At 43.1% G+C, this 57,671-nt stretch carries 53 protein-coding genes, 1 other RNA gene and 1 pseudogene (1 of these 55 running past the window's edge); 20 read left to right on the top strand and 35 right to left on the bottom strand.

Annotated features, from left to right (window positions below):
• From ACINWC323_RS00395 to ACINWC323_RS00415, 6 genes are all read right to left on the bottom strand, one after another.
• A protein-coding gene (locus tag ACINWC323_RS00395; protein WP_009516212.1) for a hypothetical protein crosses the window boundary here: on the bottom strand, positions 1 to 719 show its 5' portion. 622 nt of this gene lie to the left of the window's left edge; 719 of the gene's 1,341 nt are visible here — the first part of the coding sequence; its start codon is at positions 717 to 719; the stop codon falls past the left edge of the window.
• Between the two features lie 256 nt (positions 720 to 975).
• Positions 976 to 2,121 carry a tyrosine-type recombinase/integrase gene (locus tag ACINWC323_RS00400; protein ID WP_009516125.1) on the bottom strand — a complete coding sequence of 382 codons (1,146 nt, stop codon included), beginning with the start codon at positions 2,119 to 2,121 and terminating at the stop codon, positions 976 to 978.
• Positions 2,122 to 2,304: 183 nt separating this feature from the next.
• Positions 2,305 to 2,664, bottom strand: a transfer-messenger RNA (tmRNA) gene (gene ssrA, locus ACINWC323_RS19965).
• A gap of 158 nt (positions 2,665 to 2,822) precedes the next feature.
• Complete coding sequence (gene ggt, locus ACINWC323_RS00405; RefSeq protein ID WP_009516187.1) at positions 2,823 to 4,817, bottom strand: gamma-glutamyltransferase; 1,995 nt, start codon at positions 4,815 to 4,817, stop codon at positions 2,823 to 2,825.
• 307 nt (positions 4,818 to 5,124) lie between these two features.
• The gene (locus ACINWC323_RS00410) at positions 5,125 to 6,651 is read right to left on the bottom strand and encodes a DHA2 family efflux MFS transporter permease subunit (RefSeq protein WP_009516171.1); all 1,527 of its coding nucleotides are present in this window, start codon (positions 6,649 to 6,651) and stop codon (positions 5,125 to 5,127) included.
• 6 nt (positions 6,652 to 6,657) lie between these two features.
• On the bottom strand, positions 6,658 to 7,806 hold the full coding sequence (locus ACINWC323_RS00415) for an HlyD family secretion protein (protein WP_009516145.1): 1,149 nt from the start codon (positions 7,804 to 7,806) through the stop codon (positions 6,658 to 6,660).
• A gap of 472 nt (positions 7,807 to 8,278) precedes the next feature.
• Here ACINWC323_RS00415 and ACINWC323_RS00420 point away from each other — a divergent pair, with 472 nt between their 5' ends.
• Positions 8,279 to 9,265 (top strand): AraC family transcriptional regulator, encoded by a 987-nt coding sequence (locus tag ACINWC323_RS00420; protein ID WP_009516160.1) that lies wholly within the window; start codon positions 8,279 to 8,281, stop codon positions 9,263 to 9,265.
• Between the two features lie 45 nt (positions 9,266 to 9,310).
• Here ACINWC323_RS00420 and ACINWC323_RS00425 read toward each other — a convergent pair whose 3' ends face one another.
• The 5 genes from ACINWC323_RS00425 to ACINWC323_RS00445 form a co-directional block, all read right to left on the bottom strand.
• On the bottom strand, positions 9,311 to 10,645 hold the full coding sequence (locus ACINWC323_RS00425; protein ID WP_009516156.1) for an MFS transporter: 1,335 nt from the start codon (positions 10,643 to 10,645) through the stop codon (positions 9,311 to 9,313).
• A 135-nt stretch (positions 10,646 to 10,780) separates the two neighbouring features.
• On the bottom strand, positions 10,781 to 11,818 hold the full coding sequence (gene antC, locus ACINWC323_RS00430) for an anthranilate 1,2-dioxygenase electron transfer component AntC (protein ID WP_171062234.1): 1,038 nt from the start codon (positions 11,816 to 11,818) through the stop codon (positions 10,781 to 10,783).
• Between the two features lie 6 nt (positions 11,819 to 11,824).
• Positions 11,825 to 12,316, bottom strand: coding sequence for an anthranilate 1,2-dioxygenase small subunit (gene antB, locus ACINWC323_RS00435; RefSeq protein WP_005284050.1), 492 nt, complete (start codon positions 12,314 to 12,316; stop codon positions 11,825 to 11,827).
• A gap of 3 nt (positions 12,317 to 12,319) precedes the next feature.
• Complete coding sequence (gene antA, locus ACINWC323_RS00440; RefSeq protein WP_009516143.1) at positions 12,320 to 13,735, bottom strand: anthranilate 1,2-dioxygenase large subunit; 1,416 nt, start codon at positions 13,733 to 13,735, stop codon at positions 12,320 to 12,322.
• Between the two features lie 264 nt (positions 13,736 to 13,999).
• The gene (locus ACINWC323_RS00445) at positions 14,000 to 14,497 is read right to left on the bottom strand and encodes a thioesterase family protein (protein ID WP_005229102.1); all 498 of its coding nucleotides are present in this window, start codon (positions 14,495 to 14,497) and stop codon (positions 14,000 to 14,002) included.
• A gap of 171 nt (positions 14,498 to 14,668) precedes the next feature.
• On the opposite strand from ACINWC323_RS00445, the gene hemB reads away from it, so the two are divergent.
• Together hemB and thiO are read left to right on the top strand one after the other, a co-directional pair.
• Positions 14,669 to 15,682 carry a porphobilinogen synthase gene (gene hemB, locus ACINWC323_RS00450; protein ID WP_005229100.1) on the top strand — a complete coding sequence of 338 codons (1,014 nt, stop codon included), beginning with the start codon at positions 14,669 to 14,671 and terminating at the stop codon, positions 15,680 to 15,682.
• A gap of 59 nt (positions 15,683 to 15,741) precedes the next feature.
• A complete protein-coding gene (gene thiO, locus ACINWC323_RS00455) occupies positions 15,742 to 16,863 on the top strand; it encodes a glycine oxidase ThiO (RefSeq protein WP_009516158.1) in 1,122 nt (373 codons plus the stop codon).
• Here thiO and ACINWC323_RS00460 read toward each other — a convergent pair.
• From ACINWC323_RS00460 to ACINWC323_RS00470, 3 genes are all read right to left on the bottom strand, one after another.
• On the bottom strand, positions 16,849 to 17,754 hold the full coding sequence (locus tag ACINWC323_RS00460; protein ID WP_009516194.1) for a TIGR01777 family oxidoreductase: 906 nt from the start codon (positions 17,752 to 17,754) through the stop codon (positions 16,849 to 16,851). The two genes, thiO and ACINWC323_RS00460, sit on opposite strands and share 15 nt — an antisense overlap.
• Before the next feature lie 85 nt (positions 17,755 to 17,839).
• On the bottom strand, positions 17,840 to 18,286 hold the full coding sequence (locus ACINWC323_RS00465) for an ABZJ_00895 family protein (RefSeq protein WP_009516173.1): 447 nt from the start codon (positions 18,284 to 18,286) through the stop codon (positions 17,840 to 17,842).
• Positions 18,287 to 18,575: 289 nt separating this feature from the next.
• Complete coding sequence (locus ACINWC323_RS00470; RefSeq protein ID WP_032881793.1) at positions 18,576 to 19,025, bottom strand: GNAT family N-acetyltransferase; 450 nt, start codon at positions 19,023 to 19,025, stop codon at positions 18,576 to 18,578.
• Positions 19,026 to 19,186: 161 nt separating this feature from the next.
• Between ACINWC323_RS00470 and ACINWC323_RS00475 the strand changes: the two genes are divergently transcribed.
• The gene (locus ACINWC323_RS00475) at positions 19,187 to 19,564 is read left to right on the top strand and encodes a VOC family protein (protein ID WP_009516147.1); all 378 of its coding nucleotides are present in this window, start codon (positions 19,187 to 19,189) and stop codon (positions 19,562 to 19,564) included.
• 29 nt (positions 19,565 to 19,593) lie between these two features.
• On the opposite strand, the gene ACINWC323_RS00480 is transcribed toward ACINWC323_RS00475, so the two are convergent.
• The gene (locus ACINWC323_RS00480) at positions 19,594 to 20,376 is read right to left on the bottom strand and encodes a crotonase/enoyl-CoA hydratase family protein (RefSeq protein WP_009516179.1); all 783 of its coding nucleotides are present in this window, start codon (positions 20,374 to 20,376) and stop codon (positions 19,594 to 19,596) included.
• 163 nt (positions 20,377 to 20,539) lie between these two features.
• Between ACINWC323_RS00480 and ACINWC323_RS00485 the strand changes: the two genes are divergently transcribed.
• From ACINWC323_RS00485 to ACINWC323_RS00495, 3 genes are read left to right on the top strand one after another with little or no spacing between them, the layout of a single operon-like run.
• The gene (locus tag ACINWC323_RS00485; protein WP_009516149.1) at positions 20,540 to 21,790 is read left to right on the top strand and encodes an exonuclease SbcCD subunit D; all 1,251 of its coding nucleotides are present in this window, start codon (positions 20,540 to 20,542) and stop codon (positions 21,788 to 21,790) included.
• 9 nt (positions 21,791 to 21,799) lie between these two features.
• Complete coding sequence (locus ACINWC323_RS00490) at positions 21,800 to 25,396, top strand: AAA family ATPase (RefSeq protein WP_009516127.1); 3,597 nt, start codon at positions 21,800 to 21,802, stop codon at positions 25,394 to 25,396.
• Positions 25,396 to 25,980 carry a hypothetical protein gene (locus tag ACINWC323_RS00495; protein ID WP_009516191.1) on the top strand — a complete coding sequence of 195 codons (585 nt, stop codon included), beginning with the start codon at positions 25,396 to 25,398 and terminating at the stop codon, positions 25,978 to 25,980. The genes ACINWC323_RS00490 and ACINWC323_RS00495 overlap by 1 nt, the downstream gene beginning before the upstream one ends.
• On the opposite strand, the gene ACINWC323_RS00500 is transcribed toward ACINWC323_RS00495, so the two are convergent.
• Complete coding sequence (locus ACINWC323_RS00500; RefSeq protein WP_009516159.1) at positions 25,977 to 26,669, bottom strand: YggS family pyridoxal phosphate-dependent enzyme; 693 nt, start codon at positions 26,667 to 26,669, stop codon at positions 25,977 to 25,979. The two genes, ACINWC323_RS00495 and ACINWC323_RS00500, sit on opposite strands and share 4 nt — an antisense overlap.
• A gap of 127 nt (positions 26,670 to 26,796) precedes the next feature.
• Between ACINWC323_RS00500 and ACINWC323_RS00505 the strand changes: the two genes are divergently transcribed.
• Together ACINWC323_RS00505 and ACINWC323_RS00510 are read left to right on the top strand one after the other, a co-directional pair.
• Positions 26,797 to 27,834, top strand: a complete 1,038-nt coding sequence (locus ACINWC323_RS00505; RefSeq protein WP_004770978.1) for a type IV pilus twitching motility protein PilT — start codon at positions 26,797 to 26,799, stop codon at positions 27,832 to 27,834.
• A 24-nt stretch (positions 27,835 to 27,858) separates the two neighbouring features.
• Entirely contained in the window at positions 27,859 to 28,977 is a 1,119-nt protein-coding gene (locus tag ACINWC323_RS00510; RefSeq protein ID WP_004770977.1) for a PilT/PilU family type 4a pilus ATPase, read from the top strand.
• A 96-nt stretch (positions 28,978 to 29,073) separates the two neighbouring features.
• Here ACINWC323_RS00510 and fur read toward each other — a convergent pair whose 3' ends face one another.
• On the bottom strand, positions 29,074 to 29,511 hold the full coding sequence (fur, locus tag ACINWC323_RS00515) for a ferric iron uptake transcriptional regulator (protein ID WP_009516168.1): 438 nt from the start codon (positions 29,509 to 29,511) through the stop codon (positions 29,074 to 29,076).
• A gap of 111 nt (positions 29,512 to 29,622) precedes the next feature.
• Between fur and ACINWC323_RS00520 the strand changes: the two genes are divergently transcribed.
• Complete coding sequence (locus tag ACINWC323_RS00520) at positions 29,623 to 30,021, top strand: outer membrane protein assembly factor BamE (RefSeq protein ID WP_004655148.1); 399 nt, start codon at positions 29,623 to 29,625, stop codon at positions 30,019 to 30,021.
• Between the two features lie 53 nt (positions 30,022 to 30,074).
• Here ACINWC323_RS00520 and ACINWC323_RS00525 read toward each other — a convergent pair whose 3' ends face one another.
• From ACINWC323_RS00525 to ACINWC323_RS00575, 11 genes are all read right to left on the bottom strand, one after another.
• A complete protein-coding gene (locus ACINWC323_RS00525) occupies positions 30,075 to 30,398 on the bottom strand; it encodes an RnfH family protein (protein ID WP_009516141.1) in 324 nt (107 codons plus the stop codon).
• Positions 30,399 to 31,481, bottom strand: a complete 1,083-nt coding sequence (locus tag ACINWC323_RS00530; protein WP_009516183.1) for an SLC5/6 family protein — start codon at positions 31,479 to 31,481, stop codon at positions 30,399 to 30,401.
• A 247-nt stretch (positions 31,482 to 31,728) separates the two neighbouring features.
• Positions 31,729 to 32,184: a bacteriohemerythrin gene (locus ACINWC323_RS00535; RefSeq protein WP_009516181.1), complete on the bottom strand. Its 456-nt coding sequence runs from the start codon at positions 32,182 to 32,184 to the stop codon at positions 31,729 to 31,731.
• A gap of 284 nt (positions 32,185 to 32,468) precedes the next feature.
• Positions 32,469 to 33,317, bottom strand: coding sequence for a class II glutamine amidotransferase (locus tag ACINWC323_RS00540; protein WP_032881791.1), 849 nt, complete (start codon positions 33,315 to 33,317; stop codon positions 32,469 to 32,471).
• A gap of 99 nt (positions 33,318 to 33,416) precedes the next feature.
• Positions 33,417 to 34,193, bottom strand: a complete 777-nt coding sequence (locus tag ACINWC323_RS00545) for a GNAT family N-acetyltransferase (RefSeq protein WP_005229071.1) — start codon at positions 34,191 to 34,193, stop codon at positions 33,417 to 33,419.
• Between the two features lie 125 nt (positions 34,194 to 34,318).
• Positions 34,319 to 35,218, bottom strand: a complete 900-nt coding sequence (gene argB / locus ACINWC323_RS00550) for an acetylglutamate kinase (protein ID WP_005229070.1) — start codon at positions 35,216 to 35,218, stop codon at positions 34,319 to 34,321.
• Positions 35,219 to 35,231: 13 nt separating this feature from the next.
• Positions 35,232 to 36,653, bottom strand: a complete 1,422-nt coding sequence (locus ACINWC323_RS00555; RefSeq protein WP_009516133.1) for a phosphomannomutase/phosphoglucomutase — start codon at positions 36,651 to 36,653, stop codon at positions 35,232 to 35,234.
• A 193-nt stretch (positions 36,654 to 36,846) separates the two neighbouring features.
• Positions 36,847 to 37,299, bottom strand: a complete 453-nt coding sequence (gene dut, locus ACINWC323_RS00560; protein ID WP_009516196.1) for a dUTP diphosphatase — start codon at positions 37,297 to 37,299, stop codon at positions 36,847 to 36,849.
• 57 nt (positions 37,300 to 37,356) lie between these two features.
• The gene (locus ACINWC323_RS00565; protein WP_009516175.1) at positions 37,357 to 37,830 is read right to left on the bottom strand and encodes a DUF695 domain-containing protein; all 474 of its coding nucleotides are present in this window, start codon (positions 37,828 to 37,830) and stop codon (positions 37,357 to 37,359) included.
• Between the two features lie 6 nt (positions 37,831 to 37,836).
• Positions 37,837 to 39,876, bottom strand: coding sequence for a DNA helicase Rep (gene rep, locus ACINWC323_RS00570; protein ID WP_005229067.1), 2,040 nt, complete (start codon positions 39,874 to 39,876; stop codon positions 37,837 to 37,839).
• 197 nt (positions 39,877 to 40,073) lie between these two features.
• Positions 40,074 to 40,727 carry a YiaD family glycine zipper/OmpA-like lipoprotein gene (locus tag ACINWC323_RS00575; RefSeq protein WP_004770962.1) on the bottom strand — a complete coding sequence of 218 codons (654 nt, stop codon included), beginning with the start codon at positions 40,725 to 40,727 and terminating at the stop codon, positions 40,074 to 40,076.
• Positions 40,728 to 41,106: 379 nt separating this feature from the next.
• On the opposite strand from ACINWC323_RS00575, the gene yihG reads away from it, so the two are divergent.
• From yihG to ACINWC323_RS00610, 7 genes are all read left to right on the top strand, one after another.
• Positions 41,107 to 42,024: a 1-acylglycerol-3-phosphate O-acyltransferase, YihG family gene (gene yihG / locus ACINWC323_RS00580; protein WP_009516136.1), complete on the top strand. Its 918-nt coding sequence runs from the start codon at positions 41,107 to 41,109 to the stop codon at positions 42,022 to 42,024.
• A gap of 24 nt (positions 42,025 to 42,048) precedes the next feature.
• Entirely contained in the window at positions 42,049 to 43,107 is a 1,059-nt protein-coding gene (locus tag ACINWC323_RS00585) for a hypothetical protein (protein WP_009516157.1), read from the top strand.
• A gap of 117 nt (positions 43,108 to 43,224) precedes the next feature.
• On the top strand, positions 43,225 to 43,944 hold the full coding sequence (minC, locus tag ACINWC323_RS00590; protein WP_005283982.1) for a septum site-determining protein MinC: 720 nt from the start codon (positions 43,225 to 43,227) through the stop codon (positions 43,942 to 43,944).
• Positions 43,945 to 44,009: 65 nt separating this feature from the next.
• Complete coding sequence (minD, locus tag ACINWC323_RS00595) at positions 44,010 to 44,822, top strand: septum site-determining protein MinD (RefSeq protein ID WP_009516152.1); 813 nt, start codon at positions 44,010 to 44,012, stop codon at positions 44,820 to 44,822.
• A 2-nt stretch (positions 44,823 to 44,824) separates the two neighbouring features.
• A complete protein-coding gene (minE, locus tag ACINWC323_RS00600; protein WP_004655180.1) occupies positions 44,825 to 45,097 on the top strand; it encodes a cell division topological specificity factor MinE in 273 nt (90 codons plus the stop codon).
• 125 nt (positions 45,098 to 45,222) lie between these two features.
• Positions 45,223 to 45,510 (top strand): PA4642 family protein, encoded by a 288-nt coding sequence (locus ACINWC323_RS00605; RefSeq protein WP_004770953.1) that lies wholly within the window; start codon positions 45,223 to 45,225, stop codon positions 45,508 to 45,510.
• Between the two features lie 156 nt (positions 45,511 to 45,666).
• Positions 45,667 to 46,203, top strand: a complete 537-nt coding sequence (locus tag ACINWC323_RS00610) for a hypothetical protein (RefSeq protein ID WP_009516185.1) — start codon at positions 45,667 to 45,669, stop codon at positions 46,201 to 46,203.
• Positions 46,204 to 46,272: 69 nt separating this feature from the next.
• Here ACINWC323_RS00610 and rhtC read toward each other — a convergent pair whose 3' ends face one another.
• Complete coding sequence (gene rhtC, locus ACINWC323_RS00615; RefSeq protein WP_005229055.1) at positions 46,273 to 46,890, bottom strand: threonine export protein RhtC; 618 nt, start codon at positions 46,888 to 46,890, stop codon at positions 46,273 to 46,275.
• A 128-nt stretch (positions 46,891 to 47,018) separates the two neighbouring features.
• Positions 47,019 to 50,102 (bottom strand): DNA translocase FtsK, encoded by a 3,084-nt coding sequence (locus ACINWC323_RS00620; protein ID WP_009516177.1) that lies wholly within the window; start codon positions 50,100 to 50,102, stop codon positions 47,019 to 47,021.
• 252 nt (positions 50,103 to 50,354) lie between these two features.
• Here ACINWC323_RS00620 and trxB point away from each other — a divergent pair, with 252 nt between their 5' ends.
• From trxB to ACINWC323_RS00635, 3 genes are all read left to right on the top strand, one after another.
• Positions 50,355 to 51,305 carry a thioredoxin-disulfide reductase gene (gene trxB, locus ACINWC323_RS00625; RefSeq protein ID WP_009516206.1) on the top strand — a complete coding sequence of 317 codons (951 nt, stop codon included), beginning with the start codon at positions 50,355 to 50,357 and terminating at the stop codon, positions 51,303 to 51,305.
• Positions 51,306 to 51,502: 197 nt separating this feature from the next.
• Complete coding sequence (aat, locus tag ACINWC323_RS00630) at positions 51,503 to 52,234, top strand: leucyl/phenylalanyl-tRNA--protein transferase (RefSeq protein WP_009516129.1); 732 nt, start codon at positions 51,503 to 51,505, stop codon at positions 52,232 to 52,234.
• Between the two features lie 28 nt (positions 52,235 to 52,262).
• Positions 52,263 to 53,078: an arginyltransferase gene (locus tag ACINWC323_RS00635; RefSeq protein ID WP_009516163.1), complete on the top strand. Its 816-nt coding sequence runs from the start codon at positions 52,263 to 52,265 to the stop codon at positions 53,076 to 53,078.
• 21 nt (positions 53,079 to 53,099) lie between these two features.
• Here ACINWC323_RS00635 and ACINWC323_RS00640 read toward each other — a convergent pair whose 3' ends face one another.
• The 5 genes and pseudogenes from ACINWC323_RS00640 to tuf all read right to left on the bottom strand — a co-directional run bounded on the left by ACINWC323_RS00640 (position 53,100) and on the right by tuf (position 57,671).
• Complete coding sequence (locus tag ACINWC323_RS00640; RefSeq protein ID WP_009516166.1) at positions 53,100 to 53,645, bottom strand: hypothetical protein; 546 nt, start codon at positions 53,643 to 53,645, stop codon at positions 53,100 to 53,102.
• A 103-nt stretch (positions 53,646 to 53,748) separates the two neighbouring features.
• Positions 53,749 to 54,195 (bottom strand): ribosomal protein S18-alanine N-acetyltransferase, encoded by a 447-nt coding sequence (gene rimI / locus ACINWC323_RS00645; RefSeq protein ID WP_009516213.1) that lies wholly within the window; start codon positions 54,193 to 54,195, stop codon positions 53,749 to 53,751.
• Positions 54,196 to 54,299: 104 nt separating this feature from the next.
• Positions 54,300 to 55,184, bottom strand: coding sequence for a metal-dependent hydrolase (locus tag ACINWC323_RS00650; protein ID WP_009516154.1), 885 nt, complete (start codon positions 55,182 to 55,184; stop codon positions 54,300 to 54,302).
• Positions 55,185 to 55,401: 217 nt separating this feature from the next.
• Positions 55,402 to 56,283: a metal-dependent hydrolase gene (locus tag ACINWC323_RS00655; RefSeq protein WP_009516207.1), complete on the bottom strand. Its 882-nt coding sequence runs from the start codon at positions 56,281 to 56,283 to the stop codon at positions 55,402 to 55,404.
• A 200-nt stretch (positions 56,284 to 56,483) separates the two neighbouring features.
• A pseudogene (gene tuf, locus ACINWC323_RS20450) lies at positions 56,484 to 57,671 on the bottom strand (elongation factor Tu).

Here is a 57,671-nt window from a genome sequence, read left to right as displayed (position 1 = left end):
TTAAAATCCAACAGCCTATTGTTTAAAAATAAAGCATTTTGGTTGGTAAAAACCCCTAATTTCCAAAATATAGTACCATCTTCAACTACCTCAAAAACTTTCAAAAAGTTATAAAGATCACTCGAATCTAAAACATGCATTTTTTTAGGTATGTTGCACTCATAATATTCATTTAATAGGGTAAAGTATCTTTGACCTATCAAGGTAAGACTTTCTTTAGAGACAAATGCTTTAGGATCCATATTCTTAATCCATATAGCTTTTTCAGTTTTCCCTTCAATAATACTATCCATAAAGATAAAAAATTTGACTATAAAAACTCTTAGATTTTCATCAAATCCGTATTCTTTAAAATACAGGTTGACTAGTTTTTCTAATTTCTTCTCATGCTTATCATACTTCCAAATATTCTCATTATTATCCAAGGCATAGGTAATAAGATCTTGAATTGAACAAGGAGGTATCGGTGATGGTCTCGCCGGAGAAGTACCACTTACGTCACACCCCCTAATGACTTCTTTCTTTTTAAAAGAAATTCGTTTTTTATCTATTTTAACTCCCTCTTTTAGGTCAAGTGATTCCACTGCTGTTTGATCTATTTCTTCTTGTTGCAAGTTATAGGTTGCCCCACTCCCAACTGCTATGCCTGGTCTTATTTCTTCAGTAATAGCTTGAAGTCTTGCTCTAGAATCATTGAGAAACCTTTTTGATTTATGCACTTTAATTACCTATAACTATCTGTTTTAATAAGAACATAAATATAATTTTATTATAATTACCACATAACATAAACAAAATAATCACCTATTGATTTATAAAAAAATACAGTAATAAACTTAAATTAATACAAAAAAAACCCATCATTAGAGCTAATGATGGGTTTTAATTATGACTAGTTAATAAACTCTATTTAGAATTGTCTTCCACAAGGGAGTGAGACCAACTTTTGATCACTGAAGTATAACTTTGATACTTTTAGAAGAGCTTGGATAACCATTCTCTTATTCGCCCTTCATACCATTCCATAATTTTTACACGCTCGTCCCAATACTGTGCGCGGTTGTAAGCAGAGCGAATACGATTTTGAGGTACATGTGCAAGCTGACGTTCAATCGCATCAGGATTGAATAAATTAGATTCATTCACCACGGTACTAAATAAAGATCTAAATCCATGTGTAGTCATTCGTCCTGCATAGCCTGAACGTTTAATTACAGACAATATTGACTCGCTGCGCATAGCTTGCTTGTTATTTAATCGATGTGGAAATAACAGATCCTGATTATGTGTCAGACGCAATCCTTGAAGCTCATCGATCATCATGTCTGTTAAGGGTACACGATGGGGTAAACCGTTCTTCATACGCTCAGCTGGGATGTCCCACTTACGCTCATCTAGATCAAATTCATCCCAACGCGATTGCAATAATTCACTGACTCGAACGCCAGTAAGCATGATCAGAATAATTGCATGATGGGTTTGAGCATCTGCTGGATAGGTTTTGATACGTCTAAGGAATTCAGGCATTTCGCTTTCTGATAATGAAGCTAAGTTCTTTACTTTTTTATTCTTGAGCGCATAGACCAAATCACTTGCTGGATTATCGTATCTATAGCCATGAGCTATAGCATATTTCATAACCATACCACAACGTGACAAAGTGCGCTTAGCCACCTCTAATGAGCCTCTAGCTTCGATCTTTTTGATTATCAGCAATATATCTGGTGCTTGAATATGATTAATACGTTTATTAGCCAGAGCAATATAAAGCTCATCTAAAGATGCTCGCACATTACTGATATGTTTGGATGACCAAGTCTCTCTTTGGTTCTCAAACCAGTCTTCAGCCACCTCTTTAAAGAATGGCTTAATGTCCTCACGCAACACCGACTTGGAATATTTGTATTTCAGTTCAAGTGCAAGCTCCCTTGCTTTCTTTAAACTTATATCAGGATATGGACCAAGCGACTCTGACTTCCGCTCGCCAAGAACAGTAAAGCGTATGTTCCAGTATTTTTGCCCGGATGGCGTCACAAGAAGTGATAGCCCATTCTCGTCTGAAAGGCGATATCGTTTTTCTTTTGGCTGTGCTTTTCTGCATTCTGTATCGGTAAGCTTCATCTGTATCTACCCTTTATCGAGACTCAAATAATTGGGTAAATTTTCCCAATAATTACCCATAGAAGGCAAAAATTAGGTCAAATCAAGTCGGATAATATCGGACGAACAGGCAAATAAAAAAGCCTTTAAGTATTGAACTTAAAGGCTTTTTTATATCGGATCAAACAATCCCGAATAATATTTTGGTGGAGATGGCGGGAGTTGAACCCGCGTCCGCCAGCATTACGCTCGAGAATACTACATGCTTAGATATCGTCTATTGTTTTAACGCTAAGCGACCCGACGAACAGGGTACTCAGCGCGATCCTCTAGATTTGGTATAGTGTCCCGAGGCTCAACACTATACGGACTTGTGTGCGTGCGCTTCAGTCGGGTTCACTGACCACAAGTATTCAGTGAAGCGGACAAGCTGCCCTTAGGCAGCTAGAGCGTATGATTCGTCGTTTGCGACTATTAAAATGCAAATTTTATTTACGAGAGAAAATGCGCTCTCGGCATGCATCTATGAGTTTCATCACCAGCGTCGAAGCCAGAAACATCCCCAAAGTACAGCGCAATCATAACATAGATCGTTAGAATTTAAATCTTAATTTCTAACCAATCAGCAAAATATACGCTTATTGCTGTATATGGCGACTGCACGACATTTTTCAAGCTACAAATCAAAAAGCTGCCACAGGGACAGCTTTTTTGAATTTGGCCTATAGTGCACCATTACCTAATACAATGCCCTCACGGCGTGGATCGACACCACCTGCATATTTGCTTTGCTTATCAATCTTCACTTTCATTATTGTGGCAATACCGCTGGTTTGAGCAGTATTGGAAATACCATGTCCTTTTGCTTTCAAAGCATCAATCAGTTCAAGTAAGGATAACTGGCTATTTGAACTGTCAATATTGGTATTTGGGCTGTTGGTCGCACCAAAATTCATCAAAGAAGCGGCTTGTTGGGCATTCAGGTTCCAGTCCAATGCCCCCACCAGCGTTTTTACCACATATTGAATGATGGTGCCGCCACCCGGTGAACCAGTTGCCATATAAAAATCACCCGGTGCTGAGCCTTTAAAGACCAAGGTGGGTGCCATGGTGCTGCGTGGACGCTTACCACCTTCCACCCGATTCGCCAGTAATGCACCCGTCTGATCGACCGGATTGGCACTAAAGTCCGTTAACTGGTTGGATAACAGGAAACCATCCACCATATGGAATGAACCCATACTCGATTCAACAGTGGAGGTCATCGACACCACATTGCCATAAGCATCGACAATGGTAAATTGAGTGGTGCCATGTTCAACGGTCTTATCTATCCCTGCATTTGAGTTAAATTGACCTGCTGGGGCTACGCCCATGCTTTGATCTGGATTGATCAATCCGGCACGCTGTTTCAGGTAATTTTTATCAATCAAACTGGCGATACCCTTGGCTGGTAAAGCTACAAAATCAGTGTCTGCCACATATTTATCACGGTCTGCATAGGCCAATCGCTCAGCTTCTGTGACCAGATGCACGCCCATGACATCCGGAATTCCGCCCTCATTCTCTGGGTTTTTAGGCGGATATTTACTCATCTCGAAATTTTCTAAAATGCCCAGCGTTTGTGCAACTGCAATCCCACCTGATGATGGCGGTGGCATGGTACACACATAGTAGCGATCACGATAAGTGGTACAGATTGGCGTGCGTTTTTTGACTTTATAATCCGCTAAATCCTGTAAGGTCATCAAACTTGGCGTGATGGGTGTCCGAGCTGCATCATCCCCGACCATTTGGCCCGCTTTAGCCACAATATTTTTCGCCATCGGCCCACTATACATGGCCTTTGCCCCTTGGCTTGCAAGTGCTTCCAGAGTTTTGGCATAAGCTTTATTGGTCATGGTCTCACCCACTTTTCGAGGGCTACCATCTGGATAGAAATAGGTTGCGACTGCATTGGCATCCAGTGCCAGATGGTCTGCATTGCTGGCAATTGCATCCGCCAGACGCCCAGGAATACGGAAGCCATGATCGGCAAGATCAATGGCCTGATCAAAAAGCCGATCCCATTTCAGTTTGCCATGCTCTTGTTGTGCCTGTTCCAGCAAGCGCATGACCCCAGGGACACCAATCGAACGGCCACTGCGACGGGCACTCGGTACCGGTGCGGGTGATGCCGGATCATGCAGATCCTGTCGAACCAGATAATATTCATTGGCAGCAGCAGGTGCGGTTTCCCGTCCGTCATAGGCAGTGACCGTTTTGCTTTCTGCATCGTAGTACATCATGAAACCACTGCCTGCAATGGTACTGGATTGCGGTTCTACCAAGCCCAATACCGCCTGTACTGCAACCGCAGCATCCACAGCACTGCCGCCCGCTTTCAAGACGTCACAGCCCGCCTTTACGGCCAATGGCGTGTTCGCCACCACCATATATTTATCGGCATATTTCACCGTATTATTTAACCGATAGCCTGAGGCGCCTTCAGGCGCTGCGGGATCACCATTCTGATCCGAACCGACCACCACACTTGAGCCATCTTCTGCCCGTTTGCTACAGCTACTTGGGTCCTGATCAACGATCAGGTTGGGGGTTGAAGGATGGCCTGTATTTGGATCTGTGCCTGATTGATCTGATGAGGAATCATTCCCACATCCTTGTAATAAACCAACAGCCAATACGCTGCTCAACCAAAATGAATATCGATGATTCACGTGATAACTCCACTATATGTGTATGCCAATCCATGCAATTTTCATGCGGGCAACTTTGTTCTCAGGGATAAAACTTTTAATCTTTGCTCAAAATACAATTTTAATAATATTGAATGATTTGGCGCTGACGTTCCTCTGCCAGCAATGCTCCTCCCTGTTTTGATTATGTCTTTTCATCATTTGCAGCTGAATTCTGGCATGCCTTGCCTGAATAAAAACAGGCAAAATCTATCAATTCTGGCTTAAGACACTATTTTTATACATAAAAAAAGCATCTCCTGAGAGATGCTTGCTTGGTTCAGAGTTTCTAGTGGGTCGGCATGCCACCGCTATTGCCTTTTGGCTTTGGGCTCATCCAGATCAGGGCACTGGCAAAGACAAATACAATTGCCAGTAGCATAAATACATGATTGGCTGACATGGTAATCGCTTCTTTATCCACCAGATTGGCAATCACGCCCAGCGTTGCATCGGGAGAAAATCCATTCTGCAGTAAACTGTTTTGTACTTCTTGCGGATGCAGATTATTGACCATTTCACTGCGTGCCACTTTGGCATGATCATCCCAAATGGTGACTGCAATTGACGCGCCAATCGCACCAGCCATGGTTCGAAGGAAATTCATCAGGCCTGCGGCAGATGCCATTTCTTGGGGCAATACCGAGCCCATTGCAATATTCGACAACGGAATAAAGAAGAATGGCACGGCAAAACCTTGCAGGATTTGTGGCCACGCTAGAGCCATAAAGTCAGCGTCAGTGACCCAGAATGCCCGCATCAGAGTAACAACGCCGAGCAAGGCCAGCCCAAAGCTTGCCAATGCCCGTGGATCAAATTTGGTCGACAGCTTCGCTACAATCGGTGACATGGTCAGACTGCCAAAGCCCATCGTGGCAGTGAGATAACCCGCCCATGTGGCGGTATAGCCGAGATTGATCTGCAACCACTGGGGAATCAATACAATACTGCCAAAGAAGGAACCGAAACCAAAGGCCAGTGCCAGTACCGAAACTGCAAAACCCCGATGCCGGAACACATACAGATTGACCACAGGATGCTTTTCCGTCAACTCCCAAATCATAAACACGATAAAGCCAACAACGGCCACCAACGCCAGAATAATGATACTGGTATTGTTAAACCAGTCGCGCTCATGTCCGAGGTCCAGCATTAATTGCAGTGCACCAATCCATAGCACCAACAAACCTAGGCCAATCGCATCAATCCGCAATTTTTCGGTTTTGGTTTCAGCTACAGATAATAAGCGCACGGCGGCTAAGGCACAGACAATACCAACCGGAATATTGATAAAGAAAATCCAGTGCCAAGACAGATTATCACTGATCAAGCCCCCGAGGATCGGCCCGAGAATGGGTCCAATCACGGTGGTCATGGCCCAAAGACCCATCGCCTGTGCATGTTTTTCGGGTGGGAAAATTCGCATGAGCAGGGTTTGACTGAGCGGCATTAACGGGCCACCGCAGAGACCTTGCCCAATACGGAAAAACACCAGCATTTCCAGCGAGGTGGCTAAGCCACACAGGAATGAAAAAATGGTAAAACCAATCAGCCCGAATATAAACACACGGACTGTCCCAAACCGCCCTGCAAGCCATCCGGTTAAGGGCACGCAAATCGCTTCGGCAACCGCATAAGAGGTAATGACCCAGGTCCCTTGGGAACTGGAAACCGCAAGGTTGCCAGTAATATGGGGGACAGACACGTTGGCAATAGTGGTATCCAGGACCACCATAAAATTTGAAAGGGCGATCACAAAAGCTGCGAGTAGTAAGCGCCCGCCACTGAGTTCTGCAAAAGGAGTTTGCGTTTTCATGGCTGATTACTTCGATGCGAGATCAATATCCGCTTGCATCGACAGCCCGACGCGCAATGGATGTTGTGCAAGCTCTTTGGGATCAAGAGTAATACGTACCGGTAAGCGCTGTACCACTTTAATCCAGTTGCCTGTCGCATTTTGCGCTGGAATCAAGGCAAATGCGGCGCCGGTTCCACCCGAGAAACCTTGCACCGTCCCGTGATAGACCACATCATCGCCATACAGATCGGAACGTAGTGTGACCTTCTGGCCTTCTCTCACTTTCGCCAGCTGGCTTTCTTTAAAGTTGGCATCGACATAGAGTGCCGATAAAGGCACCACAGACATCATCACGGTGCCGGGTGCGACACGTTGCCCAATCTGAATATTGCGACGCGCGATTACCCCATCCACAGGTGCACGGATCACGGTACGTTCCAGATCCAGCGCAGCCTGCTCCACATGGGCTTTTGCCACGAGCACATCAGGTGTTGAGGCTTCATTTACCCCCTGAATCAAGGCCTCATTGGCAGCGAAAGTACTTTCAGCTGCTTTACGGCTAGAGGTAGCCTGTGCCAAACCGGCCTGAGCCAGATCCAGACTGGCTTTAGCCGTTGAAACTGCGCTTTGCGCCTTGCTTAATTCTTCTTTAGAAATCGCACCTGTTGCAGCCAGCTCATTACGGCGCTTGAGCTCCAATGCCGCACGATCATAATCCGCTTGTGCTTTGGTCACTTGCGCCTGTGCGCTGCTGATCTCATCATTACGCACCACGACCTGAGAATTTAAAGAGCTACTATTTGCCTGAGTCTGCTTATATTGGCGTTGTGCTTTGGCCAGTTCGGCCTGTGCCTGTGCCAGTTGAATCTTGGCATCCCGCTCGTCTATGCGCACCAGCACATCGCCTTTTTTCACCTGTTGGGTATCTTTTACCAAGACTTCAGAAACTTGCCCACTCACCATTGAGGTAATCTGTGCGGTTTCAGCGCCCACATAAGCATTATCGGTACTGACAGAATGATTAAAGAATAACGCCCAGATGCCATACAGAATTGCAGCAAGAATGAGAATGAGCGCGAAAAATCCGAGAAATTTTTTACGTTTTGCTTTCATTGCATCATCTGATGCCGAATCTGAAGCAGCATCCTGTGAATTGGCTTGAGCGTCAGTCATAAGTTATTCCTGAAAATTAAAGAGATTTTTAACTTTTGGTTTAATCAGCCGATCAGTTTAATTTTGAAAACTTAACTGAATGTTAAAAACCAAAGTGCAATATAAGCGCAAAAATTATTTCGCATTTTAACGGCAAAAAATCATATGACGAGATTAAAAAAAATAACTGATGCGTTCAATTCTTATAAATTGATATTTTAATGACGATTAAAAACTTTAAGTTTGCTTATTGATTGATGAAGCGAACCATGCAATCTGGCAGATCACAGCATTTAACATACCTATAAAGCATAAAGATATATTCCCTACGGGCTTGCGTATTGAGCCAAATTTGTTCTAATAAACCAAGCTGGATCAGAGTTTCTGCTCAATTCCCGATTGCTGGCAATGAGCGTAAATAACGTCATTTATGGAACAAAATGGCATTTTTCTTGCTGCTAAAACAATAAGCACTTCGCTAGGTGAAAGGACGATGACATCACTCAGCCAAAATATGGATCTTATCCATCATTCGCATCAAGCCGATTTTGCACAAAATGTAATGTCGATGATCTGTGGCGAACACCGTCTGGATACGTTGTGTCGGGAGACACTCGACTTTCATTATGAGGGTATGCGGCTCCCGCATAAGAAAATGGCGATCGGGACCATCAGTTATGGCGCGAATGTCGCGATCAATATTTCCCACCTGAAAGCCTATAGCATCAGTCTGCCCTTTCATGGCAAGCAGACACTGAGTATTGGTGGCGCCAAATACCAATCCGATGTCCATACAGGGCTCATTGTTTCCAATCAGGATTTACAGGACTTGGTCATTCATCAGGATTGTCAAAAATTTCAGGTGGTGATTCCTGAACAGAGTCTGCATCAGGTTCTTGCAGAACTGCTGAATAAACCGCTTGAACAGGCCTTGGTGTTTAACCCTGAAATCTCGCTCGGCATGACCGGATTAATGCAAGCCTGGTGGCATAATATTGAAAATTTTCTACAACTCAAATCACATTATGCTGATTTTGCCGGCTTACCGATGTTTTCTGAAGACTATGAAAATTTTGTGATTAAAGCCCTGCTCCTGTCTCAGGAAAATAATTATTCGGCAGCCCTGCATGAACGCAGCAATCAGATGGAACCCGCCTATATCCGTAAAGTGAAAAATTTTATTGTGCAACATGCACGTGAATCCTTCGATGTCGAGAGTTTACAGCGCTTGGCAGGTGTCTCTAAATCCAAGCTTTATGCTGAGTTTCAGCAGCATTATGGTCTGAGTCCGATGGCCTATCTACGTAAATATCGCCTACAACAAATTTATAAAATATTAAGTAATGCCGCCAAGCATCAAAAGATTTCCATTTCCAAACTGGCTTATGACTGGGGCTTTAATCACCTCAGCCGTTTTGCTCAGGAATATAAAGATGAATTTGGCGAAAAACCGAGTGAAACCCGAAATAAACATGAGTAAGCATTGTTAAATAAAAAGCCCAGTCAGCGTACTGGGCTTTTTCCATTAAGTGGTGCTTAACACTGGATTAGCTTTGTTGTTCTGATGCATCGCTTTCAAGCTCAGCGCGACAAAGGCAATAAAAGTCGGCAAGGCCAAAAGGTAGAAAATACCACCGAGGCTAATCTCATAGGTAAAGATATACGAACCGAAAAATGCCCCGAAAATTGCACCGACTCGACCAAGGCCATGCATCCATGACACGCCGACTGCACGACACTGCGATGGATAAAATAAAGCAGCCAAAGGCAGTAGTGACGATTGTGCTCCTGTCAGCAATGCCCCGATCAGGAAAATACTGATGCCAAGCAACACGATACTGGAGCTAACAAAGCCTGCAACAATGAATAGCACAAATGCTGTCAGGTAAGCATATTTAATCACCTGAGTTGGATTCAGTTTATCCATATACCAGCCCATGATCACCGCACCAATTACACCACCAAAAGGAAAAATGGAAGCGATCAGGCTAAATTGCTGGGTACTAAAACCTGCTGTTTTTAGAATCGTCGGCATCCAGCTGGTCAGCAAATAGAATACCAACAGACTCATAAAACAGCATAGCCACAACATCACCGATCCCCAGAGATATTTCGTTAGTACGGTTCTGACCGGGCTATCGCTATGATTGACATCAACTTGGGCTAATTCGATGTCGACCGTATCAGCAAAAGCATGACCCTGAACTTTTTCCAGAATGCTTTGGGCTTTATTTTGCTGATCTTTTTTAATCAGATACGGTACAGATTCTGGTAATTTCAAGATTAAAGCGACCACTAAAAATAAAGGAATAATCCCGCCCAGAATCACCACCTTGGCCCAGCCCAGATTTTCCAGTAAATAGGCCGACAACACCCCGCCACAAGAAATGCCCAGCATAAAGCCACAACCAGCCAGTCCCGTGAGGAAAGCTTTGCGTTTTGCAGGCATATATTCTGAAACAATGGTACTGATATTCGGCATGGCCGCGCCTAATCCAATGCCTGTGATGAAGCGATAAATCATCAGGTCTTGTGTAGAAGAAGCAAATCCACACAGGATGGTAAATATAGAAAACAATAAAGTCGTGGATACAATCACGCCTTTACGTCCAAATTTATCCGCCAAAGGCCCAGAAATAATTGCACCAATCGACATCCCCACCAGTGCCGCGCTCAGCACTGGCGCCAATTCAGGTTTACTGATACCCCAGTCATCCAGCAAGGCAGGCGCAATAAAACCGATAATTCCGGTATCCAAACCATCACAGAAAAACACCAGAAAGCCCAAGGCAAACACCAGCCATTGCAAGGGTGACAGCCGCTCCCGATTGATCACATGATTCACATCAATTGTCTTCATTTTTATTCCCTTAAAAGTCGATGTTTCAACGTATGCTCACGTTGAGATTTTTAATTTTTCAAACTGCTGATTTATCTTAACCAGGGGGATTTCCTCTCCCCCTGTTTTACATTAATCGTCTGGCAACGCAGCCGATCAATTGCGAGCCGTATTGCTCTGTAAAAACTTTTCGCTATACAAACGATAGTTGTCTAAGGCTTGTCCATCCAGCCAGCCTTTAACAGCCTCGATCATCGGTGGCGGGCCACATAGGTACATGTCAAAGGGCTGTTCCGCCAGTTGCTCCCGATCCAGATGCTCATGGATATAACCGGTTTTGCCTGCCCAAATCTCCGAAGCTTGCGTGACAATAGGTTGATAATTGAAATTTGGTAAACGTTCCGCATAGCCTTGCAAACGGGATTGTTCACACAAGTCGGTTGCCTGATTGACGCCGTAATACAGCTGAATGGCGGGTACATTTGCCTGTTCCGCAATATTGTCCAGCATGCCTAAAAAAGCCGACAGCCCTGTTCCACCCGCAATAAACACCAGCGGTCGTTCAACCTCACGTAAATAGAAACTCCCCAAAGGTGCTTCCATCATGATGGTTTGACCGACTTGGCAACGATCACGTAAATAATTACTCATCACGCCATCCGGTAATAAGCGGATTAAAAACTGCAATTGATTGGTGTGATTCGGACGATTGGCAAAAGAATAAGAACGCCAGTCATCCTTCTCGGGAATTTGCAAACGCGCATATTGGCCGGGTAAAAACTCAAGTTGCTTGGCAGATGCACTGGCATCAACATGCAAAATCGCGGTTGTCTCGGACACCAGTTCAACCTGAGTCACTTGTGTCGCAATTTTCTGTGTTTCGCCAGCGTTGCAGATTTCAGAATTGTAATCGAAATAGAATGCCGCATTGGATTTGACCCGCGTTTGGCAGGCCAGCATTTTGCGCTCTGCTAAGTCACGTTCACTTAACGCATCTTCATCCACATATTCCTGTTCATAAATACCAGTTTCACATTGTCCCTGACAGGTTCCGCACACGCCTTCACGGCAATCCAAGGGTAAATTGATGCCCTGCCGAATGGCTGCATTCAGCAATAACTCATTCTCTTGTACTGAAATAAAAAAGGTTTTCCCATCGGCAAAATTAAGTGCAACTGAATGTCCCATCATGATGCTCCCTTAAACATGATAAAAATCCAAGACCGAATCAATTTTGTCATTCAGCAAAATCGTGTGCTGACGGCGAATACGGAATCCTTCAGCGGTTGGTCTTAACAGATAAGTGGCATGGCCATAGAAACAACCTTCCAGCCCCTGACGGTTATATAAGGTGCTCCAACCGACTTTGGCTTCAACTAAGCCATCTGGTAGGCTTTTAACCTGTACATTTTGAATACTGTGCTGGGTACGGGGTAAAGGTGTCGCTGAGGCCGCTTTTCCGGTACGGATACGGAATACACGATCTTCCAGACCCGAACGGTCTGCATAATAGATATAAGACAAGCCCTGATTTGGATCTTCGACATAACGATGATCATCAATCCATTGCGGAATGTGATACTCACTATCTTCATCATACAGTTCCAGATAGGCATCCCAGTCATAGCGGTCGCATAATTCAGACTTCTGATAAAGAAATTGTGAAACGGCGAAATGTAGTTCAGCAGTCATGACTTATACCTCTTCCGTTACTGTATCAAGTTGATAGGTAATATCCTGCATTTTTAAAGCTTTGCGATTTAAGCCATCCAGCATTAAACGTTGCCAATGACCATGCTGATTGACATATAAACCCTCATGCGTCAGTTCACGGCCCGTAATCAAGGGTTTGATTCCCAAGTCCTGTGCATTTTGGGTCATGTCATAACACCAGTTATGATGACCACGAGAAATATCACTCCAGCGTTCCAGACGCGCCTGGAAACCTTTTTGCTGTTCACGGAACTCCACCAGATCATCTGGCGTTCCTAAGCCCGAAACATTGAAAAAGTCCTCAAACTGGCGAATACGGTTACGACGTGCTTCGGTTGACTCGCCTTTTACCGCCAGACATTGGCTAATCACTTCAGTTTTATTCCATGCCACTGGACGGACAATGCGCAGCTGTGAACTGATCTGGTCCATAAAGAATAGACTTGGATAAAGATTCAGGTTTCTGAGACGATGCATGGCCCATTCCGCACGCTTGGCACCATATTTTTCCAGCAGATACGGCATCACCGTATCATAGCCAGGACGCACCGCTGGATTGGGCATGTCGCTGAATAAAACACTATGACCGTTTTTAAAACTGAACCAACCATCATCAGTCTGATTATCACCTGCGCCTAATTTGCTGTAATCCAAGGTATCCAGATCATCACCTTTGGCTGCATTAACCTGTTGGCGATGCTGTACGGTGGAGACATAGTTATAGTGCACGGTACTGACGTGATAGCCATCCAGTCCATTTTCATTTTGCAGCTTCCAGTTTCCTGCAAAGGTATAAGCCGACTTACCTTGCAGGACTTCCAACTCACCAGTCGGTGACTGCTCTACCATTAAGTCCAGAAAGACTTTGGCATCCCCCAAGAAGTCTTCAAGGCTATCCGTGGCCTGTGTATCTAGACTGACAAAGACAAAACCGCGATAACTGGCAATTCGCCCCTGCTTGAGTCCACGGCTGGACTTATCAAAATCTTCACAATATTCGGCAGGCGCTTTGACTTTGACCAGACGACCATCTGATTTATAGCACCACGCATGGAAGGGACAGGTAAAAGTAGACTGATTGCCTTTGGCAACGCGCGTCAAGGTCGCACCGCGATGCTCACAGGCATTGATCATGGCATGCAGTTGGCCTTGACCATCACGACTAATGATTAACGGTTGGCGTCCAATCTGAACGGTTAGGAAATCATGATTATTGGCAATTTCACTTTCATGGCAGGCATAAATCCAGGCTTTTTCAAAAATAAACTCCATTTCCAAATCGAACAGTTCAGCTTCAGTGAACATCTCACGCGCAATACGGAATACTCCATCTTTCGGGCGAAAGTCCAGACAGCCACTCACAAAGTCCTGCCATTCGGCAATATTACGTGTCGTCATTTTTATCTCCTCCAATCCATAAAAACCTTTTATTGATTGAAGCCTGATTTATGACTGGACTCTATCCAATTTTTCCAGATCTCTATCCAGTTTGTGAATCATTTTGACCCAGCTTACGGTGCGAATATTCAAGCACAAAAAAAGCAGGCCTTAGGCCTGCTATAAAACAATAGGAATGGAGAATAAAATGCTTCTGAAATGAAATCAGCCTCTCAAGCGTGGCATAAGAGGCCTTCACATCGTTCTAATTTAAGCAGGAACAGGTTAATAGGCATACGATGCAATCGCAGTGGCAATCGGCTTGTCCTCATCATTGACCATGGTCATGCGCATGGTGCAGCCTTTACGACCTAGACGTAAGGTTTCGGCACGGGCAATAAAATATTTGCCACGCCCTGGCGCCAGATAATCGACCCGCATATCCACCGTGGCCAGACGGGATACTTTCTTGATGGTATCAGGCAAATCTTCGGGTGCGGCACGGCGATAAAGCTGCTCCATCGCTGCTACACCACCGATACTGTCCAGAATCGTGGCTGCCACACCGCCATGCAAAATCTGGAATGCCAGGTTCCCGACCAGTTCTGGCTGCATTTCCACATAGGCTTCAATCTGATCATCCACCACGCGCATGACCATGCCACTATATTTAAAAAATGGACAGGCATTAAATGCCTTACATAGCTGTTTCAAGACCACCTGGTGATCTGCCTTGGCACCTAACTGAATATTACCAGTCCAGTTTTTCTTTACATCATTCATACGCGGCCTACACTCAATGGAAAGAATAACTTTCCATTATTTTGCACAAATCTAAAAATATGGGGCTACAATAGCGGGGTTCGTAATTGAGCGATGTCGCTGAACTCTCCCTCAAGCGTGGCTGAATCCCTCAATTATTCCCCTAGTGTAATACTGAACATCGAGATTGTTATGACTTATACGTTCAATCGTCCCGCTTTTCCTGCGACTCGCATGCGCCGTATCCGTAAAAATGACCAACTTCGTGCCATGGTCAGCGAAACGCATTTAACGGCAGATCACTTGATTTATCCAGTGTTTGTATTACCGGGACAACAACAAACTCAAGACATTCCAAGCATGCCGAATGTGCAACGTCTATCGGCTGATTTACTGCTAAAGAAAGCGGAAACCCTGCTTGAACTCGGTGTCTCCAAACTTGCTTTATTCCCTGTGACGCCACAACAAGATAAAAGTTTAACAGCGGAAGCCGCTTGGGACGAAAATGGTTTAGTTCAAACCACCTGTCGTCTACTCAAAAAAGAATTACCAGAAATGGTGCTGATTACCGACGGCGCGCTTGACCCTTATACCACACACGGTCAAGACGGCATTATTGATGACACAGGTTATGTGTTAAATGATGAAACGGTTGAATGTCTGGTGAAACAGGCACTCAGTCATGCTGCGGCTGGGGCTGATGTGATTGCACCAAGTGACATGATGGATGGCCGTATCGGTGCGATTCGCCAAGCACTCGAACAAAACGATTTTATCTATACCAACATCATGGCCTACTCAGCGAAATATGCATCCAGCTTCTACGGTCCTTTCCGCGATGCGGTGGGTTCTGCCAGCAACCTGAAAGGCGGCAATAAATACAATTATCAAATGGATATTGGCAACCGTGCCGAAGCCTTACATGAAATCGCACTGGATCTGCAAGAAGGTGCAGATATGGTCATTGTTAAACCGGGCATGCCTTATCTGGATGTGGTACGTGAAGTCAAAGATACTTTTGGCGTGCCAACTTTCCTGTATCAGGTCAGTGGTGAATATGCCATGCTTGCAGGTGCGATTCAGAACGGCTGGCTCTCTGACAGCGTGATTCTGGAATCCTTAATGTGCTGCCGTCGTGCCGGTGCTGATGGGATCTGGACCTATTTTGCAGAAGATGCAGCACGTAAATTAAAAGAGATGAGATAAATCTCCCCTAGCCCCTCTTTAATAAAGAGGGGAAATCTTTAAACTGGTTTAACTTTATCATGCATATTGCCATCATTGGTGCGGGTATTAGCGGCTTAATGTCAGCACTGGAACTCGCTGAACAAGGCTGCTCTGTCGACATTTTTGATCAACAACAAGCAGGCCTGGCCGCTTCATGGGCAGGTGGCGGTATTCTCTCCCCGATGTATCCGTGGCGTTATGCGCCTGAAGTCAATCAACTGGCACAATACGGAAAATCGCTGTACCAGACCTGGAATGAAAAGTTACTCCCCGTCACTGGCATTGATTTTCAAATTCACGATACTGGCATGCTGATCTTTGATCAGGAAGATTTCGAAACTGGCTTGAATTATGCCAACCGATACCATGAACCGATGCAGCAATGCGAGTTGCTCAATCGCTCCAGACTCCAACAGATTAATCCCCATATTTCCCAACAATTCCAGCAAGCTATCTACTTCCCGCAACTCTCCAATGTTCGCAATCCACGTTTATTACAATCATTAATTTGCTACTTAAAGCAACATCCATTGGTGCGTTTTTTTGAACATTGTCCTGTTGAAAAATTAATGATTCAGAACAACAAAGTGCTCGGAATTGAAACCGAAGATGGCCGAAAATTTATGGCAGATCAGGTGGTCATCAGTTCTGGTGCATGGAGTCAGCAATGGGCCAAACAACTGCAATGTCATATTCCTGTGCAACCGGTCCAAGGACAGATGCTGTTATTTAAAACCCCTGAAAACTGGTTACCGACCATGTGCATGAATCGGGTGATGTACCTGATTCCACGTCAAGATGGACACATTGTGTGCGGTTCAAGCATGGCAGATACAGGCTTTAGTACTTTGGTAGACGAACAGACCCAACAGGATATTCTTGCTGCCTGCTTAGAAATGGTTCCTGAGTTAGCGCAATTCCCGATCGTAAAACGTTGGGCTGGATTGCGTCCAAGCTCACCACAAGGGATTCCCTATATTGGTGCGATGCCTGAACTGGAAAACCTTTGGGCTAATTTTGGACATTTCCGTAACGGCTTATGCATGGGTTCTGGCTCAGCACGATTGTTACGCCAACTGCTGTTGGGTCAAGAGACAATTGTTGATCCTCAAGCCTATTCACCCTTGCGCTTAAAACAACAGAATTTAATGTCTTGTTAGAATTTCGGTTAAGGCTGTATTTAAATCAGGATATTGAAACTGGAAGCCGTGATCCAGCAAAGCCTTGGGAGCCACATATTGTCCATTGAGGATCAGTTGTGATTGCTCGCCCAACAGCAAGGTAAACACACATTTGGGCAGGGTCATAAAAGGTTTGCGCTTTAAAATGTGGGCAGCCACTTGAGCAAACTGTTGTTGATTGACCTGATCAGGTGCAACTAGGTTATACACCTTTTGACGATGATCCGATTGCAGCAGAAAAAGGATGGCATTCAGTACGTCCTGAATATGAATCCACACCACCGGTTGCTGTCCTGAAGCAATTTTGGCAACAGCATTTAACCGGATCGGCAACAGCATCTGCGGCAAAATTCCGCCCTGCCCGAAAACCACGCCTAAACGAATAATCTTGGTCTTTTGCTGGGTAAATTTTAAAGCCGTTTGCTCCCATCTCTGGCACAACTCAGACATAAAAATCGCCTGTGGTGGCGTATTTTCATCACAAACAAGCTTCCATTGCTGTTGAGGATCAATCCCGTAATAACCAATCGCAGAACCGGAAATAATACATGCCGGAAAAATTTGCCGTTGTTCCAGCCATTGATACAGCTGCTCAGTCATTGCCACACGGCTGTGTATCAACTGCTGCTTACGTTGTTCCGTCCAGCGTTTTGCACCAATATTTTCACCCGCCAGATTAATCACATAATCAATGTGTTGTGTTTCAATTTGATCAAGATCATTTACCCAACGCAGTGCTGAATGCGACGATACCCGATTGGGCTGGCGGGTCAGTGCAATGATCTGATAGTTTCGCTCTAACAAGAAAGGCAGCAAATACGAACCGATAAAGCCACTTGCACCTGTGATTAAAACTGTCTGTTTCTGCATTACACCCTCATCCTGCATGATATTGATCAGATCGATGTCTAAGTCTTAGCAGAATAAAAGTGAATAACAAGTAAACTTTCTTTAATTAGTGAAACATCTTTGTGGCCATTCTTTGTGCCTGCGGTCCATAAAACCAGTAAGTAATGAGAAATAAAGGTAAGGCAATCACCAACCACATGCCCAATACAGCAAGTAAAAATTGTGGCTGTTTTAAATAAAGCAGGAAGTTCTGCCAAATTTCAGGATCTTTACGCGCAAAAATATATAGCCCGAGTAACAGACCACATGCATTGTACCCCCAAAAGATCAGACTAAAGCCAATGCTTAAGCGCTTTTTCTCTTGCGCAGTGGGTGCACGGCGCTGTTGCTTGAGAAATTTAAACAAAACAAAGATAATCGCGATCAGATAAGGAATTGCAGTGAGTACCCCACCTAAGCTATTAGGTAAAATCGCGGCCAGCACACCAGCAATTAACGTCGAGGCCAAACAAATAATAAAAAACCAGAGATAGTACAAACGCAATGAAATCATAAAGATAAACCTAATTAGACTGGCTTTAAGAAATAATTATAAATTTTTTTCACTTTTTTTTCATTTTTATGTCAACCAATCCTTAACTAGCAGCGTTATATAGGGTACAAGGTCGCAGCAACCGATTGGACATTGCACGGCATCCGCAATGTTTTCGGTGACCTTTCATTATGACTCTCCATCTTTAACAATGGTTGTGTTAGCAGCCATAACCATTGAAAAAGATTTTGACCGACGATTTATCATCACTCGAATCGTCGGTTTTTATTTGCCTGCGATTTGAGTTTGCTCAGGTATCGGCAACATACATGTTGATCAACTCACCCTCATCTTCAGTGACCTTCGTTAAAAATGTCCAGCCACATTTTTCATAGAAATCATTTAAATCTGTCACCAGATACAACTTTTCAAAGCCAGCGTTTTTCATCTCTGTCCGAGCGAAATCTAATAGTTGTCTGGCAATATTCTGCTTTCGATAAGTCTCTTCAACAAATAAGGCACATAAATTTGGTGTCAGGTCATTGCGGTCATGGAAGTCATTATCAATCACCCCTGCACCCGCAATAATGTGCTGCCTGTCATCCAGAATCACATACCATTGTGGAATAGCTTGTGCCTGTTCAATCGAGGTCTGCATGCTGTCACGGTATGCTTCAACAGGAATCTCCCATTTCTGCGCAAACCAATTGGCAGCTTGATCCAAAAGCTCAGGATGAGCTGCTAACTTCATTATCTTCATCAAGGTTTAATCAATCTCCGCTATTTTAGTTAAACTCATAAAATTTATTTGAGTAATCAAATCAGAAAGGACAAGTTTACTCATTTACATAAAGCTTGAGCGCGCTCATGCCAGTTCTGTCTAGAATGAATCAAGCACAATAAAGACCAAGGAATAGAATCATGAATACCGTTACCTATTTTGAAATTCAGTCATCCAATCCTCAACGCGACGTCCATTTTTACCAGTCTGCATTTGGCTGGCATTTTGAAAAGGTGGAAGGCCTGCCGATCGAATATTATCGCATTGAAACAGAAGGAATTCACGGCGGCTTACTACAACGCCCAGTGGCGATTCCACCCACAGGATGCGGGACCAATGCCTTTACCTGCACCATAGAAGTCGAAAACTTTGATGAAACAGCAGCTAAAATTCTCAGCCTCGGCGGCATTGTGGCCATGGATAAATTTGCAATCCCGAATCGTTGCTGGCAGGGCTATTTTCTTGATCCTGACCATAATACTTTTGGTATTTGTGAGCTAGATGAAAAGGCGCAATAACCGATCAGGCTCAAGTGAAGTCAAAATGATTATTTTCCCTTAAACTGCGGCGAACGTTTTTCTAACATGGCACGGACACCCTCTTGTGCATCCTGCGATTCAAACAATGGCATCAGATAACTATTCATCTTTTCAAATGCCGCCGTCTGCCCTTGGGTTAGTGCATCGGTTGCAGAAGCTAATAAAGCCTGTACCGCAAGTGGTGCGGAGAGGCAAATCTCTTTGGCAATTTCAATGGCTCGCTGCAACTGTTGACCATTTTCCACAATCTCGGAAATCAGATTGAGCTGATCCGCCGTTTTCGCATCAAAAGTTTTACCGGTTAATAAATATGGCATGGCTTTTTGCCATCCCGCAGCCTGCACAAAGCGCACCGTTGCCCCACCAAATGGCATGATGCCACGTAGCACTTCAAGCTGACCAAAGACGGTATTCTCGCTGGCAATGACCACATCGGCATTTAGCATCAACTCAACTCCTGCGGTATAACAAATTCCCTGTACCGCCACCACCATGGGTTTGCTCCGATGCCGGCCCGCTGTTCCCCACGGATTAATTTGTTGTTCCGCAAAATTAAAGATGCCTTCAGATATCTTCGGTTGTAACTCAACTAGATCCAGGCCCGCTGTAAAATGGTCGCCATGTGCAAAAATTACCGCACAACGAAGTTCAGGATCCTGCTCATATTCAGTTAACGCCAGAGACAAATCCTGAATCATATGACTATCAAAGGCATTCCGTTTTTCCACACGGTCCAGCCCAATCAACATAATCTGATCCGTCACTTCACGGCTTACTTTACCTAAGCTCATCTTTATGCCTCATTTTTTATTGCATGACTTTATCTTCAAACTAGAGCAACGCTTAAAAATGATCAAGCGCGATCATGTACTACTTTTCTGCTCAGCAAGATTCTCCTTTCCGCTTAAATACGTGCTACCTTATTCTGGTTCAATTCTTTTTTTAGATTCATTTATGACTGTGCGTTTTTTTCATACTTCTGACTGGCATTTGGGGCAATTCTTTTATAATCATTCCCGCCATTATGAACATGAACAATTTCTGACATGGTTACTTGAGCAAATCAAACAGAAACAGCCGCATGCCTTGCTGATTGCAGGTGATATTTTTGATGTTATCAATCCGAGTTCTCAGGCACAAAAACAGCTCTACCAATTCCTCGCCGATGCGCATGAACTTGCACCACATATGCAAACCCTCATGATTGCAGGCAATCACGATTCAGGCTACCGAATTGAACAGGTTGAACCCTTATTGGCCAAATATAATGCCAAAACGGTTGGCGTGATTCGCTGGAAGGAAGATAAAACGCTGGATCTGGAACGTTTAATTCTGCCGATTTATGATGAGCAAAAACAGATTGTCGCGTGGTGTATTGCCTTGCCCTTCTTGCGTTCTGCCGAAATCACAGGCTTTAATGAACACACCACCAATAGCCAGAATGCCATTGCTTATCTACACCAACAATTAATCGAAGAAGCCAAACGTCGTAAAACCGAGGATCAAGCGCTGATTCTGATGTCGCATGCACATATGCAAGGCGGGGAAACTTCTGATTCTGAACGCCCAATTATCATTGGCAATGAAGAAGCACTTTCGACCAGCCTGTTCGATGACAGCATTGATTATGTAGCGCTGGGTCATTTGCATAAACCACAAAAGGTACAGCATCCACATATTCGTTATAGTGGCTCTCCGATTCCACTGTCATTTAGTGAAATTAATTATAAGCATCAAGTGGTTGATGTCACCATTGATTCGACCCAACCAGAAAATAAGCTAAATTTTGAAGCATTGGCAATTCCGCGAAGTATTCAACTGCATAAAATTAAAGATGAACTCACAGCGGTCATGCAGCAGCTTAAAAACCTACCGAGTGGCCCCATCGAAAATCTCGAGCATCGTGAATATGTCGATATCGAATATCATACCGCGATTCCCCCACAGCCGAATTTGCGCCAACAATTTGAAGATGCCTTGCCGAAGGATCGCTATCGTCTGGTACGTATTTCCAGACAATATTTATCTAGTGAAAATAATGCTGAAACCAAGCAAAGCATCAGCCTGGAACCACCGACACCGGAAAAATTATTCCAGCAGATCTGGGAGAAAAAGGGCTATCACGCCGATGATGACGTCACCAAAGATTTCTTAAGTCTGGTGAGTGAAGCACAGAAAAAACTTGAAGATGATCAAAGTTCTTAAGGATTTGCCATGAAAATTTTATCGATTCGACTAAAAAATCTGGCATCTCTTGCGGGTGAACACTTTATTGATTTTGAATGCGACCCTTTGGCCAATGCAGGGCTGATCGCCGTTGTCGGCAAAACTGGGGCTGGTAAATCCACCATTTTAGATGCCATGTGTCTGGCCTTGTTTAATAAAATTCCCCGCCTTAAGGAAAGTGATGGCAAGCTTCTGGATGTGGATGGTTCTGAACTGCTGACCAACTCTCCCCTGACCGTTTTACGTCGTGGTACAGGACACGGCTTTGCTGAACTGTGTTTTGTAGCACAAGACCAAAAACATTATCAGGCGCGTTGGGAAATTAAACGTGCCCGTGAAAATGCCAGTGGGAAACTGCAAAGTGTGCAGCGCTCGCTTAAATGTCTCACCGACGGTGTGGTGGTGGCAGACAAGACCAAAGCCGTCGAAAGCCATATCCAGCAGATTACCCAACTCAGTTTTGAACAGTTTACCCGCGCCGTTTTACTGGCGCAGTCTGAGGTCACTGCATTTTTAAAAGCCCGTGATACCGAACGGGGCGAATTGCTGGAGTATCTGACCAATTCCAGTATCTTTGCCAAAATTGGACAACTGGCCTTTGAAAAGACCCGTGAAATCACCAATCAACGCAAACAGCTGGAAAATGTTTTAGGCCATATCGAAATTCGTTCCGATGAGGAAGTTGCCGAATTACAGGCTCAGTTTCAACAGCTCCAACAACAGGTCCAGCAACTTGAGAACGAGCGAAACCAGCTTAAACAACAACAACAGTGGTTTGAGCAGCAACAAAAGCTTAAAAGTGAAGTTATCTTCAAACAACAGCAGCATGAGACGCAACTCAATGCCCATGCTGGATTAGCAACAGATCGCCAACTGCTCGAACAACTGGATATCTTTTCCGAGATTCGCCCTGTTGCTTTTCAACAGCAGCAAATCCAAAAAACACTGCAACAACTTGAACCACAACTGCAGCAGAAACAGCAAGATTTTAGTCGCTTAACCACAGAATTTGAGCAGGAAAAAGTCCGCTATACGCAAGCAGAAACGGCGCTACAACAGTTTCAGAGTTTTGAGTTGCAACATCAAGATGAGTTGAATCAGGTCCGTAAATATGTGCAGGAACGTGACTATATTGCAGAAGATTATAAAAAGACCAAAAGCAGACTGGCACATGTTGAAACTCAGCAACAGCCTCTACTGCAACAGCAGCAACAGCTTGAGCAACATATTCAGAATTTGAGTACACAACAGGCAACCTGTATTGAGCAATTACAGCGCAGTGGCCACTTCTCGGTTTTGGATAAGGGTCTGCATGCCCATGTACAGCAGCTCGAACAGTTTATTCAGCATTATCAAAAAGTTGAAAATACCCTTGGGAATATTCAACAGGCTCAGGCCAAACTTGAGCAAGATAAAAACCTAATTGCTCAATTGATTACACAGTTTGGTAGCCCGCAGCAGATTGAGTCTAGGCTAGAACAAAAACAGGCACAAAAAGAGCAATTGTTGACTCAACTGAATCAACTGGATGTGATTCAGCAAAAATTACAGCATCATTTTCAATTAAAAAATGAAGCCTCAGCACTCAAACAAACCCTGGGCGCACTGCAACACCAATCTCAACAGCTTGAGCAAAATACTCAAAAAGCGGAAAGTGAATTTCAGAACGCAAAAACCGAACGGGAAAAATTACAACATATTCTGCAACAGCAACGCCTGTTACACGCAGAAAATGTTGAACATTTACGTGCTGAACTGAAACAAGGTGAAGCCTGTCTGGTCTGTGGCAGTACCGAGCATCCCTATCGTGATGATGAAAGTCAGGTGTCTAAGGCCTTATTTGCATTACAACAACAGCAGGAACAACAGGCTTTACAGCAAGAACAGCAATGCTTTCAACAATGGCAGCATACACAGCAGCAATTTACCCAACTGCAATCCGAGCAAAAGCAGCAGCAAAATGCCTTACAACAGGCCCAGAACAAGCTAAACACGCAACAGCAAGAATTACAGCACTATTTGGCCCAAACCCAGATTCAACTCGATTTGAATGTTGCGCAACCTGAACTTGAAATTTACCTGCAAGGCTTAAGCACTCAATCTACACAGACAAAACAACAGCTTGAGCAGGAATTACACCAGCTCAGCCAGGCCAGCAAACAGCAGCTTCATTTAAACCAAGCTATCCAGAATACGGCCTATCAACTGGAAAACGTACAGCAATTACAGCAACAGATTCAGCATATTGTAGATTGTCTGGAAAGTCATGAGAAAACGCTTTGGCTGGAACAACCGCTAGCCCACTCACAACAAATTGTGCAGCGTTTAAAACAACGCCTGCAACAGCTTGATCATGCGGATGGACTGAGCAAACAACAACAGCACAGCACTCAACAACTCAATTTATTCATATCAAATCTGAATGCCTTGAATACCCAACATGCTGAACTAACTCAGCAATTGCAGGACATTGCAAAAAAGGGTCAACAAAATAGTGAGGCTGCCAATCAACTCATTCAGGCAATGGCCGGTTCAACTGAACTCAAAGCCAATGAATGGTTGCATCAGCATGATCAGCAACGACAACAGGTGCAGCATCAATACCAGCAACTTAAACAGAATTTCGAACTGGCGCGACAAAACTTTGAGCAACATAAGAATGAACTGGAACAGCTCAAAGCCCAGCATCAACACAATCAGCAGGCATTGACTCAATGTAACAACGAAATTAGTGCATGGCTGACGCAGCACACCCAGTTTGAGGAACAACAGTTAAGTCAGTTACTGGTCATTTCGTCCACACAGGAACAGCAGATTCGCTTAACGCTGCAAAATGCAGAGCGTGTTCTCAGCGAAGCTGCCTATGCGCTCAAAACTGCACAACAGCAATTAAACGAGCATCAACAACAGCAGCCCGAGATCCAGCAGGAACAGCTGTCTGAGCTGATTCAGTTAAATCAGGACAAACTGCAACAGCAGCTTGAACAACGCGATCAATATAAAGTTCAGCTGGAACTGCATCAGCAAAATCTTGCCAAGCAAAAACAGTTTGCCGAGCAGATCCAGCAAATTCAGCAACAGGAGCATCGCTGGAATAAGATTTCGAGCCTGATTGGCGATTCTAAGGGCAAAGATTTCCGTGATTTGGCGCAACAGTATAATCTGGATATTTTGCTGGAATACGCCAATCAGCAATTGGCAATGCTGTCACAGCGTTACACCTTAAAGCGTCTGGAAAACTCGCTCAGTCTGGCAATTATCGACCATGATATGGATGGCGAAATCCGTTCGGTGGCTTCGCTCTCAGGTGGAGAGTCCTTCCTTACAGCCTTGGCGATTTCCTTGGCGATAGCCAATATGGCCTCGGGTTCGATGAAAATTGAATCACTGTTTATTGATGAAGGTTTTGGAACACTGGATGCATCATCATTGCACATGGTGATGAATGCGCTGGATCAATTGCAAAGCCAAGGTCGTAAAGTGATTTTAATTTCGCATATTCAGGAAATGCATGAACGGATTCCTGTACAGATTCAGGTTCAACCGGTTGGTTCGGGTTCGAGTCGGATTGAAGTAGTGGGCTAATGAACATTCAATTGCTTCATACAGAACTATTAAAGCACGGTATCCAGTTTGACACTGGCTTAACAGAAGCTGAAATAGAAGCAATAGAGCAGCTTTTTAGATTTCACTTCCCTCCTGATTTGAAGCTATTTTTAAAGTACGGACTTCCTGTTTCGGAAAATAAATGGAAATTTCCTCGCTGGAGAGAAGCACTTCATAACGATCAAGCGAAAAATATACTGATAGAGCAGCTCAAGGCACCTCACGAAGGCATTGCCTTTGATATTAAAAATGGCTTTTGGTTAGATCAATGGGGAGCCGCACCAGAGGAAATCTCAGACTGTCTGGTAATATTTGAGGAGCAGTTTAAAGCTTATCCGAAAATGATCCCTGTTTACTCTCATCGTTATATTCCGAGTACACCACTTGAAAATGGAAATCCTATATTTTCAATCATGCAAACCGATATTATTTATTATGGAACAGACCTGATCAATTACTTTTGTAATGAATTCAACCTAGATAAAACACTGTTTGATCAACCGCAAGCCACTCCAAAACCGATTCAATTCTGGAGCGATTTTGTTGAATTAAATAATTATTAAGACTTTGCTGAATAATCCCTTGCACCAAACAATGCTGTCCCGACCCTGACCATGGTTGAACCCGCTGCAATCGCTGCTTCCAGATCTGCCGACATGCCCATACTCAAGGTATCCCAATCTTGCGGCTGTGCATGCACGGATTTCACCTGATCAAATAGCACTTTAGCCTGTGCAAATGCCGCATGATTGTCCGGCGCAGGAATCACCATCAAGCCACGTAAACGGATATTCGGAAGCTGGCTAATATTCTGAACCAGTTCAGCCACATGTTCTGGCTGACAACCGTCTTTAGATGCTTGTCCATCAATATTCACTTGTAGACAAATATTTAACGGCGCTTGCGATTCCAGACGCTGGCCAGATAAACGCTCGGCAATAATCAAACGGTCAACCCCATGCACCCAGTCAAATTTTTCAGCCAGATGCTTGGTTTTATTGCGCTGTACATGACCAATAAAATGCCACTCAATCTCTAGATCTTTGAGCTCTTCAATTTTTTCCAAGGCTTCCTGTAGATAGTTTTCACCAAAACAACGCTGCCCCACTGCGTACATATCTCGTAAGCTTGATGCAGGATGAGTCTTTGAAACGGCTAACAATTGCACAGTCGCAGGATCCCGCTGAACTTGCTGGCAGGCGTGTTCTATTTGATTTAAAACAGTTTGGCGGGATTGTTGCGATTGATTCATTGACACAGTTCTCATTTACGAAATGTTTTTTTGCTTTCCCATTCTCTAAGGTGTTGGTAAGCCGGAATGAAAGCCTTATATTATTCTACAAAATAATGAGACTTTTTGAGTTTGTTTCGGGGAAATTATGGATATTACAGAATTACTCGCCTTTTCAGTCAAGAACGGTGCATCAGATTTACACCTGTCAGCGGGTATGCCTCCTATGATTCGCGTAGATGGTGAAGTCCGTCGTATCAACTTGCCAGCACTGGAACATAAAGATGTACACCGTCTAGTGTACGACATTATGAATGATAAACAACGTCGTGATTTTGAAGAAGACCTAGAAACTGACTTTTCATTTGAAGTACCGAATATTGCCCGTTTCCGTGTGAATGCCTTCAACCAGAACCGTGGCGCTGGTGCCGTGTTCCGTACCATTCCTTCTAAAGTGCTAACCATGGAAGATTTAGGCCTCGGTACAATTTTCAAGGAAATCTGTGATTATCCACGTGGAATTGTGTTGGTGACAGGCCCAACAGGTTCGGGTAAGTCAACTACCCTCGCGGCAATGATCGACTATATTAATGAAAACCGTTATGACCATATCCTCACGGTAGAAGATCCAATCGAATTTGTACACCAGTCGAAGAAATGCCTGATCAACCAGCGTGAAGTACACCGTGATACGCATGGCTTTAATGCTGCACTGCGTTCTGCCCTGCGTGAAGACCCGGATATTATTCTGGTCGGTGAGATGCGTGACCTAGAAACCATTCGCTTGGCATTGACCGCTGCGGAAACCGGTCACCTGGTGTTTGGTACCTTGCATACTACCTCTGCCGCAAAAACCATTGACCGTGTCATCGACGTATTCCCTGCTGAAGAAAAAGACATGGTGCGTGCCATGTTGTCTGAATCTCTACAAGCGGTGATTTCACAAACCTTATTGAAAAAGAACGGCGGTGGCCGTGTGGCTGCACATGAAATCATGATCGGGATTCCGGCAATTCGTAACCTTGTCCGTGAAAATAAAGTCGCGCAAATGTACTCAGCGATCCAGACAGGTGCCAACTACGGTATGACCACCTTGGATCAAAGTTTGAAAACATTGGTGTCCAAAGGTTTAATCAGTCCGCAAACGGCACGTACCGTGGCGAAACAACCCGAGTCATTCCTATAAAAATAAAGGGATTAGAGAAATATCATGGATTTTAATGACTTACTCAATTTGATGATTCAGCAGAATGCCTCAGACTTATTTGTCACGGCGGATGTTGAACCTTCAATGAAAATTAACGGGCAGATTGTCCCTGTTTCAAAAACCAAGCTGTCTGGGGAAATCGTCGGTCAACTGGTACAGTCCATCATGACCGACAAACAGCGTAAAGAGTTTGCCGATACCCGTGAATGTAACTTCGCGATCATGAATCGTGAAAAAACGGCCCGTTTCCGTGTCAGCGCCTTTCAGCAACGTGATATGCCGGGCATGGTTCTGCGTAAGATCGAGACCCACATCCCCACCATGGATGACCTGAAACTGCCAGAAGTACTGAAAGAACTGGCAATGACCAAACGCGGCATCATCATTTTTGTAGGGGCAACAGGTACTGGTAAGTCGACTTCCCTCGCTTCGATGATTGGTTTCCGCAACCAGAATTCTAAAGGTCATATCATTACCATTGAAGATCCGATCGAATTTGTACATCAGCATGCAGGTTGCATTGTGACACAGCGTGAAGTGGGCATTGATACCGATTCATTTGAAGTAGCATTGAAAAATACGCTACGTCAGGCACCCGATGTGATCCTGATTGGTGAGATTCGCTCTCGTGAAACCATGGACTACGCGATTGCCTTCGCAGAAACAGGTCACTTGGTACTCGCGACCCTACACGCCAACAATGCCAACCAAGCCTTAGACCGCATTATTCACTTCTTTGAAGCTGATCGTCATAGCCAGCTGTATATGGACTTGTCATTGAACTTAAAAGCATTGGTGGCACAACAGTTAATTCCAACGCCTGACGGCAATTCGCGTCGTGCTGCGATTGAGATTCTGATTAACACCCCGCTTCTGGCCGACTATATCCGTAAAGGTGAAATTCATGAGATTAAAGATCTGATGAAACGTTCACGCGAGCTAGGAATGCAGACCTTCGATCAGGCTTTATTTGACCTTTATAAAGCAGGTCAGATTACCTATAAGGATGCATTGAAGCATGCAGACTCACCAAACGATCTACGTCTCACCATCAAACTTTCAGAAGAAGGCGCAGACCAGTTATTGAGTGCCAGCCGCAACATTACCTTTGATGGTCAGTAATTCAAACTAAGCCATTAAAAAAAGGGAAGGTTTTTGTAACCTTCCCTTTTTATTTGTTCAATTTTCGTGAACTTTAAATTTTTAACTCAACTCAGCTTATTTTTTACGATAAGCCTCTTGGCATTCTGCATCACTGCAATAGCCGTAAAGATTTAAAGAATGGCCCGTTAAGGTAAATTGATGCTTATCAGCAACCGCATGTTGCTCTTGCTCAATAATATCATTTGTAAATTCAACAACTTTGTTACAGTTCAAGCATACAAGGTGATCATGATGATCTTCTTGCATGATTTCAAAAACAGAATGGTTGTTTTCAAAATGGTGACGCTGAATGATACCGGCAGCTTCGAATTGTGTTAACACACGGTAAACCGTTGCTAGACCTACATCTTCACCTTGCTCAAGCAAAGTTTTATAAATATCTTCAGCACTTAAATGATGTTGTTTTGAATTTTCTAATAATTCCAAAATCTTAATACGAGGAAGGGTAACTTTAAGTCCAGCTTTGCGTAAGTCTTGATTGGAAATCGGCATAAAAAAAGGTCTCTCAACAAATCTTAAGTTGGAATAGGCAATAGAGTTTAGATGCAGTATGATCTATCCTTGAACCAAATGCATCATCATTTATCAGGATAGTGTAGCAAAATGCAAAAAATCATGCTGGCGTTGTTCGTCACTTCAGTACTTAGCGGTTGTTCAGTCTTTGGTGTTTATAAAGTCGATATTCCACAGGGAACACCATTAACCAAAGCACAAGCATCTCAAGTACAAGTGGGCATGAGCTTTCAGCAAGTCCGTTTCTTGCTGGGTAGTCCAACAGTGACAGATCCACTAAATCCACAACGTTGGGACTACATCTACAACTACATCCCGGGTACCTATGCCAAAAAAGCAAAAATACCTGCGGCACACGGCCAGCATTTGAAAGTTTATTTTGATGCGAATGGTAATGTCGAACGTCTGGAAGGCTTGGATACGATTCCAGAATCACAACCTGGTTTACCGGCATCAAAAGAAGCGATTTTGACTGCGCCCCCACTATAACGGCTTTGCCGTAAAAAGAAACCCCTCATCGAGAGAATCGTGAGGGGTTTTCTTTATGAGCTTGATGGTCTAAAGCGATTACCCTTGATAAATCGTCCAACCGGATTCTTTTCTGCCCGTTTCCGACGGATATCTTTGGGATTAATGGTTAAGGGACGATAGATCTCGACCCGGTCCCCGGCCTGTAGCACAGTCTCAGCTTCAATCTTGCTACCAAAAATTCCCAAATGTAAAACTTCTGGCAGGCCCACCTGCTCGGCTAAGCCACTGGCATCAATCGCCTGCTGAGCCGTCATTCCCTCACTGAATGCAACCTTAAGATGGAACTGCTGCTCAGGTGTGGTGTAAGCCACCCAGACTTGTTTAATCGGTTCCATTTAAATCACTTGCCCGATCACCGCAATAATCGCGACCACAATTGAAAGGGGTAACACAATACGGATCGCAATACGCCACAGGTTATAGAACAGCTCATTGCTAAAGCCCATGGCTTTACGCAGATGACTGATCTTCATAATCCAGCCCGCAAACAAGGCATAGATCAGGCAAATGACCAGGCCCCATAACATCAATACAGTATTAAAAACTTGCTCAACTTGAGGCACTGCCCATACTGCAACGGCTGCAAGTAAAATTGCCCATTGCACTACAACCGCCAGCTGGCGCTGCGCCAGTTGCTCTTTTGCAAACTGGATTAATAAGGCAGCCGACATCAGGGCAGCAAAACCCCACGCTAACGCAGGCAACTGAGCCTGAATCGAGAAGAAACCAAATGCAATCACGGCAAGCAGTTGAGCTATCCAGATCGGCAACACTGAAGTGGTTGCAGCTTCCTGCTTTTTCACTATTGCCAGACTACTCTGCCAATATAAGCCCAAACCTAGACCACTTGCGACCAAGGCCAGCACGGTCGCATTGCCCCACTCGCTAAACTCCACACCCGTCCAGTGCCAAGCCTGTAACTGGGTGCCCATCACATTAGCAAGAACGAAAGCAGCAACCACACCAATAGTGGTCAAAGCAATCAGGAATTGACGGGGAATAAAAGAAAGTGCAAATGCCACAAGCGCAAGAATCGCGAACAGGATCTGACTCGAAATATTAGATGCCAGTTGCGCATTCACCACATGGCTTGCAGTGCTTAATACGCTACCTGCAAAAAACGGGACGAAAACAACTGCTAACCAGCCAACCAGACGCCATTTGGGTGAAGCATCGGCATCACGGGTCAGGCTTGAAAGGGCTTGCAATGCAGTGGTTTGTGAACGCTTTGCTAAAGCGATTTCAAGATAGCCGATTGGCAGTGCCAATAAAATCATGGTCCCTAACCAAAGCAACCAGAAATCGAATTGACGATCAATCTGGATACCCACCGTCGGTGCCAATGTGGTAATCATGACAAAAGATAGGCAAAACGCCATCACTGGGGCAAACCAGCGTGACAGAGTTGTGTCCTGCATAATGCATTCCTTGAAAAATCTTTGAACTCATTGCGCTTTATGGTGTTTGCAATGAAATATTCAATCTATTTTGCCTTTCTCACGCTTGAAAATCAAAACAAAAGATCGCAAAAGAAAAAAGCAAATCACCTCGTCAAGATGATTTGCTGCGCACCAGTTATTATTTTATTCATTCGACCCCCTGTATATCACTCATACCAACCTTATTATTTTTTATAACAAGGGATCTTTTTTTATTATCTTATTATTATGAGAAGAATCGAGAAAACCAGTTCTTCCCTTTTTTCTTTTCATTTTCTTTAATAATACCAATCATATTTTCTTTGACGGCACCGACATAATCGGCATCATCATGACGAATATGATTAATCAACCACTTTGATAGTGCTTCATGTAGCTCACCATCAATTTCCTGCCCCAATTCAAAACGCTGACGATAAGTCTCTATCTTTTTGATAAATAAGTCATGTACCCGTTTATGCGGCACACGATATTTATAATTTGCTTCTTCCTGCAAGCTTTCTTCAAAGGTAAAATGAGACTGGGTATAATCAATAATATTATCCAGAATCCCTTTTAACTTTGCACGGTCATCGTCTTCTTTTAATTCATCAATTTCATTAATATAATCTAGAATACGACGATGCTGATCATCGATCACCTCGATTCCTGTATTATATTCGACAGACCATTTCATACCCATATCGAACCCCAAACCATATTTGATTTAATGAATACGGATATAATATCGGTAAAGTATTTAAATAAAAACGCAGCATTTTTGTCAGGTTTGCATTTTTTATTAACAAAACATAATAAACTATTGTTTTATATTTAATTTAATATTTTTACCGATCAAAACACTCAAGTATTTTTTAACCAGCAAGAAAAACTATCTATCTAATTTTATTGATATAACCAGAAAAATGAGTACTAATTTTTTTAATAAAAACAGTTAAAACATATATTCTGTTTATATCTTCGATATTAATATTGGTCTGCTTTGGTGATTCGTTTTAATGCAGGATTTTCTGCCTCGCGGATTAAACGCTCGACTCGGGTTAAAGCATGCAAAATCGGTTTGCCACACTGGAATAAAATCATTTCCCCAGGCTGGTAGGCAGTCCACGCTTCGTTATGCGTTAAAGGTTCTGTGGTAATCACTGCCACACGATCGTCAGGCGTCGTGACCTGACTAAAATCAACTTCGACATCGAGATCAATTAAGTGTGCATGCTGGAAAGGGTATTCGCGTACCAGCCAGTGCAATTTGGTGGTGGCATAGCTATACAGCGCCTTGCCATTGGACAAGCAGAAATTGAAAGTTCCATGCTCGGCAATTTGTGGAGAAATGCGCTGCAATAATGAAAAAATTTCTTCTAGACTTGGCTCGGTATAACCAAATGCCTCAACCATCTGATCGAGTAAATAGCAAAATGCCAGTTCACTATCGGTATTACCAACCGGTTCGAAACGACCGCTTAATTCAGGTTTAAAGTCATGCAAATCGCCATTATGAGCAAAAATCCAGTGTCGGCCCCACAACTCTCGCAAGAAAGGATGTGAATTTTCTAAGTTGATTTTGCCTTGGGTCGCTTTACGGATATGCGCAATGACATTACGAGACTTGATCGGATAGTTACGAATCAGATCGGCAATCGGAGATTCGACTGCGGACTGGTTATCGACAAATAGGCGACAAGCCTTATCTTCAAAGAATACGATACCAAAACCATCACAATGATCAGACGTGACCCCTGCTCGTTGGGAAAACCCACGAAACGAAAAGGTAATATCTGTCGGGGTAGCACAATTCATTCCTAATAGCTGGCACATATCTTTTAACTATCTAACATCTATGCCTATTGTGCATGAGGTTGAGATCGCTTGTAAATCTGAATATGTGCTCACTATTAGATTAAGAATGATAAAGCACTAACGCTGCACCATTTTGTTCATCACAAAAGACATGGCGATCTTGTTCACTTCCAGAAACACAAAATAATCCAGACATTTAAAGTCTTCATCATAAAATGCCTGTTTTGAAAGTTTCGACTGCATGCCCAGATAAGTCTGGAATAGTTTTGGCATGCGCTCATCTTGCGGAAAGCTATAGTCAGGACGTTCTGGTTCAAATATACGCTTTGAGCGGATATCAATACTTTGATGCTCACCCAGTTGCTGAATCTGGCGATGGGTATAATAGGCACGGGCCAGATTATCGTCTAAATGGATACTGACACAGCCCATTAAATATTTGGCACGCATTGACCATAATACTTTAGGCACCAGATTCAACCATAGCATGGAGAGTGCTTTACCAGAACGAAATTGAGGGTGAACACAGGTTCGACCAATTTCTAAAACACTCGGTAAATGTGATAAATGTGGAACAATTTCGAATTCTTGCGCGCTGTAGCTCTGCCCGATTTCATGGCCTTGAAATAATTTCAAGCGGGTATAGGCAACAATTTCACCTGTCCATTTCTCACGTAAAACAGCATGTTCACAGCCAAAATCATACAGGTCCTGATCTAAACCGTCTTCAAAAGACATGCCAAACTGATGGCTAAATTGCGTCGCTCTAAAACGTTGTACATCTTGTAATTCTTTTAAATTATCCACCCATTCAAAACGGAACTGGTTTTGAGCTGGTTTGTGGCGTAAAGGTAAAGTCAATGTCTGACGATATTGATTTAATTTTTCTAGCATAATGAAAGCTCCTTATGACTAGCTTTACCTTAAAGCGCGTAAATGACATTGAGATGACTAAAACATGAACAACACATGACGAAAAAAGAGGCCCTATAAAGGCCTCAATTTTTTAATCGGCAGAATTAATGCTTGACCCGATTGGTAATTAAAGTCCCTACCCCATGATCGGTAAAGATTTCCAACAAACTTGCATGCGGTACGCGTCCATCAACGATATGCGCACTCACCACACCACCTTTAACTGCATCCAGCGCACAACCGACTTTTGGAATCATGCCACCATAAATCACGCCTGTTTCAATCAGACGGTCAACTTCTTGCGTAGTCAGGCCTGTCAACAGGTTCTTATTTTCATCCAGTACGCCACTGATATTGGTCAATAAGATCAGTTTTTCTGCACCTAAGGCTTCTGCAACCTTTCCAGCCACAAGGTCTGCATTGATATTATAAGTATTGCCCTCTTCATCGACACCGAGTGGTGCAATCACAGGAATAAAATCACTTTGAGTAAACATTTCAAGGACGTCGGTTTTTACACCTGTGACTTCGCCCACCATGCCCAAGTCAATTTGTGAAATGGAACCATCTGCTTCCTGTTTTTCCATCAACAATTTGCGTGCACGCAATAGGTTGCCATCTTTACCGGTTAAACCGATGGCACGACCACCATGTTTGTTAATCAAGTTCACGATCGATTTGTTGACACTACCGCCCAATACCATCTCAACCACTTCCATGGTCGCTTCATCGGTTACACGCATGCCATCAATACGGTCAGATTCCTGCCCTAAACGTTTTAATAATGAATCCACTTGTGGACCGCCACCATGTACAACGATCGGATTTAAACCGACTGTTTTTAATAACACGATGTCACGGGCAAATGAACTTTCCAGTTCAGGATCAGTCATCGCATTACCACCATATTTTACAACCAACGTTTTTCCTGCAAATCGTTGGATATACGGCAAAGCTTCAATCAAAATTTTTGCTTTATCAATGCCGATATGTTCATGTGGCATGCGTCTCTCCTTATTAAGCCTGTGCGAGTTCTTGTGCAATCTGTGGATAATGATCTTGCAACATGGAAACAAACTTCTGGCGAATATCGATTAACCGGTCCGGATTGTCTGCATCGAAGCGGACGGTAAAATATTCACCCGTATTTGATGCTCGAATAATGCCAAAACCATCATCAAAATCAAGTCTTACCCCATCTATTTTACTTAAACGTGCGCCTAAACGGTGACTTAAAATCTCTATTTCATTTAAAACCTGTTGCGGGTTGGCATCATGGGTACTGATATAGGTATCTTCTGTACAGTAACGTTCAGGATAAATACTCAGTAATTCAGACAAGCTTTTTGCAGTGGATTGAGTCAGATATTCCATCACCCGCAGAGCCGCATAGAGGCCGTCATCATAGCCATAACCGCGTCCATCGTTAAAGACATAATGGCCTGCATATTCTCCGCCAAAAACGGCTGCACCTTTGGATTGAGATAAATAGGCCCGTAAGAAGCTGCTGCCGGTACGGATCATTTTGGCCTGACCTGCCAGTTGCTGAACCGTATCCGCCACCATACGCGAGCATTTCACATCAAATACAATTTCTTTTTGCGGATGCTGCTGTAAACAGATTTGTGCAAATAGGGATAACAACCGGTCAGGGCTAATAATATTTGCCTGCTGATCCAGCAATACAACCCGATCGCCATCTCCATCTAGGGCAATACCCAGTTCCGCCTGCTCTGACAGGATCACAGCCTGTAACTGCTTTAAATGCTCGGCATGGGAAGGATCGGGTGCATGATCAGGGAAATGCCCATTGGCTTCGCAACGTAATGCGATCACCTCACAGCCTAACTTTTCCAGCACTTGTTTTGCACAACAGCCTGCCGAGCCATGTAAACCATCCAAAGCTACTTTTAAGGGACGTGCCAGATGAATATCATCAATTAAAGACTGTTGGTAAGGTAAACAATATTGAGAAATGATCTGATGCGGGCGAATATCGGCGGAGAAATTTTCATTTGCGGCTGGTTGGGAAATCTGAGCAAGCTGTCCAACGGATTGAATCATCTCTGGACTCGGAGGCTCCCCTTTCACAATCCATTTAATGCCGTTATCCGACTTTGGATTATGACTGGCAGTGACCATAATGCCATTACCCCCAAAATCACGAGCAATGTAATACATCATTGGCGATGAGCAGCAACCGATATTAGTGACTTGCAATCCTTGTTGCTGAAGAACGTGCTGAATAATTTCAGCATAATGAGGACTACTTAATCGCGCATCATACCCAACCACAACCTGGTTCTGTCCAGCATTTTTATAGTTTAACGCCAGGGCATGCGCAATTGAACAAATAATATTTGGCGTGAGATTTGAAAGTTTTCCGCGAATATCGTAGGCACGGAAAATATTCAAAGGAAAAGTTTGTTGTATATTCACAGCAAGCCCCTATTTTTATAATCATTCTGATTATGCAAGATGGCGAAATTATTAAGTAATTAACTAACCCTTGTTCAGAAAAATTAAAATAATTAATCAGTTGCTTTGTAATATACTTTAAACAAACAATCAATATGAAAAATGCAACGTTTTCCAGTAAAACATTGCATTTTAAGTGATATTTACCGGAATCTTATTGTTGACCGGTATGTCCAAAACCACCCGCACCACGCTCGGTAGCCACAAACTCATTGACTTGTTCAAACTCGGCTTGTACCACAGGTACCAGCACATATTGTGCCAAACGCTCACCTGGCTCTAAACGGAAGGTGTTTTGACCACGGTTCCAGACTGAGACCATCAATTCGCCTTGATAATCCGAATCAATCAAACCCACCAGGTTACCTAAAACGATACCGTGTTTATGACCTAGACCTGAACGCGGCAAAATCAAACCTGCAAAGTTTGGATCTTCGATATAAATCGCCAAACCGGTTTTTACCAGAACCGTTTCACCTGGCGCAATATCAATCGCTGCATCTAAACATGCACGTAAATCTAAACCTGCCGAACCTGTGGTGGCATAAGAAGGCAAAGCCCACTCTTGACCTAAACGCGCATCTAATACTTTAACTTGGACTTTCATAAAGCTAACCTTTCAAATATAAAACTTCTACTTCCAAAGACTAGAAGATGTAATCAACTAATCTTTTAAATTTTTCATAAAATCTGAATACAAATCCCAATCTGGTTGATAAGTTTCAACAATTTTTATTGGATAAATTTTCTTACCCTTTAAAGCTTGGTTGAATTTCTTTTTCCAAACAATCGGATTTTTTACATACCAAACCCACTCTTTTCTAGAGTTTCCAGTTACAACTAAAACTAGTTGGCCTAAATCTTTGGTATCTAATTTAGAAATATCTTCTTCAAAAGCAAATTGTGCACCCATTGTTGGAGACTCAGGCATTCCACTCTTATTAATATCTGAGTAATACCAATAAATTCTCAATAAATATGGATAATTCGACTTGACTATACCTTCTGCATATTTGCCACGAAATACTAAAACTTTTCCATTTTCAAAACCTTTTGCAGTAAAATAGGTTTCTTCTGCTGTTACGGTTTGGCTAAAAAACAGCAATGATAGAAAAGTAATAAAAATATATCGCTTCACAAAAAACTATCGTTTCAACAATGCTTTTAAATTGGCAAGATACTGCTGCGCCTGCTCTTTTGGATCGACATTCGGTGCCAGTTTCTTTTTACGGCCATGCCATTCCAGATCATCTTGCGGCATTTCATCTAGGAAACGACTTGGGGTCATCTGACGCATTTGTCCACCGTTCTTACGCTGTTCAGCCAGTGTCAAAGTTAAGCCCTGACGCGCACGGGTAATGCCCACATACATCAAACGGCGTTCTTCTTCGATGGTTTCCGATGCAATCGAGTTTTTATGCGGTAACAGTTCTTCTTCCAGACCGATCATATACACATAAGGGAACTCCAGACCTTTTGCCGCATGCAACGTCAACAAGTTCACTTTGTCGGTGTCTTCTTCTTCCTGTTGCTGCTCAAGCATATCCAGCAATACCAGTTTGCGAATTACACTTTCAATATTTTTCTCATCGACATCATCGGTTCGATTCAATAGGTTTTGAATACTGCTATACAAACTTTCGATACTGTCGAGCTTGGTTTTTTCCTGGGCAGGTGTTGCGGCCTGTTCGCGGATATAATCGATATAGCCCGCTTCATTGATCATTTGACGAACCTTTGGCATCGGCTCATCATCATCAAGTAACTCGCGGGTAAATGTCGCGATAAAATCAGCGAATTCATGCAATTGGGTGGCCGCTTTCTTCGGCAACACCATGCTTAAACGCTGATCAGACGATGCCGTAAGCAAAGACAGGGTATTTTCCTGGGCAAATAAACCGAGTTTTTCCAAAGTCACCGGGCCAATGGCACGTTTTGGTGTATTAATAATACGCAAGAATGCACTGTCATCTTCAGGGTTAATGATAAGACGTAAATAGCTCATCACATCCTTAATCTCGGCACGCGCGAAGAAGGACTGACCACCCGACAATTTATAAGGAATCTGCATCTGGCGCAGTTGGGTTTCAATCACGCGGGCCTGGAAGTTACCACGATACAAGATCGCATAATCTTTCCAGTTTTTACCGTTCATCAATTTATGCGTGATCAGGTCTTTCACCACGCGTTCTGCTTCATCATCGTCATTTAAGCAGGTAATCACGCGAATACTTTCGCCATGCCCCTTATCACTCCACAATTTCTTGTCGAAAATATGCGGGTTATTCTCAATCACGGCATTGGCCGCTTTTAAAATACGGCTGGTCGAGCGATAGTTCTGCTCAAGCTTAATCACTTTGAGATTATGGAAGTCTTCTTTCAATAACGCCATATTTTCAGGCTTGGCACCACGCCATGCATAAATCGACTGGTCATCATCCCCTACGGCGGTGAACTGCCCCATCACCCCGACCAACAGCTTGACCAGAGTATATTGCGCAGTGTTGGTATCCTGATATTCATCCACCAGCAAATAGCGAACACGGTTTTGCCATTTATCCCGTACTTCAGCATTTTCCTGAAGCAAACGTGTCGGCATGACAATCAGGTCATCAAAGTCTACCGCGTTATAGGCACGCAAGTTACGCTCATACAGCTGATAAAGATGGGCAAACTGGACGTCTTCAACCGTTTCACAAGTTGAATGGGCTTGTTCTGGAACGATCAGGTCGTTTTTCCAGTCCGAAATTTTCTTCATTGCCTTGGCCAGCAGTTCTTTACTCTCTGCCCCTGACAAGTTGTCACGCTGCATTAAATCCATCAGGATTCGCTTACAGTCGTCCGCATCTAAAATAGAAAAGTTGTTTTTAAGCGGTAAATGTTTTAGTTCAAGACGAAGTAAATTCAAACCAAAGGTATGGAAGGTTGAAACCGAAAGTCCTTTTGCTTCTTCACGTGACAGTAATTTACCGACACGCTCCTTCATTTCACGTGCGGCCTTATTGGTAAAGGTCATTGCCGTAATACGATAGGCTGGAATGCCACATTGCTGTACCAGGAAAGCCACTTTTCGGGTAATTACCGATGTTTTACCCGAACCTGCACCTGCGAGTACCAACAAAGGCCCCTGAACATATTTCATGGCTTCAAGTTGCTTGTCATTAAGTTGACTGGCAGATGACATTGGTTATTCCTCTCTCGTTTCCGAGCCTGATTTTTCGAGCACAATTATAGACATCTATGTTTTAGAAACCCAATAGTAAATCTAGGGATATGTATAAATTATGATGTCTTGTACAAATGCTGCGCCACGGCTTGTCGCCTAACTGGATAGACAATAAAAAAACCACCCGAAGGTGGTTTTTTAGAAATCAGTAAAAATTACTGTTTTGCATAAATGCTGATTTCTACACGACGGTTTTGTTCTTTACCAGCAGCAGTCGCGTTTGAAGCGATCGGGTTAGAAGAACCATAACCTTGCGCATCGATACGGCTAGAAGATACGCCTTGACCAGCCAAGTAGTTCTTCACTGATTGCGCACGTGCTTGAGATAACGGGATGTTGATTGAATCGTTACCAGTATTATCTGTATAACCCGTTACCAAGATCGCACTCTTGTTATCTTCACCTAAAGTTTGCGCTACTTTGTTTAAAGTGCTGTAGAAGTTAGGTTTGATGTTTGATTTGTTTGTATCAAAGGTAATGCTACCAGGCATGATTAACTGAACAGAACCATCTGGGTTACGGCCTACTTCTACGCCAGTACCAGCCATTTGCTCACGTAATTTTTTCTCTTTATTGTCGAGATATAAACCACCAGCAGCACCAAGCACAGCACCGATTGCCGCAGCACGGTTGTTTTGTTTACTTGTATTTGCGTTACCTTTAGATACGCCATAACCTGCTGCTGCACCAATTAATGCACCTAAAGCAGATTTGTCATATTCAACGCCACCGATGTTATTACCAGTCGTTTGGCAACCAGAAAGTACCAATCCAGCCCCTACGAGTGTTGAAATTACTAATGCACGCATTGCGTAGCTCCTGTCTATGTATTTTGTTGTCTGGACAAATAATGAAGGAGAAAACGGCCCTAGACCATTGATATTTTGTTAATAATAAACACTTTATTTGTATTTTTGTAATATTTTGATGCATTTTACTTGAATAAAGCATCACAATTTCTTCATGTTTATGCTTTTCACACAATATTTTTTTTATGTGACATTCATCACATGGATACCTTTTCTGATCTCAATCTGGGAAACCGGTATTTAATCGGAAAAAGTAGCATTATGCCGTTTAAATATATAAAAATTGTCAACATCTGAAAATATACAGTTGTATTTCAACATCTGTTGTTTATAGTTGGAACATCTCATTTTTCAAACCTCTGCACTCAAGGCTCGATTTATGTCTAACGCCAATAAAAAAGCGTCCTTATTGCAAAAAGTCAGTAAAGGATTAACCGTTAGCTCAGTGATTACAGGCAGTACATTTTTTCATGGTCCTCCTGTCCTGGCATTAGGTTTAACCAAATTATTTAAAAAATCATCAAAAGTAGACGAAACCAATATTCAGATCACCAACAGCTGGCTCGGGGTAAATAACTGGTTAATTGACAATGTATTGCCAGATTTACACTGGGATATCAGCATTGATGAAAGCCTTGACCTGAATTTGCAGGGCCGATATATGATGATCTGCAACCATCAAAGCTGGGTCGATACCACAGTCAATCAATATTTTGGCCTAACCCGTATGCCGCTGACCCGCTTCTTTACCAAATGGGAACTCATTTTTATTCCATTTGTCGGGCAGGCATTCAAAATCCTCGGCTTCCCGATGATGAAACGTCACACCAAAGAGCAAATCGCAAAAAATCCGGAACTCAAATCGCGTGATATGCTGGAAGCTCGTAAAGCCTGTGAACAGTTACTCAGTCAACCGTTTACCTTACTGAATTATTTAGAAGGGACTCGCTTTACCCCGGAAAAACATGCTGCACAGCAATCCCCTTATCAGAACCTGCTTAAACCTAAAGCCGGTGGTCTGGCTTTAGCACTGAATATTCTCGGCGATAAAATTGATGCTTTGGTCGACATGACCATTGTTTATCCAGATGGTGCGCCAGGTTACGGCGAATTCTGGCTCGGTGATGTGTCTCGTATCGCCGTGGATTTACGTAAGATTGAAATTCCAGACTGGGTACTGGGTGGTCATTATGAGGATGATCCGGTTTATCGTGAGCGCTTCCAGAAATGGGTGGACCAGATCTGGACTGAAAAAGACCAACTAATTAGCCAGATGAAAGCCAGATACCATCAATAGTTGCACAAGGAATTGTAGTAAGACATGACCCAGCCGGACTCAGGAAACAACTCTAAATATAACTATGTCAATCCGAACAGCAAGTTCTTCAAGCTGTTTCTGGTCTATGACATTTTTATGGTCTTTATTATTGTTTTTAACCTGTTCTGCTTGGGCATGAACTTTTTCCTGATGAGCAATATCGGGAGCTGGTTTTTTAATACCATCCAGCTTCCGGCAGTACTCGAGTTTTACCGGACTCACCTACACCCGTGGGTGATTACCACCGAAGCCTGGTTTATTATCTTTTTAATTGTTGAACTGGTAATTCGCTGGTTTCTGTCGATTGTGCAAAAACACCATGCACGCTGGTGGTTCTTTCCTTTTGTACACTGGTATGAAATTCTGGCGATCATTCCCTATTTCCGTTTTTTACGTTTGTTCCGTGCAGGCGTGATTGCTTACCGTTTATATGAACTCGGTTATAAAGTCGTACCAGACGGCATTCGCATCAAAGCCGTGTTTTATTATCGCGTGGTCATGGAAGAATTATCAGATCGTGTCGTGATTACCGTGATTGACGGAATCCGCCATGAACTGCAAACCAGTTCGCATCATAAAAAAATTATTCATGATCTGGTCGAACATCATCGACAACTGTTTACGGTGACCTTGGCCTCGATGCTACAGGAGTCGCTGGCTGCAGCATTACAACAACAGCAACCTCTGATTACCCAGAAAGTGGGCATTATTGTCAATCAGGCCATTGAAGATACGCCTGAACTGACGCAACTATTACGCTTGATCCCGATTGTGGGGGGAAGAATCGAGCAACAGATTCAAAGTATTGGTCAACGTTTAGGTGAAAATATCACCGCTGGTTTGATTGATCCTTTTATAGCGGGATCAGCTCAGCGACCAAATGCAAATTATCAATATATTGCCGAGCAGGTCAGCCAGTTAAATATTGATAATCAATATCTGGAAGAACTGGTCGAATCGGTGGTATTTGAAAGTCTGGAAGCGATCAGAAAACAAGTAAAAGTGAAGCAATGGCAGCAAACTTTGCAAGAATCTGATCAATTGGATAAAAAAGCAGAATGATTACAAGAAAAATTACCAATCGAGCTAGAGAATTCGTGTAATTTGTTCTAGCATTTGCTTTTATTTACAACTGCTTTAACACATATAGAGCGCTTAAAAAGCCCTGAAGGATAAATTATGGCTGATATACGGATTACGGGCAGAATGGTGAATTTTAGTCGACTTACCTTCGACACAAATGACCATAATGCAATCCGACAGCAACTTACCAGCACCCTGAATGAAGGTTCCTATATCGGTACCCTGGTCATTATTGACAGTACGGTTGAGCAAGAACTGATTGCCTTGATTCAGCTCTTGATTGATCTGGGTTTACAGCCGATGGCAGTGATTGACGGCATCTTGGGTGATGAAGCCCGCGCCATTCAATTCCCGGTTCTACCTGTCGATCAGCCGTTGCAACGTATCAAGGCCTCAAAAGAACAGGTGGTTGATCCTGCTCCGGCAAAAGCCGCAGATAATTCAGCAATACAAACACCACAAAAAAACACATCGAATGCCTATATCAGCTCGTATCATGATGAAATTTTGCGTACGGGCCAATGTTTGGTGCAAGATCAGGGTGATATCATTTTAAATGCAGGCATGAATAGTGGTTCGGAAGTGATTGCATCTGGAAATATTCACATTTATGGCAATGCTCGTGGTAGAGTCATTGCTGGTGCAGGTGGACAAGCTGCAGCACGTATTTTCTGTCATTCGCTAGAAGCCGAACTCATCTCGATTGCAGGGACCTATTGTGTAGCCGATGATATTCCCAAAGATATGATCAAAAAGTCTGTACATATTTATTTAAATAACAAGCAAGAACTTGAATTTGAGGCCTTGCAGTTTTAATTTATCTCATTAAACACCAAAAAAGCCCTTTTAGGGGCGTATGACCATAAATAGGAGTGGATTCGGTGGCCAAAATTGTTGTCGTAACGTCAGGCAAAGGTGGTGTAGGTAAAACTACAACAAGTGCATCTTTTGCAACAGGTTTAGCCCTACGTGGTCATAAAACTGTTGTAATCGATTTCGATGTGGGTTTACGTAATCTTGATTTGATCATGGGCTGCGAACGCCGTGTAGTTTATGACTTTGTCAATGTCATCAATAATGAAGCTCGCTTACAACAAGCACTCATCCGTGATAAAGATATTGAAAACTTATATATTCTCCCTGCGTCACAAACCCGCGATAAAGATGCGTTGAGTGATGAAGGTGTTGCACGTGTGATCGACGAACTTTCGCAAGAATTCGATTACATCATCTGTGACTCGCCTGCAGGTATCGAGCGTGGTGCGATTCTAGCCATGTATCATGCAGATGAAGCAATCATTGTGACCAACCCTGAAATTTCATCTGTACGTGACTCTGACCGTATTATTGGTATGCTTGATAGCAAAACCAAAAAAGTTGAACAAAACGAAGGTCGTATCCGTAAGCATTTATGTATCACCCGTTTCAATCCGGAACGTGCTGATAAACAGGAAATGTTAACGATCGACGATATTTCTAAAGATATTTTACGTGTGCCGACTTTAGGGGTAATTCCTGAGTGCCCAAGCGTACTTCAAGCATCAAACGAAGGTAAACCAGTGATTCTGTATTCAGATGAAAAAGCTGGACAAGCCTATGATGACTTAGTGGCTCGCTTCCTTGGCGAAGACCGTCCTTATCGACACATTGCAGTACAGCCAAAAGGTTGGTTAGCTAGACTATTTGGAGCGTAATTATGGCAGGATTCTGGAGTAAACTTTTTAGCAGTGATGAAAAACCATCAAGTGCACAAACTGCCAAAGATCGTTTAAAAGTTATTGTTGCATCTGAACAAGGCTTGGGCCGTCGCTTAGGCCAGGATAAAATCGACCAAATGAAAAAAGAAATCATGCAGGTCGTCAGCCGTTATGTTCGTGGGGTGGATGAACAGCATATTCAAATGCAGGTTCGTTCAGAAGCAAACATTGAAATGCTAGAAATGAATATCAATTTACCTGAAGATCGTTAGAAGTTTTTTTATTAGCGATTTTTCGTAAATAAGGGCAAAATACGTCGCAGAATTTGAAAAGTATGACTTTTCTCATCCTGCCTCATATTTTGCCTTTATTATTTTATAAGACTGAGGAGATTGTCATGGCATTATCACAGCCAGCAACTTTCAATGAAGAATGGTCAGATGAGCGTGTGTTTGCCTACCTTAACCAGCTTCCTCCAGCTGGCGTAAATGCCGACTTTCATGTGCTCTACCATGCCTTCAAACATATGCGTCCAAATGACTATGAGCGCTTGATTACCAAGTTTTTGGCAGATGGCCGTGACTTGAATGCAACCAATCCTGAAGGCCAACGCATTCATGATGTGATTGCACAATTTCCTCGCCAGAAAGAGGGTTTTCTGGAAGTTTTAGCGAAGTTTGCTTAATCAACGCTACAATAAAGGCCACATAATTTATCAATATCAATAAATTGAAGCGTAAATTATGTGGTTTTTAATTAAAATAATGATATTTCTTAAATTCTCTGATAAATAGATTACTAATAATACAATTTTTATATTTTAGCTATTCTAACTAAGACCATGACTGATCAAAACACAACTGTAATTAAAACTGATCCTGTAAACCATCATTTAGCCGATTTAACCATTATTAGCTTAAAAAGGTTTATCTTTTTATCAATTATTTCTTTAGGGTTATACGAGCTATGGTGGATTTTTAAGGCATGGCGCTTTTTCGCAATTAAAGATCATTTAAATATCATGCCGGCTGCCCGGGCTATTTTTTCCATTTTCTTCTTATATTCCCTGTTTAAAAAAATTCGGGAATATGCCAAAGCGCAAGGCGATGTTCAGGAGTTCTCTGCAGGCTGGATGTATATCGGCTATATCCTTTTCGCCTTAGTATTCGCCAACTTACCAGATCCTTACTGGTTAATTTCATCAGTCAGTTTTATGTTCCTTATTCCCGCTTTTGTGGCCTTTAATCATGCCAAAAAACAGGATGATCAACTTAATGCGGTGATACAGGAAAAATTTAATATTGCCCAAATTTTTGTGATTATTATTGGGTCTATCTTCTGGATCTTGTTATTAATGGGGTTTTTTCTTGAAGTTTAAGGGTTAAAAAGATCATAAGATTGTCGTATATCAGATAGCCTGCATGATGCAGGCTTTGTTATCCCTGAATTAGCGGCTGCCGATCAGATAAATACCGAGTAAGGTAAATATCCCGCCTGAAACTCCATCAATCCATTTGGCAAAGTTTTGGTATGCATTGCGAAATGTCGGCAGAGAAAATACAAAAGCGACCAGGACAAACCATAAAATCGTTTCAATCGAAACAATAATAAAAAGTAAAGAATGATGCTGGTCAAATAGTGGGTTTGCCAGAAACAGTGAGAAGACACTGCCAAAATAGATAATGGCCTTAGGGTTGGAAAGGTTGGTCAACAAGCCTTTCATAAAAAATAAATAAGGTGACTGAGGTAAGCTTATTGGATTTATAGTTGGGTTATTTTTAGAGAAAGCAGAGCGAAGCATTTGAAAACCAAGCCAGCACAAATATAGCCCACCAGCGATCAACAGTCCTTGCTTAAGCCATGCCATTTTTTCAAAGATGATATTGAGTCCCATCAAGGCAAGCAGTGACCACAACATTGCTCCTAGACAAATACCCAGTACCACCAGCAAGGCTTCTTTACGCGAGCGGCTAATTGCGGTTTGTGAGACTAAGAAAAAGTCAGGTCCAGGTGTAATCAATGCACAGAAATGAATAAAAATGAGTGTAGTTAATGCAACGAACACGACTCACCTCAAGGTTGAGATTTTAAAGGGCAAGCTTAAATAAAAAACGTGATTTTTACCATATAAAAATTTGAAAACCTAAAACAAAAAAGCCTCGATAACGAGGCTTTTTTTAGGGGATATTTGGGTTAAACCAGAATATCCCGTTTACCATTGGCACCCATCGAGCTGACGATGCCATTTTCTTCCATCTGGTCAATGATCCGTGCTGCACGGTTATAACCCAGGCTAAACTTACGCTGTAATGATGAAGTCGATGCTTTGCGTGTTTCTAGAACGAAAGACACACATTGATCATACAGCGCATCTCGGCTTGGATCACCATCCCCATCTTCAAAACCACGCGATGTAGGCTCTTCATCAAATGGCGTGAGAATCTCATCCACGTACTCTGGCTCACCACGTTCACGCCACGCGTCACAAATACGGTTCACTTCATCATCACTAATGAAGGCTCCATGGACACGCTCAGGTTCAATTTTACCAGGGCCAAGGAACAGCATATCACCATGACCAAGCAAGTCTTCTGCCCCACCCGCATCCAAAATGGTGCGCGAGTCAATCTTACTGTTGACACGTAATGCCACGCGGGTTGGAATATTCGCCTTGATCAGACCGGTAATTACATCCACCGAAGGACGTTGTGTGGCAAGTAACAGGTGAATCCCTGCGGCACGCGATTTCTGTGCTAGGCGGGTAATCATTTCTTCAGCCTTTTTACCGACCTGCATAATCATGTCGGCAAATTCATCAGCCACGATCACAATGGAAGGTAACGGCGTTAAACGCGGCGCACGCTCCCCCACAACTGAGTCACTGGCTTTCCAGGTTGGATCAATCAGGTCTTCACCATTGGCGATTGCTTCTTCAACCTTACGGTTATAGTCACTGAGCTTACGGATTTTCAGGAATGACATCAGTTTATAACGGCGTTCCATCTCATTGACACACCAGTTTAATGCGCTAACCGCATCTTTCATGTCGGTAACAACAGGTGTGAGTAGATGAGGAATATCGTTATAGTTGGCCAATTCCAGCTGTTTTGGATCGATCAGAATCAGGCGTAACTGCTCTGGTGTATATTTCAATAACATCGATAAAATCATCGAGTTCACTGCAACCGACTTACCCGAACCTGTGGTCCCCGCAACCAGCATATGCGGCGCTTTACCAAGGTCAGTAATAACAGGATTGCCTGAAATATCTTTACCCATCGCCATAGAGAGCATACCCGCAGGGTCTTCAAACGCTGGCGTTTTCAACAACTCAATCAAGCGTACCATTTCACGGCTGCTATTCGGTACTTCAATTCCGATATATGGTTTTCCTGCAATCACTTCAACCACACGGACCGATGCCATCGACATGGAACGTGCCAGATCGCGGGAAATATTGGTGACTTTAGAGGCTTTTACACCAGGTGCCAGATCCAGTTCGAAACGTGTTACTACGGGTCCCGGCTGGGCTTCGACTACCTGAGCCTTGACGTTAAACTCTTGTAGTTTGATCTCTAAAAGTTCAGAAAGACGGGCTAATTGCTCGGCAGTAAAATTGACCTTTTTATTTGGATCGACTTCATCCAGCAATTCCAGACCCGGTAAGGTCGGCAGATCATGGCGTTTTTGCGCGACTTGCATGGCGCGTGACATTGGACGACCAAATGCATCGGTTAAAGGTGCATCCAGATCAAAATCTTCTTCAAGATCAAAGTCTGGCTCGGGTTCAGCTTTACCTGCTGTTTCTTGCCATGCTTCAATAAATGCTTCTTTAGACAAAGCTTCTTTCGGTGCAGACTTCACTTCAATCGGTGCTTTGACGAAAGCCGATGATTGCGCATAACTTGTGGTGCGTGGAGCAGCAGCATGTTCACGCTCCTCCTCAACCAGAAGATCATTGAATTCATCAAACTCTTCTGCCACCGAATGAGGTTTGTCTTCTTGTACGGTATTTTGTACAGTAGCAGGAGTTTGAGCAGCATTGTTCTGATTAGATTCATGAATCAGGGCTTCAATGTCCGCCTCAAACTCGTTTTCCTGCTCAACAGGCGTATGCGGCATTGCCGGAACGTTTTGCGTGAATGGCGTATGTGCATCTGTGGCAGTTTTACTATTCGGTACCGCGGCCAACAGCTCATCAAAGATCTGGTCATCATTCCAGTCCAGATGGCTGGCATTGGCTTGCTGCATAACTGCTTCAGCGTGGGCTGAGGGTTCAAGTGATGTAGTCATCTGAGCTGACTCATCAGCAGCACGGAGTAATGCATCAATCTCCTGTTTATGACTGGCATCATCACGTTGTAATGCACGCCATACTTCACCTGTTTTGACTAAACGCTGACTTTCAGTTTCAAACTGACGTGCACGTTGTAAGGTCTGCTCGAACTCTTCATCTGGCACAGTCGCTGGATGCGGCTCAGCGCTTTGTTGTTGTTCTTTCGCCACCACATCGGCAAATAATTTTTCTGCCATGAGTTGATGGTGTGAATCATCAATTTTAATCAGCTTGGCCTGAACCTGATTGGTTTTGCTCTGGTTTGTATTATCCTGACTCTCGCTCTCTGCTTGAGCCTTGGTCGTGACCGCTGGTGTTTCAGCCGGCGTCAACTGTTCGGTTAAATCATATGCAGATTCATTTTGCGGCACATTCTTATAGAACAGGTCTTGCAAATACGCAGGCGTATTCTTCAAGGTTACCCAGGTTTTGTTCCACTGAATCCCAAAAGCCAAAGTCAGCAACAAGATACTGAAAGCGAGTAAAAATAAGGTCGCGCCATAAATCGTCAGCAATTGAGAGAGACTTCCCCCCAACTCATAACCGATAATACCGCCAGCGGCATTCTCCAGCGTATCTGCCGGCATATTCCAATGTAGATACAACAAACTTGAAATTGAAAGAATCAGGAAGAACTGGGCTGCATAACGAAATGGGCGGTTCAGAAAGCTTCTCGGCCACCAGACCTGAATCGCTTCTATAAACAGGAACAAGGGAATAAGCAGGCTTGCCCATCCCAGAAAACCAAAGAGTAAATCTGCGATCCAAGCACCGGCCACACCGCTTGCGTTCGAAACCTGCTGGGTATCGCTGGAAATATGCATCCACCCCGGATCAAACGGTGTATAGGTGACTGTGGCAAGAAATAAATAAATGCCAAAGGAAATCAAAAATAATGTCATTAAAAAGCGTTGTGCATAAACACTTGACACCGCAGTCATATACAGTCCTGTAACCCAATTCGTTATTTGTTGGTATCTTTTAAGGCCTAACTTACCTTAATCAATAAGTTTTATATTATGCACTCGTTCTTACAAAAAAGATGCACGATTATTTACTGTTGTTGTTAACATTCTGCACGGATATAGCCCAATTCGATTGAGTTAATCAATATTATCCGGATCGATTTGCCCCACTCCCCTCTCGATTCACGTATAATTTTAGCAGTTTCAATATAAAAAGGATGTTCTTTAATGAGCGCTCGTCACTCACGGTTAATTATTTTGGGTTCTGGTCCTGCAGGTTATAGTGCGGCAGTCTATGCAGCACGTGCGAATCTCAAACCGACACTCATTGCTGGTATACAACTTGGTGGTCAGTTAACCACAACCACTGAAGTTGATAACTGGCCTGGTGACCCTGAAGGATTAACCGGTCCTGTACTGATGGAACGTATGCAAGCCCATGCAGAACGTTTCGGTACAGAAATCGTCTATGATCACATCAATGAAGTTGATCTTAAGACTCGTCCATTCGTGCTGAAAGGTGATATGGAAGAATACACATGTGATGCGCTGATTATTGCAACAGGGGCAACCGCACAATATTTAGGCCTCGAATCTGAAGCGGCCTTTATGGGTCAAGGCGTCAGTGCCTGTGCGACCTGTGATGGTTTCTTCTATAAGAACCAGAATGTGATGGTGGTTGGTGGCGGTAACACAGCCGTTGAAGAAGCACTGTATCTTTCTAATATTGCAGCGCATGTCACGCTAGTGCATCGTCGCGATAGCTTACGTTCAGAGAAAATCTTGCAAGATCATCTTTTTGCCAAAGAAAAAGAAGGCAAAATCAGTATTATCTGGAACCATCAGGTCGATGAAGTCTTAGGTGACAATACCGGAGTAACCTCTGTTCGTATTAAATCAACTCAAGATGAAAGCACTCAGGACGTTCAGGTTCAAGGTCTGTTTGTTGCAATCGGTCATAAACCTAATACCAGTATGTTTGATGGACAATTGAACTTACGCGATGGCTATATCCAGGTACACAGTGGTACGGCGGGTAATGCAACTGCGGCTTCAATTGAAGGTGTATTCGCAGCGGGTGATGTCGCAGATAGCGTTTATCGTCAAGCGATTACTTCAGCGGGTTCAGGCTGTATGGCAGCGCTTGATGCAGAAAAATATCTAGATAATCTAAACTAATTAGACCAAAACAGAAAAACCACCATTCATTGGTGGTTTTTTATTATACCCAGTAGGATCAGGTTAAAATTTCCCCCAATTCTCTGTCACAGTCATACACATTCTTCTTGGGCGTGACCCAAGCTGATTCTGCTCAAGGATTGCCATTCCTGCGCAGTTCAGTTAGTTTAGAATTATTCTTATTTACTTTGTTTGCTATGCAACCGCTTCCACCCTCTCAATATATTTTTCCCGATCCTGTTGAAGCCGATCCGGAAGGCCAAGGTTTTATCTGTATTGGTGCTGATCTTAGCCCCTCTACATTATATGAAGCCTATACGCATGGCCTGTTTCCTTGGTTCAATGCCGATGAACCGATTTGCTGGTGGAGTCCCGAACCTCGTTGCATTATTGAACCTCATGCCTATAAACCGAGTAAATCATTACTTCGGAACATGAAAAAACACGATTATCGAATCACCGTGAATCATGCTTTTGAACAGGTGATTCGTTCCTGTTCCTTACCTCGCAGTTATGCCAATGAAACCTGGATCAGTGAAGACATTATTCAAGGCTATTGTGACTTATTTAAGGCAGGTTATGCCTATAGTGTTGAAGTCTGGCAGCAACAGAAACTGGTGGGTGGTTTGTATGGCGTCAGCATTGGCAAAGGCTGTTTTGGTGAATCCATGTTTAGCACTGAGACCGATGTTTCAAAAATGGCGTTCTATACCCTGATGCTGATTGGACAGGAAAATCAGTTGCCGTGGATTGATTGCCAACTGGTCAATGATCATCTTTTAAGCTTGGGTGCCAGTACACTTTCTCGCCAAGCCTATCTTAAATCGTTACAAGATGTAATTATTGCCCCCTCTATCAATTGGAAAAGTTATCAAGAACGTGTATTTTCAAGTAAAACAATAGCAGTTTTTGCCACATTAGACGGTTAACGGATTAACACCTTGGAGGGACAGATTAATGAAATCATACCAACCCAAGTCCCTTTTAAATGACTTACAGTACTATATTACCCCACCGCATGATTGTAGTTATCTCGATAATAAATCTGCGCGGATGGTCTTTCTGGACCCGATTCACCGTATTGATGTGGTGACATTGTCAGAACTTTCTCGTGTGGGTTTTCGTCGTAGTGGTGATTTTGTCTATCGTCCTGAATGTCACTTATGTCGTCAATGTTTATCCTGTCGTGTTCCCGTGCAAGAATTTAGCATGAATAGCAGCCAAAAAAAGGCTTGGAAACGCAATCAAGATTTACAAATGAGTATTCTGCCGACCTCGCAGGCCACGCAGCAACATTACGACTTATACGAACGCTATATCAATGAACGCCATTCCGATGGCGATATGTACCCAGCCAGTCTGGACCAGTTTGAAAAATTTCTGGTGCATAGCTGCACCGAAAGCTTCTTTATTGAACTATGGAAAGATCAGAAATTGGTCGCGGTCTCCACCTGTGACCTGATGGATGATGGACTGTCAGCAGTTTATACTTTCTTCGATCCTGATGAGCAACGCCGCTCCTTAGGTGTGTTCGCAATCCTGAAACAGATTGAATATGTCCGCAGCTTGAATCTGGAGTATTTATATCTGGGTTATTGGGTCCCGCATTCAGATAAAATGAATTATAAATCGCAATATACCCCACTGGAATTATTACTGGATGGACAATGGCGCAGACTCAACCGCCCACTCGCAGACAATGAAATCCATCAGCTTGGAAATTCATTGATGAGTACGCTACCTTCTGAGTGGAATAATTTAATTATTAAATAAGTAAAAGTTTCAAACTATTTATCATATGCTGGCAGCTCCTCTTTGATTTAGGAGAGCTAATAAATCCTGCCCATCTTGTACCCAAAATTTATCTGGGCTAGGAAATTTATCTTCAGAATATTCGTTAGCAAAATCAATGAACTCACCAGACCAATTGTCTGGTAAATGACGCTCCATGCATATTCCATCAGGATAGAATGCCCCTACGGTACACTCATCAAAGTCAACAAACATAATAGGAAATAAGTGTTGTACATCCCACCATGACGTAGCAGATGGATATGCTGAGGATAATGCTAAGCTTAAACTTTCTTTACTAATTTCATATCTAGACATACATTTTAGAAAATAGTCCGCATTCTGCTGATCTACAATCTGTAAACCAAATCTAAAATCATCATCAGAGTCAGGAACATCATATTCCAAAGCACGAAATCCATTTTTCCACTTATTAACATCCAGCACCCATAATTCCCGTTCACTTCTATACCAACGTATTTTTTTATTTTCTTTGACAACAACGACTATCATTTCCTCATCAATAGTCTTTTCATCTTGAATTGACATATTCTCCCCCCAAAAAATTTAAAATACCCAATAGAAGTTCAACTATATAATATATCTGGAATCAAAAATTATATTGACCTAATCTTATTAAACTAAACCCAACCTATTGAAATAACGCTGCAAAATCATCAGTGCATGTCTTGACCATAATCACAGCATGCTCTCTTGAGCCATCCGGATTCGGATAATAGTTTTTGCGCACATCAATTTGATGAAAACCTGTTTTTTCATACAAACGGATCGCGGCTGTGTTGCTCTCACGCACTTCTAAAAAAATCTGGATCGGATTGTTTTTTAATTGCAGGATAGATTGGTCCAGTAATTTATAACCAAGACCCTTGCCCTGCTGACTCGGATGGATCGCCATCAACAATAAATTAGCCTCATCCAAAACGGGCTGCAGAATACAAAAACCGACCACCTGATTAGCCTGTTCGTAAACCGTACATTGATATGAAGCTAAAGACTCCTGAAACTGCTGCTTATTCCATGGATGGGTCTGGACCAAGCGTTCAATAGTTGCCACACTTTCCAGATCACCGTCTCGCATCAATCGAATCACAATTTATCACTCTAAAAAATACTGTGGCAGATTATCGACAATTTCAGCTGAAAATTGAATAAAAAAATGGGCAGTTTTACTGCCCTTGAACATTAACTTGGATTAAAGCCCAATTCAGCCCGCCATTTATTCAGCAGTTCGGTCGTATCATCATCATTGGGATGAAATTTCGGTCTTAAGAAAGACAGCAATGTTGGAATCTGACGTGTCATAAAGCCTTTATAACCATACATAAACTTCAGCATGTACTTGGTATCACGCCAGGTCAGTTTGCCATCTACCTGCAGTAATTTTGCAGTGAAATAAGATTGGGTGATAAAGATCAGGCCCATGGCAATCACCAAAGCCAATGAACGCATGAAATAGGCTTTAGCACCCTGACCATACATCGACTCATACACATCAAAAGCGACGGCTTTATGCTCATTTTCCTCTACCGCATGCCACATCCATAAATGGTACATGGTCTCATCCATAAACATGGCCTGGATATCCGGATTACTCAATAACTCTTCGGCAATGGTCGAGGTAAAGTGTTCTAAGGCACAAGTCCCGGTCAAACTGATCATTTCTTTAGTGAAACCAAAAGGTTTCAGGAGTCTAGAGGTTATTCCAATGGTTCGGTTAATCAAACGGCCGGTTTGTGCTTCCATTTTACGGACATTGTATCCATAGGCCTGGGCAGATGCATTGAAAGCCAAATGCTCTTTTGAATGCATCGCTTCCTGACCAATGAAAGCACTGATTTCTCTCTGCAATCTCGGGTCAGCCAGTTTGGGATCATTACGGACTGCACGGGTACTATTTACAAAGAATTGCTCACCTTCTGGAAATAGTGCTGAAAGCGCAGTCATAAAATGGGTTAAGGCAGCATCTCCATTGGCCCAGTAGCGTGGTACTTCACCAAATTCAAAATCCATTCGGCGTACAGGGAAACTGGCGCCAGCTCGGTTTGAAATATTGACTTTAGCATTCATACCCTTTTCTCCTATCCGTGAATATTCTTGATAAATCATGCTGAATAGTTCATTTATACGCCCTTTTCAGTCGTTCTCATAAGTGCAGATAAGGTCAGAAAAACATCATATTAGGACATGTCGCCACACTAAAAATCATCTATGAAATGAAGGCTAAAAAATAAAAAAAGGGCAATTTTAATTGCCCTTTTTAAACCCTTCACTTCAAAATGAAAAGTTAGAAACCAAGTTTTGCTTTCCAGTCTTTTAACAGCTGAACTGTATCCAGATCATTAGGATGGAAACCAGGTTTAAAATAAGCCAGCATCTCCCCCGCCATGCCGGTAATAATGCCTTTTGAAGGGCTATAACCATATTTATAAATCATGGCCAATTCTTTAAAGTTCAGCTTCTTGTCCTGTTGCAACAAACGTAAAGTGAAATAAGACTGGAGGATAAAAATCAAGGCCATGGCAAATACCAGCGCAGAGGTACGCAAGCTATAGGCTTTTAAACCTTTACCAAATACTGCTTCATAAACATCATAAGCCACGGCTTTATGTTCATTTTCCTCGACTGCATGCCAGAACCACATATAGGACATGGTGTCATCGGTCATTAAGTCCTGAATATGCGGGTTACGTAATAATTCAGAAGCAATGGTCGCCGTAAAATGTTCTAAGGCTGTGGTTGCGGTGAGATTGACCATTTCTCGGGTCATACCTAAGGGTTTGACCACCTTAGAGAAGTTGCTTAATGCAAACTGGATATAACGCCCCGTGATCCGTTCTAACGTTCTGACATCATGACCATATTTCTGGGCTGAGGCATTAAAGTTAACATGCTCTTGCGTATGCATGGCTTCCTGACCAATAAAGGCACTGATTTCTTTTTGTAGCTCTTCATTGTCTTTAATCGCCGGGTAATAACGAACCGCACGCACTGCATCAATAAATAATTTTTCACCATCTGGGAACAGCGCAGATAAACCTGTCATGAAGTGGGTTAAACCTGCCGAACCATTCATCCAGTATTCAGGGACCTGATCAAAATCAAAGTTCATACGACGGACTGGGAAGCTTGCACCCGCACGATTTGAAATATTTACTTTAGCATTCATGCTGCCAACTCCTTTTCAGTGGAACTTTCCACTGAGCACTTTTGTCTGTTTCTTGCGTTTTATATTACGTGGTTATGCAAATCAATTAAGTGCAGTTTGGGACAGCAAGCTATCAGTTTAGGACACTCTTACCAATGGATTGTCTAACAATAAACAAAAAAAACACCCCAATGGGGTGTTTTTTTTATCACTCTAGGCGATTATGCAGTTACTTTAGCAACAACACCAGCACCTACAGTACGACCACCTTCACGGATCGCAAAACGTAGACCTGGGTCCATTGCGATCGGGTGGATTAACTCTACTGACATTTCTACGTTGTCACCAGGCATTACCATTTCTACGCCATCTTGTAATTTGATCGCGCCAGTTACGTCAGTTGTACGGAAGTAGAACTGTGGACGGTAACCGTTAAGGAATGGAGTGTGACGACCACCTTCTTCTTTAGAAAGTACGTATACTTCTGCATCGAATTTAGTGTGCGGCTTGATTGTACCTGGTTTAGCAAGTACTTGACCACGTTGTACGTCTTCACGCTTAGTACCACGAAGCAAGATACCACAGTTCTCACCTGCACGGCCTTCGTCAAGAAGTTTACGGAACATTTCTACGCCAGTTACAGTTGTTTTAACTGTATCTTTAATACCAACGATCTCGACTTCTTCACCAACTTTAACGATACCAGCTTCTACACGGCCTGTTACTACAGTACCACGACCAGAAATTGAGAATACGTCTTCGATTGGCATCAAGAATGCTTTGTCGATTGCACGTTCTGGTTCTGGAATGTAAGAGTCAAGCGCTTCAACAAGAGCGATAACTGCTGATTCGCCATATTGACCAGCATCACCTTCCAACGCTTTAAGCGCTGAACCACGGATAACTGGAGTTCATCACCGGGAAGTCATAAGTAGAAAGAAGTTCACGAACTTCCATTTCTACTAATTCAAGTAATTCTTCGTCATCAACAAGGTCACACTTGTTCAAGAATACAACGATGTAAGGTACCCAACCTGACGTGAAAGAAGGATGTGTTCACGAGTTTGTGGCATTGGACCATCAGTCGCAGCACATACAAGGATCGCGCCGTCCATCTGAGCAGCACCAGTAATCATGTTTTTAACATAATCGGCGTGGCCCGGGCAGTCTACGTGAGCGTAGTGACGGATTGGAGAATCGTATTCTACGTGTGATGTATTAATTGTAATACCACGTGCTTTTTCTTCAGGAGCTGAGTCGATTTGTGAGTAATCTTTCGCTTCACCGCCGTAAGTTTTTGCACAGATCGTTGCAATCGCAGCAGTTAAAGTTGTTTTACCATGGTCAACGTGACCAATTGTACCCACGTTTACGTGTGGTTTGTTACGTTCAAACTTGGCTTTAGCCAT

The organism is Acinetobacter sp. WC-323 (assembly GCF_000314615.1).
Lineage (GTDB): Bacteria > Pseudomonadota > Gammaproteobacteria > Pseudomonadales > Moraxellaceae > Acinetobacter > Acinetobacter courvalinii.
This window is presented reverse-complemented; position numbering and strand designations above follow the sequence as displayed.

Coding starts and splice junctions, on each gene's coding strand:
- rep (WP_005229067.1), bottom strand. CDS start 39,876: ATGTCATCTGCCAGTCAACTTAATGACAAGCAACTTGAAGCCATGAAA.
- yihG (WP_009516136.1), top strand. CDS start 41,107: ATGTCTAACGCCAATAAAAAAGCGTCCTTATTGCAAAAAGTCAGTAAA.
- ACINWC323_RS00605 (WP_004770953.1), top strand. CDS start 45,223: ATGGCATTATCACAGCCAGCAACTTTCAATGAAGAATGGTCAGATGAG.
- trxB (WP_009516206.1), top strand. CDS start 50,355: ATGAGCGCTCGTCACTCACGGTTAATTATTTTGGGTTCTGGTCCTGCA.
- ACINWC323_RS00490 (WP_009516127.1), top strand. CDS start 21,800: ATGAAAATTTTATCGATTCGACTAAAAAATCTGGCATCTCTTGCGGGT.
- hemB (WP_005229100.1), top strand. CDS start 14,669: ATGACTTATACGTTCAATCGTCCCGCTTTTCCTGCGACTCGCATGCGC.
- minE (WP_004655180.1), top strand. CDS start 44,825: ATGGCAGGATTCTGGAGTAAACTTTTTAGCAGTGATGAAAAACCATCA.
- antA (WP_009516143.1), bottom strand. CDS start 13,735: ATGACGACACGTAATATTGCCGAATGGCAGGACTTTGTGAGTGGCTGT.
- ACINWC323_RS00505 (WP_004770978.1), top strand. CDS start 26,797: ATGGATATTACAGAATTACTCGCCTTTTCAGTCAAGAACGGTGCATCA.
- ACINWC323_RS00640 (WP_009516166.1), bottom strand. CDS start 53,645: ATGTCAATTCAAGATGAAAAGACTATTGATGAGGAAATGATAGTCGTT.
- ACINWC323_RS00610 (WP_009516185.1), top strand. CDS start 45,667: ATGACTGATCAAAACACAACTGTAATTAAAACTGATCCTGTAAACCAT.
- ACINWC323_RS00500 (WP_009516159.1), bottom strand. CDS start 26,669: ATGAATCAATCGCAACAATCCCGCCAAACTGTTTTAAATCAAATAGAA.
- rimI (WP_009516213.1), bottom strand. CDS start 54,195: ATGCGAGACGGTGATCTGGAAAGTGTGGCAACTATTGAACGCTTGGTC.
- ACINWC323_RS00535 (WP_009516181.1), bottom strand. CDS start 32,184: ATGGGTATGAAATGGTCTGTCGAATATAATACAGGAATCGAGGTGATC.
- ACINWC323_RS00655 (WP_009516207.1), bottom strand. CDS start 56,283: ATGAATGCTAAAGTAAATATTTCAAATCGTGCGGGTGCAAGCTTCCCA.
- antB (WP_005284050.1), bottom strand. CDS start 12,316: ATGACTGCTGAACTACATTTCGCCGTTTCACAATTTCTTTATCAGAAG.
- ACINWC323_RS00475 (WP_009516147.1), top strand. CDS start 19,187: ATGAATACCGTTACCTATTTTGAAATTCAGTCATCCAATCCTCAACGC.
- ACINWC323_RS00525 (WP_009516141.1), bottom strand. CDS start 30,398: ATGGAACCGATTAAACAAGTCTGGGTGGCTTACACCACACCTGAGCAG.
- ACINWC323_RS00540 (WP_032881791.1), bottom strand. CDS start 33,317: ATGTGCCAGCTATTAGGAATGAATTGTGCTACCCCGACAGATATTACC.
- ACINWC323_RS00510 (WP_004770977.1), top strand. CDS start 27,859: ATGGATTTTAATGACTTACTCAATTTGATGATTCAGCAGAATGCCTCA.
- ACINWC323_RS00420 (WP_009516160.1), top strand. CDS start 8,279: ATGACATCACTCAGCCAAAATATGGATCTTATCCATCATTCGCATCAA.
- ACINWC323_RS00650 (WP_009516154.1), bottom strand. CDS start 55,184: ATGAATGCTAAAGTCAATATTTCAAACCGAGCTGGCGCCAGTTTCCCT.
- aat (WP_009516129.1), top strand. CDS start 51,503: ATGCAACCGCTTCCACCCTCTCAATATATTTTTCCCGATCCTGTTGAA.
- ACINWC323_RS00530 (WP_009516183.1), bottom strand. CDS start 31,481: ATGCAGGACACAACTCTGTCACGCTGGTTTGCCCCAGTGATGGCGTTT.
- ACINWC323_RS00465 (WP_009516173.1), bottom strand. CDS start 18,286: ATGATTTCATTGCGTTTGTACTATCTCTGGTTTTTTATTATTTGTTTG.
- argB (WP_005229070.1), bottom strand. CDS start 35,218: ATGCCACATGAACATATCGGCATTGATAAAGCAAAAATTTTGATTGAA.
- ACINWC323_RS00485 (WP_009516149.1), top strand. CDS start 20,540: ATGACTGTGCGTTTTTTTCATACTTCTGACTGGCATTTGGGGCAATTC.
- ACINWC323_RS00575 (WP_004770962.1), bottom strand. CDS start 40,727: ATGCGTGCATTAGTAATTTCAACACTCGTAGGGGCTGGATTGGTACTT.
- ACINWC323_RS00495 (WP_009516191.1), top strand. CDS start 25,396: ATGAACATTCAATTGCTTCATACAGAACTATTAAAGCACGGTATCCAG.
- ACINWC323_RS00545 (WP_005229071.1), bottom strand. CDS start 34,193: ATGCTAGAAAAATTAAATCAATATCGTCAGACATTGACTTTACCTTTA.
- ACINWC323_RS00480 (WP_009516179.1), bottom strand. CDS start 20,376: ATGAGCTTAGGTAAAGTAAGCCGTGAAGTGACGGATCAGATTATGTTG.
- minC (WP_005283982.1), top strand. CDS start 43,225: ATGGCTGATATACGGATTACGGGCAGAATGGTGAATTTTAGTCGACTT.
- ACINWC323_RS00585 (WP_009516157.1), top strand. CDS start 42,049: ATGACCCAGCCGGACTCAGGAAACAACTCTAAATATAACTATGTCAAT.
- ACINWC323_RS00620 (WP_009516177.1), bottom strand. CDS start 50,102: ATGACTGCGGTGTCAAGTGTTTATGCACAACGCTTTTTAATGACATTA.
- ACINWC323_RS00425 (WP_009516156.1), bottom strand. CDS start 10,645: ATGAAGACAATTGATGTGAATCATGTGATCAATCGGGAGCGGCTGTCA.
- ACINWC323_RS00470 (WP_032881793.1), bottom strand. CDS start 19,025: ATGAAGATAATGAAGTTAGCAGCTCATCCTGAGCTTTTGGATCAAGCT.
- ACINWC323_RS00460 (WP_009516194.1), bottom strand. CDS start 17,754: ATGCAGAAACAGACAGTTTTAATCACAGGTGCAAGTGGCTTTATCGGT.
- dut (WP_009516196.1), bottom strand. CDS start 37,299: ATGAAAGTCCAAGTTAAAGTATTAGATGCGCGTTTAGGTCAAGAGTGG.
- ACINWC323_RS00410 (WP_009516171.1), bottom strand. CDS start 6,651: ATGAAAACGCAAACTCCTTTTGCAGAACTCAGTGGCGGGCGCTTACTA.
- ACINWC323_RS00635 (WP_009516163.1), top strand. CDS start 52,263: ATGAAATCATACCAACCCAAGTCCCTTTTAAATGACTTACAGTACTAT.
- ACINWC323_RS00445 (WP_005229102.1), bottom strand. CDS start 14,497: ATGAATGATGTAAAGAAAAACTGGACTGGTAATATTCAGTTAGGTGCC.
- thiO (WP_009516158.1), top strand. CDS start 15,742: ATGCATATTGCCATCATTGGTGCGGGTATTAGCGGCTTAATGTCAGCA.
- ACINWC323_RS00415 (WP_009516145.1), bottom strand. CDS start 7,806: ATGACTGACGCTCAAGCCAATTCACAGGATGCTGCTTCAGATTCGGCA.
- fur (WP_009516168.1), bottom strand. CDS start 29,511: ATGCCGATTTCCAATCAAGACTTACGCAAAGCTGGACTTAAAGTTACC.
- ACINWC323_RS00520 (WP_004655148.1), top strand. CDS start 29,623: ATGCAAAAAATCATGCTGGCGTTGTTCGTCACTTCAGTACTTAGCGGT.
- ACINWC323_RS00400 (WP_009516125.1), bottom strand. CDS start 2,121: ATGAAGCTTACCGATACAGAATGCAGAAAAGCACAGCCAAAAGAAAAA.